The organism is Chitinophaga sp. (genome assembly GCF_017745275.1).
In the GTDB taxonomy this organism is placed as follows: Bacteria; Bacteroidota; Bacteroidia; order Chitinophagales; family Chitinophagaceae; genus Chitinophaga.
Genome location: NZ_JAGHZS010000007.1, coordinates 543,106 through 600,776, shown reverse-complemented (window position 1 = coordinate 600,776; position 57,671 = coordinate 543,106). Strand labels below are relative to the sequence as shown.

Annotated in this window: 51 protein-coding genes (2 of these 51 only partly in view); 29 read left to right on the top strand and 22 right to left on the bottom strand. The window is 46.9% G+C overall.

What is annotated here, in order from left to right:
- From leuC to J7623_RS21990, 10 genes are all read right to left on the bottom strand, one after another.
- On the bottom strand, nt 1–972 hold the 5' portion of the coding sequence (leuC, locus tag J7623_RS22035) for a 3-isopropylmalate dehydratase large subunit (RefSeq protein ID WP_291924447.1). Its footprint begins 432 nt before the window's first position; 972 of the gene's 1,404 nt are visible here — the first part of the coding sequence; the start codon lies at nt 970–972; the stop codon falls past the left edge of the window.
- Nucleotides 973–1,371: 399 nt separating this feature from the next.
- Complete coding sequence (locus J7623_RS22030) at nt 1,372–1,815, bottom strand: hypothetical protein (RefSeq protein ID WP_291924445.1); 444 nt, start codon at nt 1,813–1,815, stop codon at nt 1,372–1,374.
- A 106-nt stretch (nt 1,816–1,921) separates the two neighbouring features.
- Nucleotides 1,922–3,031, bottom strand: a complete 1,110-nt coding sequence (locus tag J7623_RS22025; RefSeq protein ID WP_291924443.1) for an ABC transporter permease — start codon at nt 3,029–3,031, stop codon at nt 1,922–1,924.
- A complete protein-coding gene (locus J7623_RS22020) occupies nt 3,028–4,134 on the bottom strand; it encodes an ABC transporter permease (protein WP_291924440.1) in 1,107 nt (368 codons plus the stop codon). Before J7623_RS22020 ends, J7623_RS22025 begins: the two co-directional genes overlap by 4 nt.
- A gap of 10 nt (nt 4,135–4,144) precedes the next feature.
- Nucleotides 4,145–4,888, bottom strand: a complete 744-nt coding sequence (locus tag J7623_RS22015) for an ABC transporter ATP-binding protein (RefSeq protein ID WP_291924438.1) — start codon at nt 4,886–4,888, stop codon at nt 4,145–4,147.
- 11 nt (nt 4,889–4,899) lie between these two features.
- Complete coding sequence (locus J7623_RS22010) at nt 4,900–5,814, bottom strand: ABC transporter ATP-binding protein (RefSeq protein WP_291924436.1); 915 nt, start codon at nt 5,812–5,814, stop codon at nt 4,900–4,902.
- Complete coding sequence (locus tag J7623_RS22005) at nt 5,811–6,761, bottom strand: HlyD family efflux transporter periplasmic adaptor subunit (protein WP_291924434.1); 951 nt, start codon at nt 6,759–6,761, stop codon at nt 5,811–5,813. The genes J7623_RS22010 and J7623_RS22005 overlap by 4 nt, the downstream gene beginning before the upstream one ends.
- Nucleotides 6,762–6,774: 13 nt before the next feature.
- Entirely contained in the window at nt 6,775–8,046 is a 1,272-nt protein-coding gene (locus J7623_RS22000; protein WP_291924432.1) for a TolC family protein, read from the bottom strand.
- Nucleotides 8,047–8,109: 63 nt separating this feature from the next.
- A complete protein-coding gene (locus J7623_RS21995; protein ID WP_291924430.1) occupies nt 8,110–8,730 on the bottom strand; it encodes a TetR family transcriptional regulator in 621 nt (206 codons plus the stop codon).
- 209 nt (nt 8,731–8,939) lie between these two features.
- Complete coding sequence (locus J7623_RS21990) at nt 8,940–10,643, bottom strand: hypothetical protein (RefSeq protein WP_291924428.1); 1,704 nt, start codon at nt 10,641–10,643, stop codon at nt 8,940–8,942.
- Nucleotides 10,644–10,864: 221 nt separating this feature from the next.
- Here J7623_RS21990 and J7623_RS21985 point away from each other — a divergent pair, with 221 nt between their 5' ends.
- From J7623_RS21985 to J7623_RS21960, 6 genes are all read left to right on the top strand, one after another.
- Nucleotides 10,865–11,239 carry a hypothetical protein gene (locus J7623_RS21985; protein ID WP_291924426.1) on the top strand — a complete coding sequence of 125 codons (375 nt, stop codon included), beginning with the start codon at nt 10,865–10,867 and terminating at the stop codon, nt 11,237–11,239.
- Between the two features lie 125 nt (nt 11,240–11,364).
- Nucleotides 11,365–12,183 (top strand): MbnP family protein, encoded by an 819-nt coding sequence (locus J7623_RS21980; protein WP_291924424.1) that lies wholly within the window; start codon nt 11,365–11,367, stop codon nt 12,181–12,183.
- Between the two features lie 5 nt (nt 12,184–12,188).
- Nucleotides 12,189–13,226 carry a cytochrome c peroxidase gene (locus J7623_RS21975; protein ID WP_291924423.1) on the top strand — a complete coding sequence of 346 codons (1,038 nt, stop codon included), beginning with the start codon at nt 12,189–12,191 and terminating at the stop codon, nt 13,224–13,226.
- 11 nt (nt 13,227–13,237) lie between these two features.
- Complete coding sequence (locus J7623_RS21970) at nt 13,238–14,164, top strand: transporter (RefSeq protein ID WP_291924422.1); 927 nt, start codon at nt 13,238–13,240, stop codon at nt 14,162–14,164.
- Between the two features lies 1 nt (nt 14,165).
- Nucleotides 14,166–15,005 (top strand): AraC family transcriptional regulator, encoded by an 840-nt coding sequence (locus J7623_RS21965; protein WP_291924421.1) that lies wholly within the window; start codon nt 14,166–14,168, stop codon nt 15,003–15,005.
- An 84-nt stretch (nt 15,006–15,089) separates the two neighbouring features.
- On the top strand, nt 15,090–17,615 hold the full coding sequence (locus J7623_RS21960) for a phosphocholine-specific phospholipase C (RefSeq protein WP_291924419.1): 2,526 nt from the start codon (nt 15,090–15,092) through the stop codon (nt 17,613–17,615).
- 109 nt (nt 17,616–17,724) lie between these two features.
- On the opposite strand, the gene pafA is transcribed toward J7623_RS21960, so the two are convergent.
- On the bottom strand, nt 17,725–19,383 hold the full coding sequence (pafA, locus tag J7623_RS21955; RefSeq protein WP_291924417.1) for an alkaline phosphatase PafA: 1,659 nt from the start codon (nt 19,381–19,383) through the stop codon (nt 17,725–17,727).
- A gap of 288 nt (nt 19,384–19,671) precedes the next feature.
- On the opposite strand from pafA, the gene J7623_RS21950 reads away from it, so the two are divergent.
- The 3 genes from J7623_RS21950 (at nt 19,672) to J7623_RS21940 (ending at nt 26,631) form a co-directional block, all read left to right on the top strand.
- A complete protein-coding gene (locus tag J7623_RS21950) occupies nt 19,672–22,008 on the top strand; it encodes a WG repeat-containing protein (protein ID WP_291924416.1) in 2,337 nt (778 codons plus the stop codon).
- A gap of 12 nt (nt 22,009–22,020) precedes the next feature.
- On the top strand, nt 22,021–24,318 hold the full coding sequence (locus tag J7623_RS21945) for a WG repeat-containing protein (protein WP_291924415.1): 2,298 nt from the start codon (nt 22,021–22,023) through the stop codon (nt 24,316–24,318).
- A gap of 147 nt (nt 24,319–24,465) precedes the next feature.
- The gene (locus J7623_RS21940) at nt 24,466–26,631 is read left to right on the top strand and encodes an ATP-binding protein (protein WP_291924414.1); all 2,166 of its coding nucleotides are present in this window, start codon (nt 24,466–24,468) and stop codon (nt 26,629–26,631) included.
- 99 nt (nt 26,632–26,730) lie between these two features.
- Here the strand turns inward: J7623_RS21940 and J7623_RS21935 are convergent, their stop codons facing one another.
- Nucleotides 26,731–28,338 carry an ABC-F family ATP-binding cassette domain-containing protein gene (locus J7623_RS21935; protein WP_291924412.1) on the bottom strand — a complete coding sequence of 536 codons (1,608 nt, stop codon included), beginning with the start codon at nt 28,336–28,338 and terminating at the stop codon, nt 26,731–26,733.
- Nucleotides 28,339–28,647: 309 nt separating this feature from the next.
- Here J7623_RS21935 and J7623_RS21930 point away from each other — a divergent pair, with 309 nt between their 5' ends.
- The 3 genes from J7623_RS21930 to J7623_RS21920 are packed head-to-tail and all read left to right on the top strand — an operon-like array spanning nt 28,648 to nt 30,032.
- Nucleotides 28,648–29,169 (top strand): sigma-70 family RNA polymerase sigma factor, encoded by a 522-nt coding sequence (locus tag J7623_RS21930; RefSeq protein ID WP_291924410.1) that lies wholly within the window; start codon nt 28,648–28,650, stop codon nt 29,167–29,169.
- Nucleotides 29,150–29,407: a hypothetical protein gene (locus J7623_RS21925; RefSeq protein ID WP_291924408.1), complete on the top strand. Its 258-nt coding sequence runs from the start codon at nt 29,150–29,152 to the stop codon at nt 29,405–29,407. The genes J7623_RS21930 and J7623_RS21925 overlap by 20 nt, the downstream gene beginning before the upstream one ends.
- A 1-nt stretch (nt 29,408) precedes the next feature.
- On the top strand, nt 29,409–30,032 hold the full coding sequence (locus J7623_RS21920) for an ATP-dependent Clp protease proteolytic subunit (protein ID WP_291924406.1): 624 nt from the start codon (nt 29,409–29,411) through the stop codon (nt 30,030–30,032).
- On the opposite strand, the gene J7623_RS21915 is transcribed toward J7623_RS21920, so the two are convergent.
- The gene (locus tag J7623_RS21915; protein ID WP_291924404.1) at nt 30,015–30,437 is read right to left on the bottom strand and encodes a hypothetical protein; all 423 of its coding nucleotides are present in this window, start codon (nt 30,435–30,437) and stop codon (nt 30,015–30,017) included. The genes J7623_RS21920 and J7623_RS21915 overlap by 18 nt on opposite strands.
- A 118-nt stretch (nt 30,438–30,555) precedes the next feature.
- Between J7623_RS21915 and J7623_RS21910 the strand changes: the two genes are divergently transcribed.
- Complete coding sequence (locus tag J7623_RS21910) at nt 30,556–30,927, top strand: VOC family protein (RefSeq protein WP_291924403.1); 372 nt, start codon at nt 30,556–30,558, stop codon at nt 30,925–30,927.
- A gap of 116 nt (nt 30,928–31,043) precedes the next feature.
- On the opposite strand, the gene J7623_RS21905 is transcribed toward J7623_RS21910, so the two are convergent.
- The 4 genes from J7623_RS21905 to J7623_RS21890 all read right to left on the bottom strand — a co-directional run bounded on the left by J7623_RS21905 (nt 31,044) and on the right by J7623_RS21890 (nt 34,429).
- Complete coding sequence (locus J7623_RS21905) at nt 31,044–31,460, bottom strand: VOC family protein (protein WP_291924401.1); 417 nt, start codon at nt 31,458–31,460, stop codon at nt 31,044–31,046.
- A 105-nt stretch (nt 31,461–31,565) separates the two neighbouring features.
- Nucleotides 31,566–32,672 (bottom strand): ABC transporter permease, encoded by a 1,107-nt coding sequence (locus tag J7623_RS21900; RefSeq protein ID WP_291924399.1) that lies wholly within the window; start codon nt 32,670–32,672, stop codon nt 31,566–31,568.
- Between the two features lie 12 nt (nt 32,673–32,684).
- Nucleotides 32,685–33,452, bottom strand: coding sequence for a 3-oxo-5-alpha-steroid 4-dehydrogenase (locus J7623_RS21895; RefSeq protein WP_291924397.1), 768 nt, complete (start codon nt 33,450–33,452; stop codon nt 32,685–32,687).
- Nucleotides 33,449–34,429, bottom strand: a complete 981-nt coding sequence (locus tag J7623_RS21890) for an NAD-dependent epimerase/dehydratase family protein (protein WP_291924395.1) — start codon at nt 34,427–34,429, stop codon at nt 33,449–33,451. The genes J7623_RS21895 and J7623_RS21890 overlap by 4 nt, the downstream gene beginning before the upstream one ends.
- 117 nt (nt 34,430–34,546) lie before the next feature.
- Between J7623_RS21890 and J7623_RS21885 the strand changes: the two genes are divergently transcribed.
- Nucleotides 34,547–35,374 carry a helix-turn-helix transcriptional regulator gene (locus J7623_RS21885; protein ID WP_291924392.1) on the top strand — a complete coding sequence of 276 codons (828 nt, stop codon included), beginning with the start codon at nt 34,547–34,549 and terminating at the stop codon, nt 35,372–35,374.
- Between the two features lie 696 nt (nt 35,375–36,070).
- Here the strand turns inward: J7623_RS21885 and J7623_RS21880 are convergent.
- Entirely contained in the window at nt 36,071–36,895 is an 825-nt protein-coding gene (locus tag J7623_RS21880) for a hypothetical protein (protein WP_291924390.1), read from the bottom strand.
- A 253-nt stretch (nt 36,896–37,148) separates the two neighbouring features.
- On the opposite strand from J7623_RS21880, the gene J7623_RS21875 reads away from it, so the two are divergent.
- The 4 genes from J7623_RS21875 to J7623_RS21860 all read left to right on the top strand — a co-directional run bounded on the left by J7623_RS21875 (nt 37,149) and on the right by J7623_RS21860 (nt 39,913).
- Entirely contained in the window at nt 37,149–37,757 is a 609-nt protein-coding gene (locus J7623_RS21875) for a YceI family protein (protein WP_291924388.1), read from the top strand.
- Between the two features lie 175 nt (nt 37,758–37,932).
- Nucleotides 37,933–38,823 carry an SMP-30/gluconolactonase/LRE family protein gene (locus tag J7623_RS21870; protein WP_291924386.1) on the top strand — a complete coding sequence of 297 codons (891 nt, stop codon included), beginning with the start codon at nt 37,933–37,935 and terminating at the stop codon, nt 38,821–38,823.
- A 54-nt stretch (nt 38,824–38,877) separates the two neighbouring features.
- Nucleotides 38,878–39,240, top strand: a complete 363-nt coding sequence (locus tag J7623_RS21865) for a hypothetical protein (RefSeq protein WP_291924384.1) — start codon at nt 38,878–38,880, stop codon at nt 39,238–39,240.
- Between the two features lie 49 nt (nt 39,241–39,289).
- Entirely contained in the window at nt 39,290–39,913 is a 624-nt protein-coding gene (locus J7623_RS21860; RefSeq protein ID WP_291924382.1) for a murein L,D-transpeptidase catalytic domain-containing protein, read from the top strand.
- Here J7623_RS21860 and J7623_RS21855 read toward each other — a convergent pair.
- Both J7623_RS21855 and J7623_RS21850 read right to left on the bottom strand, forming a co-directional pair.
- Nucleotides 39,893–40,897: a phosphotransferase gene (locus tag J7623_RS21855; protein ID WP_291924380.1), complete on the bottom strand. Its 1,005-nt coding sequence runs from the start codon at nt 40,895–40,897 to the stop codon at nt 39,893–39,895. The genes J7623_RS21860 and J7623_RS21855 overlap by 21 nt on opposite strands.
- 50 nt (nt 40,898–40,947) lie before the next feature.
- Nucleotides 40,948–41,484 carry a GNAT family N-acetyltransferase gene (locus J7623_RS21850; RefSeq protein WP_291924378.1) on the bottom strand — a complete coding sequence of 179 codons (537 nt, stop codon included), beginning with the start codon at nt 41,482–41,484 and terminating at the stop codon, nt 40,948–40,950.
- A gap of 48 nt (nt 41,485–41,532) precedes the next feature.
- Here J7623_RS21850 and J7623_RS21845 point away from each other — a divergent pair, with 48 nt between their 5' ends.
- Nucleotides 41,533–42,201 (top strand): YiiX family permuted papain-like enzyme, encoded by a 669-nt coding sequence (locus tag J7623_RS21845; RefSeq protein ID WP_291924377.1) that lies wholly within the window; start codon nt 41,533–41,535, stop codon nt 42,199–42,201.
- Nucleotides 42,202–42,290: 89 nt separating this feature from the next.
- On the opposite strand, the gene J7623_RS21840 is transcribed toward J7623_RS21845, so the two are convergent.
- Together J7623_RS21840 and J7623_RS21835 are read right to left on the bottom strand one after the other, a co-directional pair.
- A complete protein-coding gene (locus J7623_RS21840) occupies nt 42,291–42,713 on the bottom strand; it encodes an SRPBCC domain-containing protein (RefSeq protein WP_291924376.1) in 423 nt (140 codons plus the stop codon).
- Between the two features lie 56 nt (nt 42,714–42,769).
- Nucleotides 42,770–43,111 carry a metalloregulator ArsR/SmtB family transcription factor gene (locus J7623_RS21835; protein WP_291924374.1) on the bottom strand — a complete coding sequence of 114 codons (342 nt, stop codon included), beginning with the start codon at nt 43,109–43,111 and terminating at the stop codon, nt 42,770–42,772.
- Between the two features lie 105 nt (nt 43,112–43,216).
- On the opposite strand from J7623_RS21835, the gene J7623_RS21830 reads away from it, so the two are divergent.
- From J7623_RS21830 to J7623_RS21785, 10 genes are all read left to right on the top strand, one after another.
- The gene (locus tag J7623_RS21830) at nt 43,217–44,023 is read left to right on the top strand and encodes a GDSL-type esterase/lipase family protein (protein WP_291924372.1); all 807 of its coding nucleotides are present in this window, start codon (nt 43,217–43,219) and stop codon (nt 44,021–44,023) included.
- 45 nt (nt 44,024–44,068) lie between these two features.
- Nucleotides 44,069–44,983 (top strand): hypothetical protein, encoded by a 915-nt coding sequence (locus tag J7623_RS21825; RefSeq protein ID WP_291924370.1) that lies wholly within the window; start codon nt 44,069–44,071, stop codon nt 44,981–44,983.
- A 12-nt stretch (nt 44,984–44,995) separates the two neighbouring features.
- Nucleotides 44,996–45,298, top strand: coding sequence for a hypothetical protein (locus tag J7623_RS21820; protein ID WP_291924368.1), 303 nt, complete (start codon nt 44,996–44,998; stop codon nt 45,296–45,298).
- Nucleotides 45,299–45,737: 439 nt separating this feature from the next.
- Entirely contained in the window at nt 45,738–49,004 is a 3,267-nt protein-coding gene (locus J7623_RS21815; protein ID WP_291924366.1) for a TonB-dependent receptor, read from the top strand.
- A gap of 12 nt (nt 49,005–49,016) precedes the next feature.
- A complete protein-coding gene (locus J7623_RS21810) occupies nt 49,017–50,483 on the top strand; it encodes a RagB/SusD family nutrient uptake outer membrane protein (RefSeq protein ID WP_291924364.1) in 1,467 nt (488 codons plus the stop codon).
- A 184-nt stretch (nt 50,484–50,667) separates the two neighbouring features.
- A complete protein-coding gene (locus tag J7623_RS21805) occupies nt 50,668–51,252 on the top strand; it encodes a sigma-70 family RNA polymerase sigma factor (RefSeq protein ID WP_291924362.1) in 585 nt (194 codons plus the stop codon).
- Nucleotides 51,253–51,331: 79 nt separating this feature from the next.
- Nucleotides 51,332–52,294, top strand: coding sequence for a FecR domain-containing protein (locus J7623_RS21800; RefSeq protein ID WP_291924360.1), 963 nt, complete (start codon nt 51,332–51,334; stop codon nt 52,292–52,294).
- 27 nt (nt 52,295–52,321) lie between these two features.
- Complete coding sequence (locus J7623_RS21795) at nt 52,322–55,792, top strand: TonB-dependent receptor (protein WP_291924358.1); 3,471 nt, start codon at nt 52,322–52,324, stop codon at nt 55,790–55,792.
- Nucleotides 55,793–55,802: 10 nt separating this feature from the next.
- Complete coding sequence (locus J7623_RS21790) at nt 55,803–57,488, top strand: DUF4397 domain-containing protein (protein ID WP_291924356.1); 1,686 nt, start codon at nt 55,803–55,805, stop codon at nt 57,486–57,488.
- An 11-nt stretch (nt 57,489–57,499) separates the two neighbouring features.
- Nucleotides 57,500–57,671, top strand: partial view of a hypothetical protein gene (locus tag J7623_RS21785; RefSeq protein WP_291924354.1) — the start only. The gene runs 1,139 nt beyond the window's last position; only the first 172 of its 1,311 coding nucleotides appear in the window; its start codon is at nt 57,500–57,502; its stop codon lies off the right edge, out of view.

Below are 57,671 nucleotides of genomic sequence, written 5' to 3'. Positions count from 1 at the left end.
CTGCAATGATTTCTCGTAGCTGGATTTACTGTCACCTGCCAGGGCTGCAGGAATATGTTTGGTAATGCCCATACCCATACCCGGGTTGGTACCATAGGTAATCATTGGTTCAATATCGGCGGCATCAAAGGTGTATTCCTGGTCGAAAGTAGCGCCGGCATCGGTTTTCAGCGTTTTCCAGTAAGCGAGTGCTTTATCCCAGGCTTCGCCTTTAGGTGCTTTGTCTCTGCCCTTAATATAATTATAGGTGGTCTCGTCTGGTGCAATAATGCCACCACGTGCGCCCATTTCAATACTCATGTTGCACACGGTCATACGACCTTCCATGCTCATGTTTTCAAATACTTCACCGGCGTATTCCACAAAGTAGCCGGTAGCGCCGGCGGCAGTGAGGCGGGATATAATATAGAGTGTTACATCTTTAGGCGTAATACCTTTACCCAGCTTACCGGTTACGTTAATGCGCATTTTCTTCGGCTTCGGCTGCATAATACACTGGGAGGAGAGTACCATCTCTACTTCAGAGGTACCGATACCAAAGGCGATAGCGCCAAAAGCACCATGGGTAGAGGTATGAGAGTCGCCACATACAATGGTCATACCCGGGAGGGTGATACCATTTTCCGGACCTACTACGTGCACAATACCATTTTTGGGATTGCCCAATCCCCAGTGGGAGATACCATATTTATTGGAATTCGTTTCCAGCGCCTTTAACTGGTTGGCAGATAACGGATCTTTTACCGGCAAATGCTGGTTAATCGTTGGTGTGTTGTGATCTGCTGTGGCAAAGGTTTTGTCCGCAAACATCACCTTCAATCCCCGCTTTTCCATACCAAGGAAAGCCACAGGACTGGTTACTTCGTGAATAAAGTGGCGGTCGATAAAAAATACATCCGGACCATCTTCAATTTTCCTGACAACATGTGAATCCCAAACTTTGTCAAATAAGGTAGCAGGTTTATTGCTCATTTTTTAAAATTTTAAAAGTAGCTACTTGATTGTTCAAATTTATTCATAAAATCTATTTTATTTCAATAATTTTTCTAAGGATATAGGGTAAATAGTAGTCAAAAAGCGGTGTGGGCAAGACTTTGAAGCTATTTTATTATGTATTTGGCTGATAGTCAGCTGTATGTAATTTTTTTAGATAACAGTTGGTTCGTATTTTATTTTCAGTAGAGATAGACGGCTTCATAAGACGGTGGCTTTGCAAGGCAGTAGCCGGGCAGCCATACTATCTGAGATATATAGTTTATAAAAGTGTAATGTGTTAAATACAAAAAGAGGGACGCTGATCCCTCTTTTTGTGTATATAATTTCCCTTCGGGAGAAGTCAAACGCAGCATGTATGCCACTTACCCGATATGATTAATATTGAAAACTATGTCCTGGCTGGCCATCCGCTGAAATGTTGATGGTAGATTTTTTAAAGCCTCCAAATAGCGCATCCTGCTTTAAATAAGCCATCATTTTGTCTGACAGGCTTCTCAGCTTTGCGGTGTCGCTATTTTCAGGCAAGGTAATAATCGTAAGGCTCAGGTTATTTTTTTGAGTTTGCGACATCATCGTTGAAAACGCGGTAGAATGAGGATCTGTAATCAGCGTAGGGTCCAGTTTTTCTCCACCGGCATTTTTTCCATCCAAACTAAAATTGCAAATAATCAAGTCATGCGCAAATGCCCGGTTAAAGGCTGCGGAATCTTTTATGAAGGCACTAACGCCTCCGCCTATATGAACATTGTTGTCTTGATTTGAGCAACTTCCCAACGCAAAACAAAGGGCAATAGGAATAACAAAAAGGGCTTTTTTCATTGTACTGATTTAATAGATGAATGTAGGTTGATCCGATGTTACGAATTGTTTCGTAGATGAAGATAGTGAAAAAAATAAAGCGGCAAATTTTTATTGTTTAAGCTTATCAGGTTGTCTTCCTGTAATTAACAATCGCCCAGCCATTCAATACCATTGCAAATAATACGAGGTATAAAAACTCCCACTTTACATCCATCAGCCCACTACCTTTTAATACAATCATCCTGATCACTTTAATGAAATGGGTGACAGGCGTTAAATTGGCAATCACCCGGGCCCAGGCAGGCATACTCTCCACCGCCGTAAATAATCCGCTCATGAGCATAAATATCATTACAAAAAAGAAGGCAACGAACATCGCCTGTAGCTGGTTACTGGTATACGTGGAAACCAAAAGTCCAAATCCCAGCAACGCCACCAGGTACACTGCGGCGAGCAGGTACAGTGTTACGAAACTACCTACCGGCCAGATACCATATACTCCCCAGGCCACCAGCAATCCCAGCGTAAAAACAATGATTCCCACCACCCAGAAAGGAATTAATTTACCCAGTATAAATTCCCATTTACGTATAGGCGTTACATTGATCTGCTCTATGGTACCCATCTCTTTTTCTCTCACAATATTCAAGGCCGACATAAAGCCTCCAATCAACGTTAGCAATAGTACCAACACCGCCGGCACTACGTAAAACCGGTATTCCGCCAGTGGATTAAACCAGTTGGAATAAGTAAGATCAATTACACCGGAAGGTTTTGTCTGCCCTGCATTGATCCGGATCTCTTTGTTGAAGTCGAGGATCACGGCCTGCAGGTAACTACCGCCAATAGCGGCTTTGGTGCCGTTAATGGCATCCACGGATACCCCCAGCTTTTGTGTGCCTTCCCGCACCAGGTTACTTTCAAAGCCCGGTGGGATTTCCAGTACCAGGTCCGCTTTTTCTTTTTCTATATACGTCAACGCTTCCTTGAAAGACGCCGTTGCCGCCACTATCCTGAAATATCCCGAAGCACCTATTTTAGTCAGCAGTTGCTGCGAATAACTGCTGTGGTCATGATCTACCACCGCGAGGTTCACATGCTTTACATCAAAATTCATTGCCAGCGGAAGGATGATCAGTTGTATGGTAGGCATCGCAAACATCATCGCCAGGATAGTTTTGTCCCGGAAAATTTGGCGGAACTCCTTTCGCAGAATATAGCGCAATACCTTCATGATAACCGGGTTTTAAAGTTTCGCAAAGCCACGGCGAGCGCCGCGGTAGTCATGCCCAGCAATACCAGCGTTTCTTTCCATACATACTCAAACCCAAGCCCCTTCAGCATCACCGCCTTTACAACCAGGAAATACCAGCGGGATGGAATCAGGTTGGAGATATACCGGAATATCAGCGGCATATTCTCCAGGGGAAACATAAACCCGGTGAAGATCATCGTAGGAATCATCATGCCCATCATCGATAATAACAACGCCGTTTGCTGGGAATTGGTGGTATTGGAAATCAGCAACCCCAATGATAAGCAGGTGATGATAAATAACATGCTTTCCAGGAAAAGCAGGAGGATACTGCCTTTGATGCCTACGTTCAGTACAAACACCGCCAGCACCAGGATCAGGATGAAGTTGGCCAGCGACAGGATCAGGTAGGGAATCGCTTTGGCAATTAATACCATCAGGGGTTGGAAAGGAGAGACCAGTAATATTTCCATGGTACCTAGTTCTTTTTCCCGCACTACAGACACGGAGGTGAGCGCCGTACATACAATCATCAGCACCAGGGCCATTACGCCAGGAATAAAGTTCAGGGAACCATTGCCTTCTTCATTGTATAACATCCGGGTTTCCGGAACAATCATATAAGGCAAACGTGCGGCAGGACTCACTTCCTGCTGGTATGCCGTGGTAATGGCGGAGATATAATTGATCACCGTTTTAGCCGTATTCGGATCGGAACCGTCTGTGATAATTTGTAATTGCGCCTTCCCGCCATGTTGTAAGTCGCTGCCAAAGTTGGCAGGGAAAATCAGTGCGCACCTGGACCGGCCCTTCTTAAAAGCATCCGCAATACCATTATCGTCCAACGGCGCTTCAGACACGATGAAATAAGACGATGATTTTATTTTACCAATCAGTTGCCGGGTATTGACATCCCTGGCATGGTCTACAATCGTCAGGGTGATATCCTTTACTTCACTGGTGAGCGCGAAGCCAAACAGTACAATCTGTACTACCGGCAAGCCGAACATAATGAGCAAAGTGCGCTTATCGCGGAACACGTGAAAAAACTCTTTCCTGATAAAGGCGAGGAACTGTTTCATAATAAATATTTTAATCGCCGGATCGTTGTGCCCGGCGCGCCAGTTGGTAAAAAACCTGGTCCATATTATCTGCGCTGAATTGCGTTTTTAAATTGGCGGGTGTGTCCAGGGCTTCTACTTTTCCATCAACCATGATGGTGACCCGGTTACAATATTCCGCTTCGTCCATATAGTGAGTGGTCACAAAAATGGTGATGCCGGCTGCTGCGGCCGCATAGATCATGTCCCAGAACTGTCGCCGGGTAACAGGATCCACACCGCCGGTGGGCTCATCCAGGAAAACAATTTTAGGGCGGTGAAAGATGGCCACCGAGAACGCGAGTTTTTGTTTCCATCCTAACGGCAGTGCGCCTACGAATTTTTTCGCTTCGGCGGTTAGTCCCAGCTGTTCAAGCAGTTGGGTTGTTCTTTTTTTGATCTCCGCTGCCGGCACACCATATACGCCACCGAAGAATTCGATGTTTTCCAGTACGGTCAGGTTTTCATACAGCGAAAATTTCTGGCTCATGTAGCCGATATTTTTCTTGATGGACTCTTGTTGTTTGTATACGTTGAATCCCGCTACTGTAGCTTCTCCGGAGCTGGGGTGCGATAATCCGCACAAGATGCGCATGGCCGTCGTTTTGCCGGCGCCGTTAGCCCCCAGGAAGCCAAATATCTCTCCCTTATTTACCTCAAACGAAATTTTGTTGACGGCGTAAAACTCGCCGAATCGTTTAGTAAGGTCCTTGCAGATGATCACTTTTTCTTCCATGTGATATAATGTTACGCCTGGTTCATGAGCCGGATGAAGCTATCTTCCACACCCGGTTGTATCGGTTTTGCTGCTACATTGGTATGCCCTTCCCGCTGCATTTGTTGCTGCAATCCTGCTATGGTAGCGTTTTCATGCAGCGTAATATGGATGTATTCCCCGAAAGCATAGCTGCTTTCCACGGTGGGATTAGTTCTCAACGCAGTCAGCAACCGGTAAATGTTATCGGCTTTAATGGCATAAAGCTTTACCGGGAATTGTGCCATGATGGCTGCGGGTGTATCTACCGACATTATTTTGCCGCCTTGTATCAATGCAATCCGTTCACACAGCATGGCTTCATCCATATAGGGAGTGGAAACCACGATGGTAATGCCCTGTTGCTTCAGTTGCCGCAGCATTTCCCAGAACTCCTTCCGGGATACTACATCTACACCGGTGGTGGGTTCATCGAGAAACAATACTTCGGGTTTATGGATCAATGCGCAGCACAGGGCCAGCTTTTGCTTCATACCTCCGGATAACTTACCGGCGCGGCGGTCATTAAACGGTTTGATCTGTTCGTAAATATCTTTGATCAACGCATAGTTTTCGGTAATACTGCTGCCAAAGAGTGTGGCAAAAAAATCCAGGTTTTCTTTGACGGTCAGGTCCTGGTATAGGGAGAATTTCCCCGGCATATAGCCTATTTTGCTGCGGATTATTTTATAGTCTTTTGCACAATCATAACCTCTCACAGCCGCCTGTCCTTTATCCGGTAACAGTAGTGTAGTGAGTATGCGGAAAAGCGAAGTTTTGCCGGCACCATCCGGTCCGATCAGGCCAAACAATTCTCCTTCGGCCACCTGCAACGATACGTCATCTACCGCCAGCACTTTGCCGTTGTCGTATGTTTTAGTGATATGATCCAGTAGTACTGCACTCATTTTGTAGAAGTGTTAAGCAACATTTCGCCATACATGCCGATCTTCAGGTAGCCATCGTTTTTCACCAGTACTTTCAGGGCATATACGAGGTTGGCCCGTTCATTTTTTGTTTGAATGGTTTTTGGTGTAAACTCCGATTTGTCTGATATCCAGGTGATGTTGCCGGTATAGCTTTTATAATTTTTGGCGCCCTGATCTATCCGTACCTGTACGGTTTGTCCCGGTTTGATGGCGGATAATTTATCACCGGTGATATAGGCTTTGAGATACAGGCTATCGATGTTGGCGATTTTATACAGTGCTTTGCCGGTGGCTGCCATTTCGCCTTTCAGGGCGTAGCGGGTGAGTACTACGCCGGTGACAGGGTTAATGATCAGCCCTTTGTGAATTTGCTCGGTGTATTGGGCCAGCGACTTTTCCAGTGGGGCTTTTTCGCTGAGGATGGTCCGGTTTTGCGTAGCCGTATTGGCGTCGTTTAGTTTTATTTGTTGCCGGGTAACGCTGATTTGCCGCTCCAGTTGTTCGATGCCGGCATTGATATCATCCAGTTGTTTCTGCGTGGCGGCATCGCTTTTTACCAGGTTCTCAGTTCTTTTTCTTTCCCGGTATTGTTGCTGCAGCTGGGCTTCCTGTACTAGCAACTGTCGTTTTACCAGCTCGGTTTGGGGCAGGGGATCATGCGTTTTATCTTTCAGTGCATTGATGGAAGCCTGCACCTGTTCCCGTTGCAGGGTAGGGATGGCTACATCAATTTGTCCTACAGTTTGCCCTGCAGTGAGGCGGTCGCCCTCCTGTACGGAGAAGTTGAGCAGTATACCTGTTTGCTGTGCGGATACAATGACTTCATCTGCTTCAAAATTGCCGGAGGCGTCGTAATCGGGTTTACCATTGCCGCAGGCATTGATCAGCATCACCGCGAAGAGTCCGAATAGTATGTGGTATTTCATATGCAGTTATTAATCAGTTCCCGGAAGTATTTTTATAATTGTATTGTGCCTGTAGCAGTTGTATGCGATGCAGGATGCGCGATTGTTTAGCGAGGTTTTCCGCGTTGAGTTGTGCAATGTATTCATGCACGGTGATCACGCCATTATCCAGCTGCGCCTGCGCGGATTTACGTACAGCCGACCGTAAGGCAATGGCATTATCGTCCTGTTCCATCAGCGTGGTATATTTCTCTGCATCCTGGCTTTGTTGTCGCAAGGTCAGGCTGGTATTAAACAGGAAGGTAGCTTTGCTGATGTCCAGGTTTTGCCGGTTGATGTCCAGTTGCTGCCGGTTGTTTTTCAGGGAGTAGAGGCTACCGAGCGACCAGCTAAGGCGTACGCCGCCGATCCACCAGGGACCAAATTTATTGTCTACAATATTCAGGGTAGGGCGACCATAAGCGCCCTGCAGGAAAGCATTCAGCTTAGGCAGGTAATTAGACGCCAGTTGCTTTTCCTGCACGTCCACCGCTTTTTTCTGGATATCGTACCAGGTAATTTCCGGGCGATGAATATCGCTTTGTGGCGTTACTGCTGCGGGATAGGCGAGGGTAGTGCTGTCGCCGAGCGGTTCGTTAATGAACACCGACAGCATTTTCATATAGGCGGTACGGTTAGCCTTAAACTCGGTAGCGGCCATGTCGGCGTTAACGATTTCGGCCTTGAGTTCATCTACATTACTCCTATAAGCGACACCATTAGCCAGGGCGGCCTGTGCTTTGTCGGCGGCACTTTGCAGGTCTGCCTTGCGGAGTTGGTTTTGCTGCAGTTGCGCTTCCATGAGCAGGATGCCAAAGTAAAGCTGTGTTACCCGGTCTTTTACAGCATACAGGTTTACTTCCAGTTGCTGTTGTTGAATGGCTTCGTTAGCGCGACTACTTTCTTTTTGCAGCTTGCTCACGCCGCCATCATAGATTTGCTGGGTGATTTCCGCCTGTATTTTATACTGGTCTTTGCTCAGCGTGGGGGGATGCAGCCCGGGCAGCGGTGGCAATACGTCTCCGAAGTTAATTGTTTCCGACTGGTAGCTGGCCTGCCCGCTGATGGTAAGCTGTGGCAGGTATAATTTACCCGCATTTTCCACGGAATACCGGCTGCTGCGTGTAATAAGATCGTACTGTTTGATCAGTGGATAGTTTTGCCGCGCCATCGTATAACACTCTTCCAGTGTCAACGTTTGTGCCGGCACTTTTCCAGATAATACACCGAATAATAAACAGCCGCATAATGCTTTGAATAAGTTCATGGTGCAATATTCATTTTGAATAGTTGTTTTGAAAAGTTGTTCAATTTTGTGGCAAAAAAAATGCTATTTCAGCATTCCTTTTATCCATAATGGAATCAGTTGCCTTCTTTCTTCCATCAGCGCCTTAAACTCGGCCGGCTTCACCACTTTATTCCTTTCCAGCAACGGCCTGGCGAGGAAGGGCATAACCACAAATCCAATGAGGTTCATCATCAACTGGATAGGATGCAGGTGTAATTTCCCTTCCTGTTGCAACGCATGCAGCTGTTGAAAAAAGTGGGATTGAAAGATGGCATTTTTCCGGTTATCTTTTAGCAGCTCATCGGTGCCGGCAAATATTTCATTTACCATAAATAAAGGGAAATCCGGATTGTTCAGCAATAGGGTAATATAGTGGTCTGCCACCTGTTCCACCTTCTGTACTGCACTGAGTTGCTGATTATTCATTACAGCGATAACAGCTGTAAATAATTTCTCTACTACTTCTGCCATTACAAACTGGAACAATTTCTCTTTGCTACGGAAATAATAATTGACCAGGGAGAGGTTAATATCGGCTTCCGCCGCAATGTCGCGCACTTTGGTGGCCTGGTATCCTTTTTGGGTGAACACAATTCTGGCAGCGGCTTTAATCCGTTCCTCCGTTGAGTCATCCATTTTTACTTTCTTTTCACGAACCGGCATATGCAATAAACATTGATTTACGGGACAAAGATACAAAATTGAACAACTTTTCAAAACAATTGTTCAAAAATAGCAGAAAGCAGAAAGCAGAAAGCAGAAAGCAGAAAGCAGAAAGCAAAAAGCTATTGCAGCGATTGGTTACTGCGGATATAATATACGCTTAGTTCAATCGCTGCAATAGCTTTTTGCTTTCTGCTTTCTGCTCCTTCTTATTTCGGATTATTAATTTCCAGCACAGGCGCTTCCTGGTTAGCTTTCACGTGTACCGGGTTTTTAATACGCTTGTGTACAAGAGAAGAGGTAAAGGCACCCGTGCCTCCCAGCTCATTTTTCGCAGCATCATCCCAGTCCTTGCCCATGTACACGTCTGCCGTGTAATTGCCCGGCTTTAGCTGATCTACCGTGAAATTCGATTGTTCGCGCACATATACATTACGAACCAGCTTTTTGGTTTGTTTATCATATAAGCATACCAATATATCCAGCGACCTGTTATTGACCAGCATAAGGGAAGCAGTACCGGTATATTCTCCTTTTCCCAGGTATTTGTCTAACGGCGAGGCGCCGGTAAGTGGTTGGTTGGCGGAAATAGACTGGATATCTGACGGTTTGAAATTGCTTTTGTCGTGCCAGGGGTTCTCCTGGAAGGTGACAGCGGACGAAAGATCCCGGTGGTAGGGGGGATTGGCTAACCGGTAAAGAAGGAGTAATAGCCTGGCTACAAAAATGCAAATGAGAACAATCTGCCAGGTGCTGAGCGGTTTTCTTTCTTTCTCTTCTGTATCCTCCAGCCTTTCTTTTTCCGGATCATCGATATATTCCTGCAGATCTGCTTTGGTAGTGGCCAGTTTTTCCAGTGTGGTGTTGGTCAGGTAGCCCAGCTTTTCTGCCATCAGCAGGTAATCCATGCCTGCAGCAGGATTACCGGTGCGTATATACAGGGCAACAGCCAATGCATCCAGTTCAAGCGCCAGCGGGTTATGCAGGATATTGAAGGTGGAAGGTAACTCATTGTATACGGTGATATCGATATTTTTTTGCACCCAGTCCGTTACCTCTTTAACATCTATTGATCTGTTGTCGATGCGAAGTACGAGTACATGGAATTCTTTCTGTAGTTCCTGGAAGCGTACCAGCTCTCGCATATCACTTTCGCTCCAGGTAATAACCCCGTCATCCGCCGGCTTGCCTTTTTTCAACCTGGCAAGAAACGGAATACAGATCTGTAGCAGGCTTTCATTAGCAGTATTGGTAGAAAGTGCGTGCACTTCCCTTTCGATCTGTCCGCGCAAGAAATCAAGTGCTGGTGGAAACAGCTTAATCTTATCTACCGGTAAATATTTTATAAACAATCCTTTTAGACCAGACAGGTCATTGCCGTGCTCAGGGTCATTAACGGTAACGCGTATACTCCGTATGGTGGACAAGGTGGTGGTTATATTCTCCTGGAGTGCCGCATAGGCCACCGTTACATCCTTTTCCAATACCAGTGGCTCCGTTGCCATCAATGCTTTGAAGAGGGAATAATCTTCATCGAGGTATGCTTTCAACAGCAAGGGACTATATTGCGTGGCAAAATAAGGACTGATAATATCCAGGTAGATCGCGTTGCGATACATGCCGTCCCATTTAAACGACAGGAAAAAGCCGGGATCACCATTGTGCAGGAAGGCCGATAAAGGAGCGTTCTGCGCAATTTCAAGATAGTAAGTCAGCTTTTCAGATGCTGATAGCTCGAGCAACGCTGTTTGACAGTCATGGCCGGATATAGGTGCTCCCAGGTAATTGGTTTGCCCGGTATCAGCGATTTCATTCAGCACAGAATTTTTAGCAGCAGTAATTACTTCGGCGGTGATAGCAGTTATTTCGTAATGTTCTAATTGTAATAACTGTATTGGATTTACAAAACTCACAGGTTAGGATATATTGTTACAGATGATAATTTCAGTAAAATTAAAGAAAAACATCATGTTTGTAATAGTATAAATCCGTCATCTTCTTTAAATCTATCCTGGTCTGCCGGGAAAAGAAAAGCATGAAAAATTAAATAATAGTCCCGTTTTTTAGATGCGCCACGTACTGTTTATGCGTACTTTTGCGCATCAAAGTTTTTTACTCATCATCTACTGGTAGCATGCGGAAATTATTCATAGCGGTCTTTTTAATGCTGATCTGGCTTTGCCAGCTCTCAGGCCGTTATTTCGTGATGCTGGAGTTTTATCTCAACCAAACCTACATTGCCGCCAACTTATGTGAAAACCGCGATAAACCGGCCATGCATTGTAACGGTAAATGTCACCTGCGTAAAAAACTGACAGAAGAAGAAAAACGTGACCAGGACAACCCGGAACGAAAAGATCATCGCAGCGAAATATTTTATGCTGCCTGGTTCCAGCAGAGTATCATCAAACCTGTTGCCACCACTTCCACCAGGAACTATCTGCATCCCTATTGCATAGGAACCCCCATTGATCAGCCCACTGCCGTATTTCGCCCGCCCACGGCTTAGTTGATAATGCTTTATTGTTTTTATCATTCAATGTACACGGCTGTACTACAGCTATTTTATTGTCTTTACACCACCTGCACGCTGCAGGAGGGAGGCGGTTTATTGCCTGCCTAAAAACCACGCTCATGCTACCATTTAAATACACGATATACAGCTTCCTCTTATTGCTGATTACCTTTACTGCTTGTAAAAAAGAAGATAATACGCCTTCGGCAGATACCAACGCGAAAGCTACTTTATCAATACAGTTTGATAACATCGCAGGAGATAAGAACCTCCAACTGAATACCGGTGTGTATACTAACGCTGCCGGCGAACCGTTCAGCGTGTCGCTCCTCCAGTATTATGTCAGCAACATACAGGTGAAGAACAGCAAAGGCGTTACCTACACCGTACCGCAGGACGACAGCTACTTCCTGGTATCCGAAGCGAATGCGGCTTCCCAGTTTGTAAAAGTAAAGGTGCCGGAGGGCGATTATAACACGCTCACTTTTGTACTCGGCGTAGATAGCCTGCGCAGCACCATGGACATCAGCAAAAGAACCGGTGTATTGAATCCCTCCGGCGGGATGGACGACGCCATGTACTGGGGTTGGAACAGTGGCTACATCTTTTTCAAAATGGAGGGCACAGCTGCTGCTGCACCGGTTGATCCCAGCGGACAACGTAAATTCCGTTATCATATTGGTGGCTTCGGTGGTTATAGCGCGCCTACGCTCAATAATATCAAAACTATCACCATCGACCTGACTGCCGGCGGCATCGCCAAAGTAAGGCAAGGCAGTGAAGCGAACATTCACCTGATGGCCGATATCCTGAAAATGTTTAACGGTGCTACCAACATCAGTATTGCCGCTAATCCTACCGTGATGTTCAGCGAATTTAGCCGGAGTATTGCTGCGAATTATATCCAGATGTTCCACCACGATCATACCGAAAATTAAATAGTATGAGCAGGCAACAATGGATGATACTCAGCGCCATGGTGCTGTTTTTGCTGGCATGCAGCAAAGCACCGCAGTTGGCTGCCTTCATCGGATTCCGGCAACCTGCCGGGTTTCCGGCGCCGGCATATAAATTTGAAAACAACCAGGTAACATCGGCAGGTTTTGAACTTGGCAGAAAATTATTCTACGAGCCAAGGCTCTCCCGCAACAACACCATTTCCTGTGGCTTCTGTCACCTGCAAACCTCCGCGTTCACCCACCACGGGCATGATGTGAGTCATGGGATCGACGACCGCCTCGGCAGCCGTAATTCCCCGCCTATCATGAACCTGGCATGGAGCACTACTTTTATGTGGGATGGCGGCGTATTTGACCTGGATCTGCAGCCTGTTGCGCCCATTACCAACCCGGTGGAAATGGATGAAAGCCTGGACAACGTATTACAACGATTACGAAACACAGCTCCCTATCCGGCGCTGTTTCAGAAAGCCTTTGGCAGCGCCGACATCACCACGGCGCGTATGATGAAGGCTTTGTCGCAATTCATGGTGATGCTGGTCAGTGACCAGTCGAAATACGATAGCGTAAAGCGGCAACAGGGTGTACAGTTCACTACGGAAGAACAACAGGGCTACGCGCTGTATCAGCAGCATTGCAGCAACTGCCACCGGGAGCCCTTGTTTACGGATTATTCGTTTCGTAACAACGGCCTGGGAGCAGGACCCAACAATGACGAAGGCCGCTATGCGGTTACGCTGGATCCGGTCGACAAATACAGGTTTAAAGTGCCTAGTCTGCGTAACCTCGCATACACCGCACCTTACATGCATGATGGCCGCTTTTATACGCTGGCAGCAGTGTTACGGCATTACACATCAGAAGTGCAGGACATGCCCACGCTGGACCCGCTGCTGAAACAGCACGGCCAGCCAGGTATTACACTCACCAGTACAGAACAAACACAACTACTGGCGTTCCTGCAAACACTGAATGATCCTTCTTTTATCAGCGATAAAAGATTTTCTGAAGAAGCACCTTAAAATGATATGGAATGAAACGATGGATGATACTTTTGTTATGCCTCGTCGGCGGTATAAGGGAAACCCGTGCCTGCGACATCTGTGGCTGCGGCGTAGGCAGTTATTACATCGGCCTCCTGCCGGATTTTAAGAAACGGTTTGCAGGACTAAGGTACCAGTACAAAACCATGCGTTCCCACCTGGGGCCCGGTGGTACTACTTCTTACCTGACAACAGACGAAGTATACCAAACCGCCGAACTATGGGGTGGCTGGAATATTGGCCGCCGTTTCCGTGTGCTGGCATTTGTGCCGCTTAATATCAACAGCCGCGAAAACCAGGGCGTAACGTTACGCCAGTCCGGGTTGGGAGATATCGCTACAGTAGGCTATTACCAGTTGTTCGATCGTCAGCATACCACCCGCCACAATAAACTATTGGTACAATCACTCTGGATAGGAGGAGGCATAAAACTGCCTACCGGCAGGTACCAGCCGGCTGTACGTAAAGAGAATGAAGATGCTCCCAATAATTTTCAACTGGGCACGGCCAGCGTAGACTTCACCCTCAATGCCGCTTACGATGTACGGTTGATGGATGTGGGCATCAATACCAATGTCAGTTACAAAATAAACACCGGCAACAAATACGACTATCGGTATGGCAATAAATTTACAGCGAACCTGTTGGCATATTACAAAATCAGGCTGGCGCCAACAGTAAGCCTCGCGCCCAATGCAGGCCTGCTATATGAAACCGCTGATAAAGACAAGGAAGGCGCTGCAATGAAGGTAGACATCTCCGGAGGATATTCCTTACTCGCTACCACCGGTGTAGAAGCCACTTTCGGTAATATGGCAGCGGGACTTAACTTCCAGCCGGTAATAGCACAACAAATGGCGGACATGCGTGTGAAAGCAGGCAGCAGAGCCATGGTACATGTTACTTATTTATTTTGACATGAGATCTGACGACATTGCCCTCCTGACCATAGGGCTCAATCATACTTTCTGGACCGGCTCGCTGGCAGACATCCTGCAGCAATACCCCTTGCAGGAACAACCGCACCGGCTACGCTGCTACCTGCTGCTGGCTGCCAGCACCGGTACCGTAATAACAGATGATAAAACCGTGCACATTCACCAGCCCGGCATCTGCTGTATACCGCCTAATAGTGTTTGCAGTATACAGGTGCCGGCCGGGCAGGTTATTTGTTTTACGGAAGATTTTTTCTCATTACGCTATAACAGCAACATACTGTATCAATTTGGTTTCCTGACTAAACAATCCGGTAGTTATTTGCCGTTGGAAAAGACGATGTTTCAAAAATGGCAGTTGCTGTCTGACCTGATGCAGCAAGAGTTTCATCAGCAATACCAGAATGGCAACCGGGTACTGCGCTCTTATTTAAATATCCTGTTGTGCAGCCTGGACCAGGTATATAACGAGAACGGCTACCCTGAAAGAACCAGTAACCGCGACGAAAAGATCAGGCGCTTCGAAACCTTGCTGGAAGCACATTATAACCATCATAAAACACCTTCGTTCTATGCTACGCAACTACATATCACCACTAATTACCTGAATAAATTATGCCGGGAATTCCGGCATATTTCCAGTGGGGAATTGATCCGGAAAAGGGTTACCATAGAGGCGCAGCGACTGCTGTATCATACCGGTTTGTCGGTTAGCGAAATAGCGGATCATCTTGGATTTGAAAGCGCTTCCTATTTTGCAACGTTTTTCAAAAAGCATACGGGGCAGTCGCCGGAACATTTTCGTAAGCAGGATACCCGGTAATAATGAGCGGAGCCATTGCATTCCTTAGGAATGTTTGCTATTTTGTTTGCGCGAACGATGTAAAAAAATAATGCTGACATATCCATGGACTCACGCAGGGAATTCCTAAAAAAATCATTGTTACTATCAGGAGCGGCTGGCTTATCCACTATGATGCCCGCTTCTATTCAAAAGGCGCTGGCAATAGATCCGTCGCCGGGCAGTACCTTCCTGGATGCTGAACATATTGTGATCCTGATGCAGGAAAATCGCTCCTTCGATCACTGCTTCGGTACATTGCAGGGCGTACGTGGTTTTAATGATCCAAGGGCTGTATGGCTGCCGGATGATAAACCGGTATGGTTTCAAACCAATGATAAAGGTGAAACCTATGCACCGTTTCGCCTGAACATTAAAGACACCAAAGCCACGTGGATGGGCGCTTTGCCGCATTCCCGTCCCAGCCAGGTAGATGCTTATAACAAAGGGCGCTACGATAAATGGCTGATCGCCAAACGTCCGGGTAACCGGGAATATGCGGCCATGCCGCTTACTATGGGCTACTATACCCGTGAAGATTTGCCCTTCAACTACGCCATGGCAGATGCTTTCACGGTATGCGATCAAAACTTTTGTTCTGCCATGACCAGCACAACGCCCAACCGCTCTTTTTTCTGGACAGGGAAAATAGTGGAGAATGAAAATGGTATACCGAAAGCGCATATACGAAACGACGACTACAGCTACGCGAAACTACACTGGAAAACATTCCCGGAGCTGCTGGAAGAAAATGGTATCTCCTGGAAGTTTTACCAGAATGAAATTAGCTGTGGCGGCGGGTTTAAAGGAGAGGAGCGGGCATGGCTCGCTAATTTCGGCTGCAACCTGCTGGAATTTTTTGCGGCCTATAACGTAAAGTTCTCTGAACGTTATATCAACGGGTTGATGAAACAGGTGGAAACGCTGCCTGATGAAATCAACAAACTGCAGGAAGCCAGTCCTTCCTCAGAAGCCGCTGCAGAAAAGATCCGTATCGATATTGCGAAAAAACAGGCGGTACTCGACAACGCTACCAAAGAGCTGTTGCAATGGAATAAAGAAAGCTATCAACGATTAACGCTGCAACAGCAATCGCTGTATCAGCGGGCTTTTGTTGTCAATAGCAAAGACCCTGCGTACCGGAACATCACTACCGTAAAATACCAGGATGGCGTTACTGCCCGGGAAATAACTGTACCTGCAGGAGATTTGCTGTATCAGTTCAGGCAGGATGTAAAAGATGGCGCTTTGCCTGCTGTATCGTGGCTGGCGGGACCGCAGAATTTCTCAGATCATCCCAGTGCGCCCTGGTATGGTGCCTGGTGGGTATCGGAAATACTGGATATCCTCACACAACAGCCGGAAGTATGGAAGAAAACTATTTTCATTGTTACCTACGATGAAAACGATGGCTACTTTGACCACCAGGTTCCATTCTCAATCTGTGATAACAAAAAGCCGGATACCGGCAAATGTTCCGCCGGCATTGATACAGAAATAGAACAGGTACGGCTGGCTCATGAACTGGCGCAGGGCATCAGTGAAAAGCAGGCGCGCGAAGCACCGGTGGGACTGGGCTTCCGGGTACCTATGATGATTGCATCGCCCTGGAGCCGGGGTGGAAAAGTATGTTCGCAGGTATTTGAACATACGTCTACCTTACAATTCCTGGAAACTTTCTTTAACCAGAAGCTGCATAAAAAGATGCACTTTGAGAATATCAGCCAGTGGAGACGCACTATCAGCGGTGATCTGACTGCCGCCTTCAGTCCGTTCAACCCAGGCACACCGGCAAAGAAAATTTTCCTGGAGCAACATCGCGTGGTAGAAAGTATCAACAATGCCCGTTTCAAAGGTGTGCCCACCGGCTTCTCCAGGATGACCGATGAACATGTAACGGCATATAAGCATCATAAACGCCCGGCAACGCTGCAACAGGAACCGGGTACCCGTCCAGCCTGCGCTTTGCCGTACGAATTACTCGCTGACGCCCAATGGCAACCCGGCCAGCAGCAGTTGTCGCTGAAAATGCAGGCGGCTACCAATATCTTTGGCAATAAAGCTGTGGGCGCACCTTTCACCGTATATACCACCCGTGCCTTCGGTGATCAAAAGGAACCACCCGGCAAAACCTGGTCGTTCGCCGTAGCTGCCGGCGACGCCCTGCAATATGAATGGGCGGTAAAAGATTTTGCGGGATCGCAGTACCACCTACATTTACACGGCCCTAACGGATTTTACCGCGAGTTTAAAGGAACCACTGAACATCCGCAACTGGACCTGCAACTCAGCTATGAAAGAGCAGGACAAATGAAGAAAAAAGCCACCGGTAATGTGGTACTTCGTGTAGCCAACAACGGTAGTACAGCACGTGAGTTTGTTATCAAAGATATGGCCTATAGTGAGAACATGATTCAGCGGAAAGTGGCTGCCAGCGAAAGCCTGGAAATAGTGTTGACTTTGAAGAAAAGCCAGGGCTGGTACGATTTTACAGTAAGCGTACCGGGCTTCGATCAATTTAGCCAACGTTATGCAGGAAAAGTAGAAACGGGGACGGAAGGAATTACGGACCCGTATATGGGAAGAGCGTAAAGCAAAAAGCTGAAAGCAAAAAGCTATTGGAGCGAGTGAACTATGCGTAAATCCTTACGCGTTAATCACTCGCTCCAATAGCTTTTTGCTTTCAGCTTTTTGCTTTACGCTACTGCAACATCTGCTGTACCGGCTTGCCAACGCATCCGCTCGGCATCTGGATATGCAGCATAGCGGCGAGGGTAGCGGCGATATCGGTCATATGCACGGTTTCATTGCTGGCGCCATGTTTTACGTGCCAGCCCATAAATACCAATGGAATATGAATATCGAATGGGTTCCAGTTACCGTGGGTAGTACCTTTCAATGATCCTTCAAACCATCCTGGTTCAGGAATAACGATCACCGAGCCGGTACGTTTACGGTTGTAGCCATTGATCGCCATAGTGTTGATAGGCTCTGGCAGCGGGTTGTTGCCGATATTATCCAGGTCGGCCGCAAACTGAATGCCTGGCAGGGCTTCAAAGTATTGCACAGATGCTTTTTTTATGGCATCATAGTCCAGTTTGTTCGCGGCAATTTTTGCTTTATCATAGCTTACGTGGTAGTTCATGAAGGAGGTCACCAGTTTGGCAACACCGAATTGTTTGGTCAGCGTGCTATCCAGGCCAGCTACCAGTTTCCTGCTTTCTACCAGGCCGGCTGGCAGGTTGTGTTCCTGCATAAATTTAATGGCGTGTGCCGCACCATGGTCGGCGGTGAGGAATACCAGGTAATTGCCTTTGCCTACTTTTTTATCGAGATAAGTAAAGAAGGAAGAGAGGTCTTTATCTAAGCGCAGATAGGTATCTTCTACTTCAATAGCGTTCGGGCCATATTTATGACCTACGTAGTCGGTAGAAGCACAGTTGATGGTGAGAAAGTCGGTAGCAGTGCCGTTGCCCAGGTCATAGCCTTCTACTGCGGCCTGTGCGAAGTCCAGTGTGAGCGTATTGCCAGCAGGGGTAGCGCGCAGGTTACCCGGATCTTTTTTATACACCTCTTTCAGCTCATGTGGAAATACCGGCGCTTTTTCTCCGGCGGAAGTGCCTTCCCATGCTACGTTATCAGCAGTGCTTTGCGTATAGGTGTCAATAGGATACAGGGTTTCCCATGGCTTCGACATCAGTTGTTGCGGCTCTTTACGGTCATTGAATTTTTTTACCCAGTCAGGTAGTTCATTCATATACCAGGTGCTGGTAATGAAACTACCGTTGCTGTCGTCCAGCCAGAAAGCACCATTGGGCGTATGTCCGGCTGGTAAAATAGAGGCGCGGTCTTTCAGCGATACACCTACTACCTTTGAGCGGAAGTTGGTGGCCAGTCGCAGCTCATCAGTGATTGTGGAAGCCAGCAGGTTGCGTGGCGACATTTTACCCGCCGCAGTGGTGCTGCCTACCGGTTGTACGGTGGTATCTTCCGTGCAGTACCATTTTCTGCCGGTCACCTGGTCGGGCCAGTCGTTGCCAGTGATACCGTGAATAGCTGGAACGCTGCCGGTATAAATAGTGCTGTGGCCTACTGCCGTAAAAGACGGAAGATGGCTGATAAATGTATTCTCGCAGGAAAATCCTTCTCCTAATAAACGTTTGAACCCTCCGCTTTCATAGCGGTCATAATAACGATACAAATAATCCCAACGCATCTGGTCTACAACAATACCCACAATCAGTCTGGGCTTTTCATTAACTTGCGCAACTGCCGTCAGGCTTTGCAGTGCCGCAAAAGCACCCAGCATAACAGTTGCCACCGATCTTTTCATACCATTCATAATGTAGAGTTTTTTCATTTTTAGGTTCACACCCCAAAACGGGAATCGGCAAACGTAGTAAAAAAACAATTAAATGTCCACCACTTTTACAGGAGTGAATGTTAAGCAGTGTTAATGCGTGTGTATGGATGCGCTGAAATTATTACTGGTGGCTGATATGTAGCGCTTGTAGATGTTTTGTAGATCACGCTGTATATCAGATGTAGGGACGTAAATTTGGAGATGATGGGGAAAGAGCAGCATCTTTGTAAAGCGTGAAAGTATAAAACAGATTCACCATATCTCCTGTAAAAAAGTCGTATTCTGATGAAGCAATTCATATTGACGTTGTCATTTTTGTTCCCACCTTTTGTTAGCCTGGCCCAAACACCGTCGCCTGTTACAGGCCCGTCCACACCGGTGATAGCGGATTACCTCGACCGGTTCGACGGAGAATTTGCCCCCGTAAAAATTAAACAACAAAAGCAAATGCTGCATCATTCGGGGCTGGTGCTCATCGACAAACTGGAAAACATAGGCTACTACCGCACCTTTGTGGCCATTAAACACAATGCCTATGGTGCTGTGAACAATGCAGGTAAAGTCATTGCGCCGTTTAAATATGATGACATCCATCTCCTGGATGAGAAAGATGAACGGTGCCCTGCCAGGAACTATTGTTTCCTGGTGCTGCGTTTGAATGGAAAGTATGGTGCTGTCGATACCCTGGGAAATGTGCTCTGTGAGCCTATATACAACGAAGTGGATGAGCTCACCCCTCATGTGTTCAAAGTAAAACAGAATGGATTGTACGGCTGGCTGGACATCAAAACAGGCCAGGTATTGCAATCTCCCAAATATACCGCAGTAGATCAAAGCTACGTGCTGGAAAATGCGGTGCAGGTAAAGCAAGGCGCCAAAGTAGGGCTGGCAGCGGAAGATGGCCGCATCATTGTGCCATTGCAGTATACCGGTTTTAGCTACCTGGGCTACGAAGGCAGCACCTTCTTCGGTTACGAAGTGCAGGGCAAAACGGGTATCATGGATAAATCCGGCAAAGCGATTACGCCGCCGGTTTATGAAAAATGCAGCCGGGGCCCGTCCGCTGTGCTTTTCGCCGTTGCCAATGCCGGGAAAACGGGTTTTGTGGATAGCAGTGGAGCGCTGGTACAACCGCTGAAATATACCCAGGTAGAACCGCTGGTGAATATGATGAAAGTGGCCATAGGCAATAAGTGGGGTATTATTAATACTATAGGTAAAGAAATCATTGCCCCACAGTATGAGGAAATCAGGGCTATCAATGCAACCGGGGAGGAAGTATATGGCTACGATGTTCCATCTATTGGCGGCAATGGTAGAAAAGAAAAAGGTCCCGCTTATTTTATAGTCACCACCGGTGGCAACAGCGGCCTGCTTGATCGGGATGGTAAACCGCTGATCCCGGCGGAATATCAAAAGATGGACATACAAAAATACCAGGAGATACCTTACGTGGCAGCACTGAAAAATAAACGCATTGTCCTGCTTGACTTTCAGGGTAAGGTAGTCATGCCCGCAAAATACGATGACCTGTTACCAGGCTATAGCAGCAGCTTTATATACCAGGATGAGGCGATTGGCGCCGCCAAAGCCAATTATCTCCCGGTAACAAAAAATAATCACATCGGCTTATTTAACCTCAGCACCGGCCAGGAAATACTCCCGCCCATATACGACTGGATCCAGTGGCAAAACCCGGAACTCATCTACCTGAAAAGTAATGATACATCTTTCCTCGCCACTAAAGAGGGGAAAGTTATCAGGGGAGGACAACAATATGGAAACTATACAGCGGTAGATAACGATCGCCTGGTGGAAGTCCGCTATACAAATGATGGCAGCACCATTTATACCCTCACAGATATTGCCGGCAATAAACTATACACCAATCCCAACTGGGAATTCAGCAATGATCGTTATTCACGTACACTCATGCCCGATAGTATGAAAAGAGGTAACATCCGCTACAGCGACGGCCTCCTGAAAATATGGGGCGATCCCGGTGACAATATTTTTGTAGATCACAACGGCAAAGAAGTGGTATTTGATGGGTATGATTTTGTAGGCGATTTCTATAACGGCCTGGCACTGGCAGGAAAAAAAGGTCCGTCCGGTGATATAGCCTACGGCATTATTAACCGGCAGCAACAGGTAATACTGCCACTTGCAGCAGAAGATATTTCTACGTTACTGGACAGCGTGCTGCTGCTCAAAAAAGAGGGTCTGCAGGGTCTTGTTACCAAGTCCGGGCAAGTACTGCTAGCTGCCCAATATGAACGGGTTGATAAAGTGTACCAACTGCCCTGCTTTAAAATATATAACGGTAATATGTGTGGCATGACCGACAGCAGTGGCAGGATCCTTTTTCCCCCGGAATACGATGAGATCTATTACCTGGAAAAGGCCGGCCTGTTCCGGGTGATGAAAGGCGGCAAAAATGGTATCGCAGACAGAACGGGGCGCCTGGTGATCCCGGCTATTTATGATGATATGGACATCAACTATGGCAGTGATCTGGTTTTCCCGCTGCTGGTAAAGCAGGGGAAATGGTATTTCTACCTGGATAAAAACGGTAACGCATTGCGTTATCGCTCAGAAAAGAAAAAAGGTTTTAACGACTAAAAGCCGCGGCATATGAATAAACGTTTGTTACTGGCAGGAGGATGGTTATTGGTAGCACCCCATTTAATGGCGCAGAAAGGTTCTGCTTTCAGCAACGGGCTGGCCCGTTTGGAAGAGAACGAGCAATCCTGGTATATCAACGCCAAAGGAGAAAAGATGTTTGATCAGGCTCTTGCTACCTATCATCCGTTGGAGCTCAACTTCGATCATGATAATAACAATCACCAGTTGCTGGATATGAAAGCTACCCACATGCTGGTAAGCCGCAACGGAAAAATGGGTGTAATAGATGGCCAGGGAAAATGGCTGCTACAGCCGGTTTACGATACCATCGACTATAAATGGAAAACTTACCTGGAACTACACCAGGGCAATAAAATGACGTATGCCGATTCCCATGGTAAGCTGTTGTTGCCGATGCAATTTGACACAGCAGGCATCCTGGATGAGGAACATTTCGATGTAAAATTAAATGATAAGTATGGCGTGTTTAGTGCCTCCCAAAATAAACTGGTGATACCGGCTCAATACGATGCATTCGATTACTGTGGCGGATGCGGCAGTAAAAGCAATTATGTATTTGCGCAACGGAATGGCAAATGGGGCGTGCTGGATTTTAATAATAACATATTGGTGCCCTTTGAATATGAGCATGAGCATGCCTTCATGCGCAGTGATAACTGGATCCTGAGTTTTAAAAAAGAGGGGCAGGACGTGGTGATTAATATGGGGAACAAAGCGGTGTATAGCTCCCCGGAATACACCAATATGGAGCTGATCAGCGGGCACTTGTTGAAAGCAAAGAAAAATAATTATTACGGATTGATAGATGAAAATGGTACCCAGGTAGCAGATTTTGTGTATGAAGGAATAGAAAGTCAGGAAGACCGGTATGCAGGTCGTTACCTGGTGATCACAAAGCAGGGAAAAACCGGGATCATACGGGAAGATGGAAAAGTCATTATCCCGCCTGCATATGAGGGTGATGTCACCGTTTATGATGAGTATTTTGTAGTGCCTGTTAATGGAGATTATAATTTGCTGGACACCACCGGCAAAAAGTTATTGCCGGTGAATTATACAGCCATTACCGGCTTCAATGCCCCGGTCAACACAGCCGGATCATTGCCTTTGTTTAAGTTAAAGCAAAAGGCCCTGTACGGTTTCTATAATCCTGGAAACAAAAAAACAGTGGCCCCGGCTTTTTTTGATATTGATCGTACGGAAGCATCATCGCCGCTGGCTGGCCTGCTGGAGACGGAATACCAGGAAAAGAAAGGACTGTACAGCATTACAGGAGAGCAGGTGCTACCGGCCGCCTATGAAGACTATGGCGCGTTGTCAGACCAACTGCTTTGGGTGAAACAGCATGGAAATACCGGTTTATACGACCGGAAAAATAAACGCCTGTTGCTGCCCGCTATGTTATTCGACGTATCATTGCTGGAAGGCGATAGTACGCTGGTGGTAGCCACCAAAAATATCAGCGGCAATTACAACAAAGGTCTTTACGATGTAAAGGGCCCGCTGGTACAACCGCTGATATACAGCAGCATTCAGAATGCCGGCCGGCACAACTACCTGCTTACGCTGGAGAGGGGCGGAAAAACAAACTACAGTTTATTCAACAGCAGCACCCGCCAGTTGAAGCCGTTGCTGTACGACCGGGTAGTATTAACGCCGGATCCCGAAGCCTGGATTGTAGAGAAGAAAGGGCAAATGGGTATCATCAATTCCAGGGGACAGGTAGTGGTACCAATAGTGTATGAAAAAGTAATGTACCTGCGTGATAACGTGATAAAGCTGTTGAAGAAAGGTGCCAATGGCATCTTTCAACTGGGATACGCAGATAATACCGGTAAAATAATAGTGCCGTTGATCTATGATGGTGATGAATATGCCGCAGATCGGCCAACAGATTCCGGTTATTTGTTGCTCACCAAAAGAGATGAGGCCACAGACAACTATCTGCAGGGACTGGCCGCTAATAGCGGACAAGTGGTGGTACCGCCTGTATACGACCGGGTGTTATATGAAATCAATGGCCTTGGATTCCTGGCACAACGGGATCATCTGTTCATGGTACTGGATAAGCAGGGCAAGCCGGTCAGCAAAGAATTATTTGATGACGTGATGTTGGGAGAAGCCGCTGGCTATGGTGCCAGCAACGTTACCTATAGTTTTCCATTGCTTTGCAGGAATGGCAATACCTACCGGTATCTCCGGGAAGATGGCAGCTTTCTGTCCTTGCAAATAACGGAGGTTATCCCGTTTTCACCGTACGACCTTTACGGTATTCCGGAGTTATAGGGTTAAAGCAGGGTATCGGATACAGTACGGATTTTATCGTATATTTTATAGACGTTTTCATAAGAGTTGCACATTAAAGTACCGTAAATCCCGTAATAGCTGTAATAATGAGTATGGAGTTCGTTACCCTGTAATCGCTTTAACCATATGCGTAAGACCGTTTTATTGTTTGTAGTGCCGTTGTCACTGATTTTTATTGTATTGGTAACCCTGTTTTTTTCAGGCTACAGGATGCACCGCCAAAGCGCAGCAAGGCTATTGCAGGCAACAGATACCCTCATGATAGAGGACCCCGCCGTACACTTAATGGACTCGGCACTGTTTACACTCAATGACGCGGAAAGTAACTTTCGCCTGTATACGGTATTATATGACCGCAAATACTTACAACGTTTTTCCGATGAACTAGGTAACGTATTATCTATCATCGACACCGTCAGTTATACGCTCAATACCAGCAATAACAACACATCGTTTAAACAACTGATCAGGGAAAAGGAAACCGTTTCCGGCAACATAGCTGCGCTGAAAAGAGCCACCGACTCTATGTTAACGGGATCACTCAAAAATGACATGATCGACAAGTTACTCAGCAGCATCCCTGCGTATAATGTGACACAGATCAAAAAAGAAAAAGTGACGATAGATACCATCAGCAATGTGCAGGCCCCGAAAGAAGAGAAGAAAGGCTTTTTTAAACGGCTGGGGAATGCCCTCGCCAATAAAAAAGATACGGTAAAGGCACAAGTGAGTATCCGCGTGAGAACCAAGGACGGCCGCGTCATAGATAAAGAAGCCTATGATGCCATGCAGTTAAAAAAAGTGGTGACCGACGTTAATGGTTATTATAAAGAAATTTTGAAGAAGCAGTTGGAGAACCGCCTTAAACTCAACGACCAGGAATCCTCCCTTGCAGGCAACAGCATGGCCATGATGGGACGGTTGAAATCCTTATTGATTGCCCTGAGAGAAAATGCCTCCCTGCAAAACCGAACCATTAAACAAGGTGCACAAAAGGAAGTGCAAACCAGCACCTGGGATATGAAAAGCATGATGCTGGCGAGCCTGGTAGCCCTGTTGTTGTTTACCGCTATCATTGCAGTAGGCGCATGGGTGATGCGGAAAAAAAACGAACAACTCCAGTTAGCCAAACAGGCGGCAGAGGAACAAACCAAAGTGCGCACAGATTTTCTGAACAACATGAGTCATGAAATGCGTACCCCCCTGAATTCAATTGCCGGCTTCACCGAACAATTGAGCTATACCACGCTGAACCCCGAACAAAAAAATATACTGGGCTACATAGAATCCGCTACCAATATGCTGATCCAGGTAGTAAATGATGTGCTGGATTTTTCCAAACTGGAAAACGATTATATTTCGTTATCGCCACAGCCCTTTGTATTATACCAGGTATACCAGGAAGTGATAGACATGATGCGGGTGCAGGCAGTACGGAAAAACCTGGAATTCCGGGTGAGCTTTGAAGGAGATAAAAATGGACAGGTGAATGGAGATATTTTCCGCCTGAAACAAATCCTGCTCAACCTGTTGAGCAATGCTGTTAAATACACAGATAAAGGCAGTATCACGGTAACGGCTACACTGTTGCCAAAAGATGACGCTACCTCTTTATTCAGCTTCACCGTAACAGACACCGGCGAAGGCATCAGCCCCGAAGCGCAGCAGCGTCTTTTTGAGCGCTTCTTCCAGGCCGGTAGCTCCCGCAACAGTGTGAAGGGTACCGGGCTGGGACTGGCCATCACCAAGCGTCTCATTGCTCAACATGGCGGTGATATCCGGGTAGACAGTGAACTGCATAAAGGCTCCAGCTTTATTTGCGAAATTCCTTATGAAAAAGTATCAGTGCCGCTGATGGTCACCAACACACCTAAAGACATACAGGAAACCACCGGGGCGTTTATGGAAGGCTGTTATGTGCTGGTGGCAGATGACCAGGAAATGAACCTGCTGTTGTTGAAGCTCATCCTGACCCGCTGGAAATGCCGCTTTGATATGGCCACAGATGGGGAAGGCGCCATGGACTTATTCCGCCAATATAACTACGACCTTGTATTGCTGGACATGCACATGCCAGGCATGAGCGGAATAGAAGTAATGAAGCAGATCCGCCAGGACAAAGACCCTCAGAAAGCCCAGGTAGTGGCATTAGCCCTAACCGCCAACCTTACCGAAGAGGAGGAAAACGCCTTCCGGCAAGCCGGCTTCAATGGTTGGCTCATGAAGCCTTTCCGCGAAAAAGATATTTACCGGGAGATCATGAAATATATGGCTGGAGAGCAGAAAGCATAAAGCAGAAAGCAAAAAGCTATTGTAGCGAATGATTAACGCGAGTAAATAAATTACTTATCCGCTTTGATCATTCGCTACAATAGCTTTTTGCTTTCTGCTTTATGCTTTCTGCTTCCTCAGCTCCAGCTCACCAGTAATTCCAGCCTCCTGTATAAAATTTTTATCGTGAGATATCAATAGCAAGGTGCCTTTATACTCCGCAAAAATCTGTGTCAATATTTTGATATTGGCCAGGTCCAGGTTATTGGTAGGTTCATCAAGCATAATCATATCCGGTGCCCTGTTTTGCAAGGTCATGGAGCAAAGCGCCAGTCGCAGCATTTCACCGCCACTTAATACTGCACAGGATTTATCCCAGGTATCGGGCCCGAAAAGGAAATTCACCAGCATGGATTTTACCGTAGAAGTTTCCAGGTTATTTTCATTAAATGCCAATGCCTGTTCAAGGATGGTCCGGCTACGGTCAATAAGGCTATAGTCCTGGTCCAGCAATATACTGCGGGTGTTAGCCACGTATAGCTCACCGGCAGAAGGTGTGATATGTCCCAGCAGCAATTGCAACAGGGTGGACTTGCCGGCTCCATTGGGGCCTGTAATAGCGAGGCGGTCCCCACTCCGAAGGGTAAACGATAATGCAGGATCCCACAACATTTTATCCGGCATCCAGCTGTAGTTAAGGGCTGTGGCTTCTGCCAGCACTTTGCCGCGATGTAACGGAGAGGCTTCAAAATAGCCTTTCATAATACGCTGCAATTGCGCCATAGCATTTACTTCCTGCAGCGCTGCTGCGAGGTCGCTCACTTTTTCGGTGTGTACCTGGTCTAATTTGGCGGTAGATACTTCCGCGGCATTCTTTCGCCCATTCAATAAAATTTTTGGCATGCCGCCTGTTTTACTTTTTTTGCGTGCCTGTGCATCGGCATGCTGTGCGCGTTCAATGGCAATTTGCCGCTGTTTCTTCGCTTCTCTCAGAGTTTTTTCCTGGTGCGCAATGCGCTGTTGTAAAGAAGCGGTGGCGATTTCTTTTTGTGCGGCATATAGGTCGTAGTTGCCGCCGTATACCTGGATGCCATCGGCCTGTAATTCCCAGATAGGTGTGCATAATCGCAGCAGTTCCCGGTCGTGGCTTACGATCAGTAACGTGCAATTGGTGCTGCGTACCCAGGCATACAATTGTTCCCTGGCATCGTGGTCGAGGTGGTTGGTCGGTTCGTCCAGCAGTACCACGGCGGGATTGAAGATGTCGATGCCCGATAAAAACAGCCTTGTTTTTTCTCCGCCACTGAGCGCGGCGAGTGGCTGGCCAGGTGTTACATAAGGAATGCCCCATTTGGCAACAGCGGTTTCAAACCGGGCCAGAATATCCCAGTCGTCTCCAATGATATCAAACCAGTGTTCGCCGGCATCGCCGCCGGTAATGGCTTCCAGGGCACGAAGCTTATCTGCAATGCCGCAAGCTTCCGCAACGGTAAGCTCGTTAAAATGCCCGAAGTGCTGCGGGACATAATAAAAGGATGCATGCGCGTGAATAGTGCCGGAAAATGCCTTTTCCTGACCTGCTATGATGCGTAGCAAAGTAGACTTACCTGCTCCGTTATGCCCGACAATAGCGGCCTTGTCGCCTTTATCAAGCGTGAATTGAACGTCTTCAAATAAATAATGGCCGGACGGAAGTTGATAACTGATATGTTGTGCGCTGATTAGCATATAAATTCATTTTGTCGTAATGGAAGGTGGACAAGGTCCATTGATGGCGTGTGAGGAGGGTAGTGATTCTCATCGTATAAAATTTAAGTGAATGAATGCAGCATATGCCACCGCATATCTGTGTTAGATGTCAAATATTTAAATGTCGTTAGGAACGGAATGAGCTATGCCGGACGGCATATTTACAGGATCAGCCTGTCAGATGTATGTGGGTTGTTCTTACATGATGGGGGCAAAGGTAAAAAAAATATCTTAATTTTTAGGTGATATCTGACGGTTTATGGACACTAGTATATAAACACCTGCATTATGCGTTATCAGGAACACCAATGGCTGGAAGAAATATATAAAACTACCTTGCCCACCGTGGCAAGAATGGTTTACCAGATGGGTGGCCACCTGGAGATGGCCAAAGATATATTCCAGGATGCCGTGATCATCTATCTCGAAAAACAAAATAAAGGTACATTACCCGCCCACGTTTCACCGGCAGCTTATATTACCGGTATTGCCAGGATCTGCTGCCTCAGGAAAATGAAACAATCCGGGAGGTATACCTCTCTCGAAAATATATCCGCAGAAATAGCGATCCCGGAAGATTATTATGGACCGCCACCAGTGGCAACGCCTTTGCTCAGCTACCTGAAAGCCGCCGGGAAACGATGTTTACAGTTGCTGCAGGCTTTTTATTACGATCAGCATTCTATTAAAGAAATTGCGGACGACTTCCATTTCAAATCCCTGCATTCCGCCAGTGTACAGAAATACAAATGCCTGGAAAAAGTAAGAACACAATTACAACAATCCAATTATGCGGAAACAGTTAGCTGACATAAAGGAAATAGATCAATACCTGCTGCAGGAAATGAGTCCTGCTGCCCGCCTGGTATTTCAGGCCCGGTTGCTGATCAGTCCCGCCCTGCGCAAACAGGTTGCCAGCCAGCAACAGGTCATACAACTTGCAACCTGGTTGGGTCGCGAAGAAAAGCGCAGTCAACTCGATGAGGTATTTCATGAGCTTATGCAAGACGAAATTTTCAACCATTCCATCACTTCCATTTTTAAATAATATGGCATTCTTAGTTCCTACGGTGATCGACGGCGACAGCCGCGGCGCCTTTGATATATACAGCCTGCTGCTGAAAGAACGGATTATCTTCCTGGGTACCGCTATCGACGACCAGGTGGCTAATTTGATTGTAGCACAGTTGCTGTACCTCGATAGTGAAAATCACCGCCCCATTAATATGTATATCAACAGCCCCGGTGGGGTGATCTATGCCGGCCTGGCTATTTATGATACCATGAAAATGTTGAAGTCGCCCGTATCTACCATGGCGCTTGGTTTCACCGGCAGCATGGGCACCATTATCCTCACGGCAGGCGCCAGTGGTCAGCGTTATGCGCTACCCAATGCCACCATTCACATGCATCCTTCCAGCGGCGGCGCCAAAGGCTACACCGAAGATGTACGCATTGCATTCCGGGAGCAACAAAGACTACAGGATAAAACTTTCCAGGTGATTGCCACCCACGCCGGACGTACCATAGAAGAAGTGTCCGCCGTTTTTAATAATGATCGTTTCATGAATGCTGAAGAAGCAAAAGCATTCGGGTTGGTAGACGAAGTATTGAATGCCGCGGCGGCATTGCCCGCATTGCCTTTCCACCAGGGTCTACTGGCCGGAGCCTGAAAAAACAGCATCCTTATCCCATACAGACATTGTAATGAAACGCCAGGAAAGGTGTTCTTCCCGGTACCAGGTGGTGATATTCTGCGCCCCATTGTACCAGGTCACTTCTTTGATCTGTATGCGCTGATGTGAATAATTTTTAGGGGAGAAGAAATTCAACAGCCCTTTCCTGAACGCAGATAAAGTACCGGACATATAAAACTCGGTGGCCTCATCGGGTGGTCCGGCAATAGCAATAGCTTCTTCCAGCGACTTATTTTTTAATAGTGCCGGCGCCACGGTGTCTGGTGGTTGCATCTGCCCGTGGGAGAGCGGAAGGCTATCTGATGGTAATTGTTTCGCAGGTGCGCCATGGCAGGCCGCTGTGGCTATAGAAATAGCCATCATGATCATCATAATACGCATAGGTGTTGACAGATTTCGCTACCACAATTTACTATTATCTTGCCAGTGCCATATAGGTACAACGCCTTTTTTTTAGTAAATTCAGGGTACTACTTTCCCACTAAAGCACTGTATTGTTATGAGATTAAGAGTAGCGAGGCATACCACTTCACTGGAGCGGATGATTGGTTTTTACCAGGATGTATTAGGGTTCCGGCAGTTAGGAGCTTTCCAGGACCACCAGCAGTATAACGGCGTTTTCCTCGGAGTACCTGGCGAAAACTGGCACCTGGAATTTACGGTTTCTCCTGAACCACCGCAACATACCCCAGACGAAGATGATCTGTTGGTACTCTATCCGGAAAACAAAGAAGTATTTGCAAAAATGCTGAACAAAGCCAGGAAGGCAGGCGTTCCGGAGGTAAAAGCAAAAAATCCTTATTGGAATGAACATGGCATCACGCTGGTGGACCCTGATGGGTTTAGGGTGGTGCTGGTGATGGTCATGTAATTGATGCAGAAAGCCGAAAGCAAAAAGCTATTGTAGCGAATGATATTTTCGGATATCCTCCTTATTCATTCGCTACAATAGCTTTTTGCTTTCTGCTTTTTGCTTTCGGCTTCTGCTTATGGTTGGTAATCAAAATTGATCATCCACTGAATACCAAATTTATCGACGAACATACCGAAATAGGCGCCCCATGGAGCCTTTCCCATCGGCATATATACCTGCCCGCCCGCAGAAAGACTGGCAAATAAGTGATCCGCTTCCTGTTCGCTATCGGCCTGGATAGCTACATGCAATTGATTACCCTTTACAACAGGCATGGTGTGTGGTGTATCACTGCCCATTAAAATAGTGTTTTTACCAATGGGTAATGATACGTGCATAATTTTATCCTTCTCTCCATCTTCACATGCTTCCGGTCCGCTGTCGCCAAAGCGCGTGAAGTTTACAAATTCACCACCAAATGCGCTTTTGTATAAGTTGAACGCTTCTTCACAGGTGCCATCGAAATTTAAGTAAGGATTAACTGCTGCCATGATAAATATTTTTTTGTGAAAACTATTAATGATTCAAAGTTATTGTCCTCCCCGCAAATGCAGGGTGGTTGCCCGAGACAATCATAGGGGCAATTGCGACAATTACTATTCCCATTTAAAAAGTTTCACAGACAGTACCGCTACAATCGTTGCCCACACTATTAACCCGATCAGCTGTACCGGTATTTGCCAGATATGCAGGCCCTCAAATGCAATTTTGCGGAGCCCGTCAACAAAGAAAGTGAGGGGCAGCATTTCACAAAAAGAACGTAACCACACCGGGTAATTATCTATCGGAAAAAATAATCCGCATAAAAGGATTTGTGGTACCGTGAGTGTGTTTGCTACCGGCGCAATAGAACTTTCATTCCGGATCAGGCCACTGATAATAAATCCAATGCCCATGAAAATGATCAGCCCGAATACAGAGAGCAGCAACATTTCCAGGAAAGTAATGATGCCGTTCACCAGCGTGAAATGAAACGCATAATATCCTAACGCCGTGATGATGATAAAGCAGATCACCTGGAAGAGTAAGCGGCTGATCATTTCACCCAGCAACAGGAAAGAACGTTTAATCGGTGTTACGTATATACGTTTCAGTACGAGTGTATGCCGGAGGTTAAACAACAGGAAGGCAGAGCCGAAAACGCCCGCCATCAGTAGTGAAAAGCCTAGTTGTCCCGGTAAGATAAAATCAATTTGCCGGTATACACGCCCCGGAACATTCACCGTATGCACCGTGGCAGCAACCCGTTGATCCGGTATTATTTTCTTGTTTACCTGCGTGGCTGCTTCCTGTAATGCTGCTTCCACCAGCGGCAGCTTATCTGCCACAGCGCTGCTTCCCAGCAGATTTGTGGCAAAATGAGGAACGCCGTTTCCTATGGTGGGCGACTGTAAATGCAGGATACCTGCAATGCGGCCTTTCTTCAGATCGGCCAGCATAGCGGCAGAATCTGTGCCCTGGGAAAGATCAAATATTTTAATGCCTTTGATGGCGGAATACATCGGGTTGCTGGTGTCGCTGTGGGGCGACAATACGATCTTTACTTTCACCGCGGTATTATCTACCATGGCGCCAAATACGGTGACAAATATGATGGGGAATAATAAGGCAAACACCACGGAAGTCGGACTGCGCAATGTGGCAATTAAGCTCGCTTTTGATAGTACCAGTGCTGCTTTTAACTGACTATATTTTTTTGACATAATAATATTAGGTTACCAGATAAAAGGTAATAATGCTTTACGGTTAGCCGGGTATTCCGGGAATTGTTGTTGATACCAGCGATGATTAGCCAGTGCACGGGGAATGAGATTGGCGCAGGTCCAGATAAAGAACGCCAGCGCCGGCAGGCTCCATGTAAGTAAAGCATAACCGCCCCATTCCATGATTTCGCCGGCCAGGTTAGGCGAGGAAATATACTTAAAGAGACGACCCTGCGGTATTTTATAACCCGTCTCCGTTCTTTTTCGCAATTGTATCAGTTGGTAATCTGCATTCCAGTTGATAAACATGCCTGTTAAAAAAAGTAACACTCCTATAATAAATGCGGGTGTCGTATACCAGTTATCGGGATAGCGCCCGAAAGCCGCAAACCAGATGCCCAACAGCGAACCATTGACAGTATTAAAAAGCATGGCCGACAGCATAATCACCACCGGCATCTTTTTTCCTTTGGTACGTATCATGAACGGATATACGAAACTACGATGTATGTAATGCAGCAGGAATAAGCCGATCATGACACCGGCCGGGCTGCGCCAGGGGAAAGTGGTAACAGGTATCCAGGTGAAAAAAGATACCAGCACGGTGGTTTCCATCAACAACCAGCCAATTTTATTGCTGATCATGGGGCCCCATTGCCGGCTGCTGTAGCGGCCATAAGGGGCTTCCCTGCGTAAAAGGTACAGTCCCGCGCCAATACCAGTGGCTGCCCAGCAGCAAATAAAAATAACGTATTCCCGTAAGGGTAAGTAATCGATCATTTGATAGCGCCTGTTTGTTTAAACCAGTCAATGGTATCCTGTAAGGTATCCGTAAAAGCGCGTGGCTGAAAGCCTAATTCTGCCTGTGCTTTTGAGTGGTCAATTTTTTTATTACTGTAAATAAGATTGTATACCGACTGCCGCGTATAATAAGGCGCTCCTCCCCGAAGAGCCGCCAGCATTCTCACAAAGGGCAGCATACTGAATACGAGCCACAAAGGTACTACCGGTAATGATATCGGCTTACCTTTTATATTGCCGGTAGCTTTGGCAAGTGTGACCAATGACGCCCACTGACCACTCAGCAGGTATGCCTGACCCGGAGTGCCTTTGGTGAGGGCGCTGACAATAGCACCTGCAACATCCCGCACATCTACAAAGTCAACACCGCCAGGAAATAAAGCCGGTATGTTACCATTATAAATATTAACGATCGCTTTGCCAATCAGTGAAGGTTGCTGGTCGTAAGGGCCCATCACCGCCGTAGGTGCCAGCGCCAGCACTTCCATGCCGTTACCGTTGTGCTCCAGTGCAATGGCCTGCGATACTGCTTTGGAATGATCGTAGTTATGCCGCGTGTCGGTAGTAGGAGGACGGCTTTCATCCATTCGTTCCTCGTAGGGAGCCTGTTGGTAGGCTGTTACAGAACTGAGATGGATAAACCGTTTCACGCCTGCCTGCTGCGCCGCTGCTGCCAGCATACGGGTACCGTTGGTGTTGGTGAAAAATAATTTTTCGTCCGGGCGGTCGTCTACTGAAATCACTGCGGCCAGGTGTATCACTGCATCCACATCTTTTACCAATTCCTGTAAGCTGTCGTTGTTCAATAGATCGCCATATACATATTCCACGGTATCGGGCGGATGAACGGGAGGCGCCTTGCGGGTGAGCAGCCTTAGTGAATGTCCATTGGATAGCAATAAAGGAGTGAGTACATTACCTAAATAGCCGGATGCGCCTGTTATTGCAATTCTCATTTATTTTAAAAAGGGTTTTGGCCGCAAAAGATAAGGCAAATCAGTAGCATTGGCTGTCTTTTTATATATATTTGTTTTTTAAGGGGCGTACTGAGCACCTATAGCCGAACATATTCAATGAAATCGAAAGTTTATAAGCCGCATCCGGCCTTGCAGGACCTTGTGCACTGTATCAGCATTTACGCAGTGGATTTCTCCCAGACCCAGGGACTCACTAATATCTACCGGTTTGTGCCGGCCTATCAACGTTATATCATTTTCTACCTGGAAGATCCGATTAAAGTACTCAAGCCCGGCAACGAGGGGTTTGTTACCAAGGCCACCTGCGTAACTATTGGGCCGCAGGACCAGGCGGTTACCCTTGATATGGGAAGTAAGCACCTGGCGCTGTGTGTAGCCTTCCAGCCGGGAGGATTACACCGGCTGCTGAAGCTGCCCCTGTCCGAAATCTATGAGCAGGACCTGGATACCAATCTCCTGCTGGGAAATGAGATCAATGAAATCACAGAACGATTGAAAGAGGCAGACGATTGGGATCACATGATAAGTATCATTGAATTTTATCTGCTAAAAAAAATTGATGACCTGAAACCTTTATTACCCGTGGACCAGGCTATAGCCGCCCTGGTGAGTACCTCCGGTAATGTTACCATAGAAGAGCTGGCCTCCCTGGCCTGTTTAAGCCTGCGGCAGTTTGAAAGAAAATGTACCGAACGCCTCGGCATGCCACCAAAACAATACGCCCGCCTGATCCGCTTCTGCAAAGCCTACAAGTTGAAGGAAATGTTTCCTGATAAAACATGGACCGAAATAGCCTACCACAGCGGCTATTACGATCAGATGCACTTTATCAGGGACTTTAAGAAATTTGCTGGTATCACGCCCTCCTTTATTGACGAAGAAGAATTACAGAACACGATACGTTTGCATACCATCATGAAGTAAATAGAAATATGTCGTTTTTGTACTATGACAAAGTCGTTTGACAGGATAACTTTGCCTTCGTAATCAGTACACGACCTTTCTCCATGAAGGAAGCTTCTTATAAACAGCGGCTATGTTTGTAAGGAAACTATGCAACGGATTAATCATTTAAAAGAAATGAAGTGAACCTGTGCCTACCTTCTGCCACGCCTTTGAATGGCGTGGAAACTGTTAACGAATCAAAGTACACCTGTATAGAACGCCATTCTAAAATCGGGTAGCTCATCCACTGTTGTTTGCCCCAAATAATTTACTTACCAGCCAGCCGTACTGCAATACATTGCAGCCGGATGTTCAATGCGTATTATTTAGCCTTTGCCACCCATGACTATTACACTGTCCACTTTTTTAACCGGCACCTGTACGGTGCTGTTGTCTGCCGCCTTACCATTCTCGTCAACCAAACATCTATCTGTCGATTAACGTCAATCTATTCTATTAATATATCCCTATACATCTGAAGGCTGGTTATTTTCATAGGCAGTAATCAGGCGGTGTTTTTGTTGAAAAAACGCGCCAACACTTTGCAGGGCCGTCTCTTTCCGGAGACGGCCTTTTTAGTGGTGATTTTCGAATAGCCACCATCCTTTAACCGCTTATTTAAGAGTAGAACCGGGTCGTCACCATCGGCCAACACTGAGGACATGGAATTAAACTTTAATGATACTCAAACACACCTGTCACCGTGTTACTGGATGGGGTAGTCCCCAGGATGCTGGTTTTTAAAGTTATTTTATTGATCCGTTTGTTGCTGATCTCACAGGTGTTTTCACTTATTTTATCGATTTGCGGGGCAGCATTCCCGGTCTTTACCGTCCGCACAATTTTTGCCGGGTATTTTTTCATTGTGCTCATGACAGGCAAATTAAAGATGGCATAGTTTTCAAATAAACCGACCTGTATAAAGAACAACGGATTGAAGTTGACCGAATCTGTGTATTGATCAACGGTGTGTGTGAAGATGGAATTACCGGTGGTGGTGACCGCCTGGAACAGCTCGCCCGCAGCATTGTATTCATATGTTGTTTCGGTGTTCAGTTTTGTGCCGGCTTCGTTGATCGTATAGTATTGTTGCTTGTCCGGCAAGCCATTACTTTTATAACTAAACACCATTTTGTAGGTGGAAGATGGGACAAGATCACTGCCGATGGTGTAGTAGCTGATCCTCCCGTTTTCATAATAGTAGGTGTCTTTGTAAAGGGAATAGTTTTGATATACCTTTTTAATTTTTCCATCCTCCCATTCAAAAATGGTATTACTCATCGTAGTTCGGAAGCGGGCATCGATTTGTTTAAGCGAACTATCCGTATTATATATCATGGATTCTTCAGCGCCATTATCCCAATGTATGGCGCGTACTAATTCATACGGTGGCGTAGGCTTGCCGGGACCGTGTGTATCCGTCTCCCGCTTTTTACAGGATTGAAAAATGGTCAGCATCAGGCAGGCAGCCAATGCCAATAAAAAAATACATTTTTTCATGCTACAGTGGGTTTGGGGATTTGAAATAAAATGCAATGATCCTTTTATTTCATCGTATGTGGAAATGCCTGGCGACAGATGACAGATAGTATCGACCAACAACCGTTATCGGATGACGAAGGAATATTTTGTTACCGGGTAGATAGAAAAGTGCGTCCGGCAGCAAAAGCTGTTGTCCGTCGATGGTGTTTGAATAGCTGTAAAAATATACTCAATCTTGTATTTTTATTACACCCAAAATACGAGAAGTAAAATGAAAATGAAGTTTTATCACTGGAGTTTTGCATTGTTGTTGTTAGCCGCCTGTTCTAAAAGTAAAACAACAGCCCCAACAAATTTCAAAGTAGACGAAGGTCAGTCTGCCGTAGAATGGAAAGGTAGTGCCCCGGATCATTTCCACACCGGCGCATTCAGAGTATCTGGTACTTTTAATACCAATGACAGCGGCAAAGTAACGGCTGGCTCTTTTTCAATTCCTATTGCGAGCATTACCAACTTTGATGTAGCCGATCCGGCTACACAAAAGCAATTGTTGGATCACTTGAAAAGCCCCGACTTCTTTAACCTGGCCATCCATCCGGATGCGGTTTTTCGCATCACCAAAGTGGAAGACCTAAAAGAGACAATGTCATCCGCCAATGCAAAAGTAACGGGTGATTTTACGATGATCGGGCAAACGCACGGCATTAGTTTTCCTGCTACTATTTTAAAACAGGGAAATCAGATATCGGTGCAGGGGGCGTTCAAGCTAAACCGGCTGCAATGGGGTATGAACAGCTTTAATGATCCTGCCGCCCCGCTGTACATTCTTCCGGAGGTGAACATTACTTTAAAAATTTATGGTAAGCCTTTGGAAAAATAACCCTCAACATTTTTACCGGAGTCCCAAAAGAAAAAAGTTGCCTTAATGGCAACTTTTCTTCGTTGATAGAAATCCCGTGAAACTGCCACTGCACTTGCTGTTGCATGATACCTTCATTTTTTTAGAAAAAATTCTCCCACATAATGCGTATACTTATGGAAATAGAAAGAGCGCTATGCGATATTATTCCACGTTATTCGCCTGCCTGTTAGGTATGCAGGTTTTTGCCCAGGATTCAATACCGGCTACTGTTGCAGACCATGCACAACCTACATTGGTATCCAGGCAATTTGCCTTTACAGAAGGCCCGGCCGCCGATAAAGAGGGAAACGTTTATTTTACAGATCAGCCCAATGATAAGATCTGGAAGTATAATACAGCAGGTCAGCTGTCTGTTTTCCTGGAGAAATCAGGCCGCTCCAATGGCTTGTATATGGATGCCAAAGGCAATATCATTGCCTGCGCAGATGAGCACGACCAATTGTTATCCATCTCTCCCAAAGGGAAAATAAAAATACTGGTAAATAATTTCGGGGGACACCGGCTGAATGGGCCTAATGATGTTTGGGTTGCACCCAATGGCGGCATTTATTTTACAGACCCTTATTATCAGCGTGACTACTGGGAGCGTAAACAACCGGATATCAAAGAAGAAAGGGTGTATTACCTGGCGCCTGGTACAAAAGTGCCTGTCATTGCCGCCGCTGATTTCGTAAAACCCAATGGTATCATCGGCACACGCGATGGTAAACAGGTATATGTAGCCGATATCAACGGTGGTAAAGTTTATCGGTATCACGTGAATAAGGATGGGACCTTGTCCGGCCGGCAGCTGATGGCCAGTGCCACCACAGATGGACTGGCACTGGATAGCGAGGGTAACCTGTATCTCTGCGGTAATGGTATTACAGTGATCAATAAAAACGGGCAGCAGATCGGGCATATCCCTGTTCCGGAAAGCTGGACGGCCAACGCCTGTTTCGGAGGAAAAGACAATAACATCCTGTTCATCACTGCCGGCACCGGCATTTATACACTGAAAATGAAGGTAAAAGGAGGGGAATAGCCGCGTAAGTTTGCGGGAAGTTGTAATATTGCGTCTGAAACTAAAAAGAAAAGTATGTCAGTTGCAATGGATATCATGCGTTCCCTGGATCCCGCGGGTTTGGAAAGGTTTAAAATCAGCCTGGATACCCCTGCACAGCCGGAAAAAATAGGAGAGGTGTGGACGCTGAAGGTGGTGCCTTTTGAGCAAACTGCTGCCAGCAGGAAAGCCTTCGATCAACTGTTTGATAATCATAAAACAGCCAAATCATGGGTGGTGGAAAGTAAAGCGGAAGCCATTGCAGTAGTACAGGAATTGTATACCCAATACGCGGACAAGCTGCCGCAACCCTTTGATGAAAACCTGTTGAACATTGGACATTACCCGCCCACCGGACGTTACTCGATTCTCATTCATGTGAAAGATATCTGGGAATAGTTTTTTTACATTTCCCTGTGGAATATTTGCCTGCCTGCATCTGTCAGATATGAGGTTTGAAAAAGTTGCGTGGGTCCTGCTTTTTTTGGGCGGCTGTTTATTGGCCTGCAAAGAAAAAAAGAAGACAGCCACCGTATCGCATATAGCTGAAAAACCGGTGATGGTACCGGATCCTGTAGTACTGCGTCGCAAAGCTGACCAGTTGAAACAATATGCGGCCGCGCATGGCTACAATACTCATTACGCATTCCTGGCCGATTTTAAGGTGTTCTCCGGTGGCCGGAGATTTGTTTGCTATGATTTACAGCAGCACAAAATAATCAGCACCGGGCTGGTGTCGCATGGACAAGGACCGGATGTACGCGCGGAAAAAGTAGTGTTTTCCAATGTGGAAGGCAGTCATTGCTCCTCATTGGGTAAATATCGTATAGGCGGTAAGTATAGTGGCCGCTTTGGCACGGCCTATAAACTGTACGGACTGGATAGTAGCAACAGCAATGCATTTAACCGCTTCGTGGTGTTGCATAGTTATCCCTCGGTGCCATCTGTGGCGCAATTGGAGGGCATTGTACGCAGCGATGGTTGCCCGATGTTGAATCCCGCTTACTTCGCTACCCTGGAGCCTTACATTGATCAGGCTTCGCATCCCATATTACTCTGGATTTACCGTTGATAGTGGCAGGTACAGGTCATAGTATCGTTTCACCAGGAGTTTAATAAATCTTTTGAGATAGGGTTCATTTAAGAATACGTTGGACCAGTTATCATAACGGTCGCATTGTATACGCAGATAAAAGAAGTATAACGCCACGCCCAGAACGGGTAATAAGCGCTGCTCTTCAGCTGAAATGGGCGTAACGGAGTTATAACCTTCGAGAAATGCTTTTGTTTGTAATGTGCATTCGTCCATTTCCCGGAATACGTTATGCTGTTGTAAAATGTAGTAGGCAATATCCATACATTGCCAGCCATTGCCACAGAAGTCGAAATCAAAAATAGTGATATCTCCATCGGCATTGATATTCATATTATCAAACCAGATATCCAGGTGTACTACTCCTTTACGGATAGCGCTGGTATCTGCGTCCCGGAGTGTTTGTAACAGATATTGTTCGGCTGCTGCCATGAAGGCCATTTCGGGCGTATCGGTGCCAAGGAAACGTTGTATAGCCGGCAGCGATCCCTCCAGGAGATTGGTGGCGGTATAAGTAACCCTGTTAAGTGGAAGCTGATAGGTGAGCTGATGCATGCGGGCCATCACCGTTCCAATTTTGAAATGAATATCGGGGGAATATATTGGCAGCTTTTCGCCGGCAGCAAAAGTGAATAAGACGCCGAACCGGTCGCCTTCAGGGGCATGAAGGGTTTGCAGGTAGCGGCCATGTTTATCCTGAACCGCTGAGGAAACAGGCATGTCATGGTCTTTTAATAATTGGATCAGCCGTATTTCTTCAGATATTTCTTCTTCCGTTCTCCAATGTAAACTGTATACACGGAAAACAAACTTACCAAGATTGGTATTTACCTCGTAAGTATCGTTGATGCCTGATTTGATGAGGTGGCATTCCACACCCGGTGCTGCATTGTATTGCGATTGCAGGAACAGCGCCAGGTGCGGGGCCGACAATTGGGAACTGGAAACCGGAAAGTGATTCATTGGCTACGCTTAAAATGAGAAAGGGGGAGCGCCAAGGTAATCAAAAAAGTTTATTGTGCTTTAGGTATAGGTAAGTCCAGCCGCATCAGGATATCTATTTGCTTTTCATTTCCCAGCATAAAGGGGTGGGTATCAAACTGCACGAATCCATTTTTTTGGTAGAAGCCAATGGCTTTGGTGTTATGTTCCCAAACGCCGAGCCACAGGAAAGGAGCTTTTACTTCTTTGGCTGCTTCTACAGCCCGGCTGAATAGCATTTGCCCGATTTGTCGTCCCTGGTGCGACTTCAAAACGTATATGCGTTCCAGTTCTACAGCCCGGCTGTTAAACAGTTCAGACTGTGCTGTTTTGTAATTGAGCTTCATGTAGCCAACGGGTTGGGTTTTGAGCATGGCAAAGAAGAATTCAGAATCGGGGTTGCTCATTTCAGCGGATAATTTGACCAGGCTGAGATTTTCCTGCAGGTAGTGTTTCATGTTTTCCGGGGTATTGTCGGCCCCAAAACTTTCCTGGAATGTTTGCCTGGCAAGTTGTTGCAACAGTTCTACTTCCGCTGTGATAGCAGGTACAATGAGTAAGTTGTCCATTTTTCTATAGCTTGTTGATAATAGGTATTATTTATTTAATTTTCGGGTATGCTAACTTTGAGAAAAACAATTATTACGGTAGTGCTACTGCTGATAGTAACCAGCGGTTTACTGGCTACGCGGGCATTGGTGAATCATCAAACTTTCACGAAGAAAATGTGGGCGGCCATTCCGGATGTACAGGAGGGCGACATTATTTTTCAGATATCGGAGTCTGACTTTAGTACGGCTATTCAACTGGCAACACATTCCAAATATAGTCATTGCGGAATAATTTTTAAACAGGATGATGACCAATGGTATGTATATGAGGCATTGCAGCCGGTAAGATATACGCCGTTACGCGAATGGATAGCGCGCGGAAAGAACGGGCACTATGTGGTGAAACGGCTGAAGAACGCCACCACCGTGATTACGCCGGCAGTATTGGCAAAAATGAAAGCTGCTGGCCGCCCGTTTAACGGGAAAGATTACGATGCATATTTTGGTTGGTCGGATGAGCGGTTATATTGCTCCGAGCTGGTGTGGAAAATATATAAAGCGGCCACTGGGTTGGAAATAGGCGCATTGCAGCCACTGAAAACATTTGATCTGAACAACACTGCGGTAAAACAGCAGATGAAAGCTATTTACGGAAATCATATTCCCTTAAATGAGAAAATCATTTCACCGGTGAGCATGTTTGAATCGCCGTTACTGGTAACCGTGTCTGAGTGATCACGCAAAGAAGCAAAGGAGCAAAGAAATAAAGGAGTAAAGGTCATGCTTTGCTTTTTCTTTCTTTGCTGCTTTGCCGCTTTGCGTGACTACTTCGCCAGAAATTCCGGTAATGAAATCCCCACGATATGATTCCAGCCATCTGAAAAATTTTTTTCTGCAAAGGCAGCCGTGGCAGGAAAAGTATGTATCCCTGTATGGGTGAGTACCAGCCTTGTTTTATTGCCTTCCGGAAACAACTCCCAGGTCACTTCTGAATTGCCGGTATAGCCCTGGTATCGCCAGGAATAGCTGAGCTTCTTCAATGGCTCTACTGCAGTCACTTTGCAGAGATGCACATATTTTTGTTCATCGCTGCCGGCAGTAAAGCTGAATTCAAAGCCGGTTCTGGCCTCAAAAGCAGGCAATGGAAAATACCATTGTTTTAATTTTTCATTGTCAGTAAGTGCTTCCCATACTGCTTTAACAGGTGCATTCAATATACGTTCAACAACGAGCGGCGTGTTACTCATAGATCATTGTTTTATGAATGAATAAATATCTCTGTTGTTGCGACAAAACGTCGCCGTTATTCCGATTGCTTTTTCCTGCGCGGTGTTCTGGCAGGCTTGCCGGCGAGGAACCCTTCCAATTCATCCAGCTTACCCGACCAAAAGGCATGATATTGTGCAGTCCAGTCGGCCACCGTTTTCAACTGCTTTAAATCGGCGCTGCAATAACGTTGTCTGCCTTCCTGCCGGATGCTAATGAGTCCACATTCCGTCAGGATGCGGATATGCCGCGATATCGCCGGCCGGCTGATACCGAAGTTATCGGCGATACTGTTCAGGTTTAATGAAGCATTAGCCAGTAAACCGATGATCTGACGGCGTGTAGGGTCAGCTATTGCCTGAAATACATCTCTTCTCAAAATAACTGTTTTTAAGTTATGTAACCTTTCGGTTACAAATATAAGTAACCATTTGGTTACAGGAAATTTTTTTTGTGAGATGACCTTCTCCTAAAAAATTATCGGTTGAACATCTTATTTTACACGATGCAATATTATCTCTACATGATGAATAAACTCACTTCTACCTTATGCTGCCTGGTGCTGGGACTCACCACCATGGCGCAATCCAAAAAACTGGATATCGTTTTTATTGGCAACAGTATCACCCAGGGCGCCGGCCTGGCACATCCGCAACAGGATGCTCCACCCGTGAAAGGATGTGAATGGCTGAAACAGGCCCTGCCCAATTTCCAGGTGAACTATAGCAACCAGGGGGTGAGCGGCTCTACTACGGTCGACTTCCTGCCTGCTACAAATCGTTTATTCAACAACGTTATAAAGGCCGCCGATGTATTTAAAAGCGATAAAGACGCTACCCTGGTATTTTCTATGATACTGGGCACCAACGACAGCGCCAGTGAGGGACCCAACGGTTCTCCCGTATCTCCGGACGATTATAAAAAGAACGTGAAAGCAATACTGGATCGCCTGTTAACGGATTATCCCGGCTGTATCGTCATCTTACATCATCCAATCTGGTATAGTCCCACTACGCAAAATAGTTCCCGCTACCTCGCGGAAGGACTGGCGCGGCTGCAATCCTATTTCCCGGTATTGGATGCAGTAGCCGCCAGCTACAAGGCATCTCATCCTAAACAGGTATTCATAGGCGACACCAGTGGATTTAAATATTTTGAAAAGCACCCGGAACTGTTTATCCAGGAACATGGCAAGGCAGGTACTTTTCAACTGCATCCTAATGAACAAGGCGCTGCACAGCTGGGCGTTCTTTGGGCAAAGGCCATTAAAAAAGTGGTAGCCAGGAAATAAATTAACAGGGCATTTGCTTCGGCAACTTTACTAACAAAACCGGGCATGGAAACGTCCATTACTGTATTACATACTTTATTGCTGCCGGATTTTCCATCGGCCTCTGCTATCATTTACGCAGATGAACAGTTGTACCTGGTGGGCGATGATGCTACCTGTATCCTGGTGCTGGATCGGCATTACGGAGAAGTGGCGCGTATTCCCATTGCAGAAGCTCCCAGTAAAAGGATTGCCAAAGCACTAAAACAGGATTTCGAGGCAGCGACCGTGATCACCCGGCAGGACCAGTCTTACCTGCTGGTGACAGGATCCTTGTCTACGCCGCAACGCTGCCAGCTATTGCTGATGCCCTTGCCCGCGGGAGCGCCACTGGAGCGATTTCCGTACCCGGCTGATGTCCTGCTGCAGTTGACGGCAAGCGGTGTAAAAGAATGGAACATAGAAGGGGCCACTGTAATAGGAAATACCCTGTTATTGGGTAACCGGGGGCACGACGGTCATCCTGTGAACCAGCTGGTTTTGGTGCGGGATGGTTTCTGGGAACAACCCGGTACAACAGGCATTTCCGTATTGCCGTTAACGTTAGCAACGCCCACCCCGGTATTTGCAGGTGTATCGGATCTTTGTTATGTGCCGGAGAAGGACTGGCTGCTGTGCACCTTGTCGTCAGAGGCCACCGCCAGTACCTATGACGATGGCGCCGTCGGCGACAGTTATATTGGATGGGTCACAAACATCTCCAAAAAATTATCTGGTACTTCACTGGTGATAGAAGGTTGGTTGAACCTGGCAACAGCATCACCGGTTTTTAACCAGGAAAAAATAGAAGGCATCTGCGTAGAGCGTGTTGCAACGGATCACCTGTTACTTCACCTGGTATCCGATAACGACGGGGGAGAGAGCGGCTTATTCAAAATCAGGATGTCTTTTACGGACAAAAATGATCCCCCTAAAATTTAATACCTTCGCGATATGGATATAGCATTTGATGAATCAGGACTTGCCGTTAAATACGACGAAGATATTGACGACACCCTCGAATGGGAGAACGTAGTACGTATTTCAGGCTATAAAGTATACGCATACCCGGGAGAAGCCACCTTCCTGGTATTTGAATCCGCCGATGGCGAAACATTGGAAGTATCCGATGAAATGTCCGGCTGGCTGGAACTCATCGGTGGTCTGCATGAGATCTTTAAGCTATCACCAGGTTGGGAAGAAAAGCTAGCCGATATAGAACCTGGCGAAGAAGATGTAGTGTTTTTTGAGAAATAGCGGAAAGCAAAAAGCAGAAAGCAGAAAGTTATTGCAGCGATTGATCGAAGCGTATTAATATTCGCAATAATCAATCGCAACAATAGCTTTCTGCTTTTGATACATTAATAAACACCTCGAAAAGTTCTGCCTTTAATAACAGCCTTCCATGTTGAGATGCTCCATTTTTTACCGGCTGTGTAATTAATATCCCTTGTTTATCTGCCACAAAGTAAATTTATCTACTGCGAAAAATAACGTGCCTATATTAGTCTATTGATTTGGTAGACTAAAAACTAGTTGGTACTTTTAATCCTGAATTGAAATCTAATCGCAGTCATCTGTCATCGGTTTTATAAACAGTTTTATCAACTGGCCCTTGTACATCAGTGAGCATTTACCCAAGTGCTTCTCTTTCACAGGCGTGGCAACAGCTTGTGCAGGGCCTCAAAAAACACCTATGGATTCTTTTTACTTTCGGTCTTTAAAAGCACAATGGCGGAGTGCAATACTACTCCTTACTTTACTGACACCCTTATTCCTGTTGGCCCAGGAAAAACGTGCAGTCGTTACCGGTACTGTTCAGAGCGAACGGCAACAAGGCATACCGGGCGTATCTGTAGTGGTGAAAAATGAAACGACCGGCGCTACGGCCTCCGCTCAAACCAACGCCAGCGGCATATTCCGCATTACCAATCTCGCTGCCGGCGGCCCTTACAGCGTACAATTTACGTCTATTGGTTTTGAACCGGCATTAGTAGGGGGCATTAGCCTGTCTGATGCCACACCCCGCCAGGTAAACGTCACCCTGAAAGAATCTACCTCCTCCCTGAACCAGGTGGTGGTAGTGGGGTATGGCGTGCAACGCCGCAAAGAAATCACCGGCGCTGTGGCCTCCGTTCGCGCAGCCGATTTGAAAGATCAGCCTGTCACCAGCTTTGAACAGGCCATTGCCGGTAAAGTGCCCGGTGTACAGGTGTTGCAAAATACGGGCGCCCCGGGAGGTAGCATCAGCGTACGTATCCGCGGCCTCAACTCTATCTCTGCCGGCATCGACCCACTATATGTTGTGGACGGTATCCCGTTGTCGAACGACCTGAAGAATCTGCAGGGATCTACCGACGTCGTGAATATCACCGGGCAGGCATCTTTCCAGAAATCACCTGATCCGCTCAGTACCCTGAACAGCGACGACATCGCTTCCATCGATATCCTCAAAGATGCCTCGTCCGCTGCTATCTACGGCTCCAGGGCCTCTAACGGCGTGGTACTGATTACCACTAAAAAAGGTAAAACAACCGGCCCGCCTTCCTTTGGTTACAGCATGTATGCCGGCTTCCAGCAAGCCAGCAAAAAAATAAAACTGATGGACGCCTACGAGTGGTCGAAGTTCAGCTTTGATGCAAAGAACAATGCCTACCTCGATTTTAAACCATCCGGTAAAATTACAGACGATAACGCCACAAGAGGGAGTTCCAATTATCAGATTGCACCCGAAATACTGCCCTACCTGGCAGGGAACCAGGGACTCACCAACACCGACTGGCAGGATGCGCTCTTCAGAACCGCACCCATTCAGAACCATACGCTCTATGCTTCCGGTGGCAATGAGAAATTTCAATACTATGTATCCGGCAACTACCTCGATCAGAAAGGGATCATCCTCGGCTCGGGCTATAAAAGATATGGACTGAGAGCCAACCTCACTGCCAACCTCACGGAAAAACTGCGGATAGGCGTTTCCGTGAATCCCAGCTATGATCACTACGACCTGATCAATAGTGAAGGCCCGTGGACATTCGACGGCATCCTCAGCAACGCACTCAAGGCCTCCCCGGTATTCCCCGTATATAATCCTGACGGATCACTGGCTACCAACCGCCAGAACACCTGGGCCTACGGCTACTCCGGCGGTGAAAACCCCGTAGCACTGGCCACACAGATCGACGATAAAATGGATCATATACGCAACCTCGGCAATGTATGGGGAGAATATGAAATCATCAAAGGACTGAAGTTTAAAACCTTCTTTGGCACCGATATCAATCATTTCAGCCGCAATTACTTCCGGCCCTCTACACTGGGCAGCTACAAACCCATTCAGCAGGGAGCACCTACCATTCCAAAAGGATCAGCGCAATCCGCGTTGTCTACCAACTGGCTCTGGGAAAATACCCTGAACTACCAGTTCAGCCTGCACGAAAAACATCGCTTCGATGTACTGGCAGGTTACACTTCCCAGAAGAATACTACCAAAGCCAATGAAACGGTAGGTACCGGGTTTCCTAACGATGCCGTACATACGATTAACGCCGCTACCATTACCAGTGGTACTTCTACGGAATCACAATGGTCGCTGTTATCCTACCTCGGCAGGGCTAATTATAACTACGATGATAAATACTTCATTTCCGCCAGCATCCGTGCGGACGGCTCCTCCCGCTTTGGGGCCAATAATAAATGGGGCTATTTCCCGGCAGTATCAGGTGGATGGCTCGTTAGCAATGAATCCTTCTTCAAGGTAAAAGCGATCTCTGAACTGAAAGCCCGGGTAAGCTACGGTACTTCCGGTAACTTCCAGATCGCCAACTACGCTTCTTACGACCTGTTGGCCTCTAACGGCTATGTACTGGGTAACGGCGCCGGCACGGCCGTGAACGGCGTGGGATTATCGCAACCTGCCAACCCGGACCTGACCTGGGAAAAAACGATACAACTGAATGCCGGTATCGATATCGGCTTCTTTACAAATCGCATCTACCTGAGTGCAGATTATTACCGTGCTACTACATCCGACCTGCTGCTGAATGTACCGGTAGCACTTAGTTCCGGCTTTGGTACCGCGCTGAAAAATATTGGTAAAGTGCGCAACAGCGGGGTGGAATTTGGCTTGAATACCCGTAACCTGACCGGTGCTTTTGCGTGGAATACCAGCTTCAACATCTCTGCCAATAAAAATGAAGTGTTACAGCTGGGCACCAACAATGCGCCCATCATTTCTGATGGCGGTAATGGTACGATCTCCCAGTTGTACATTACCCGGGTTGGATCACCTATCGGTAGCTTCTATGGCTATGTAAATGGCGGCTCCTTTAAAGATCAGGCAGCCATTGATGCTTATCCACACTACGCCACCACCAAACCTGGTGATCGCAGGTTCATTGATGTGAACGGCGATCAAAAAATTGATGCGAACGACAGAACCGATATCGGTAGCTATTTCCCTAAATTTATATGGGGACTCTCCAACGAGTTTAAATACAAAGGTTTCGATCTCACTATTGCATTGCAGGCTTCTCACGGTAATAAGATCATGAACCTGCAACGCCGCTTCCTGTATAACGGGGAAGGAAATGCCAACCAGATGATTGAAGAGATGGGCTACTGGAAGTCGCCCACCGATCCGGGCGATGGCAACACCATCCGTCCTAACCGCGTGACCACCGGCAACAGCGCGCAGCCAAGCTCTTTCTTCGTGGAAGACGGTTCGTATGTGCGTTTACGTAACCTGACCATCGGGTATACTTTTGACCAGAAAATCCTACGTAATAAAGTACAGGGATTGCGGGTATATGTATCCGGACAGAACATTTATACCTGGACCAAATACACCGGCTACAACCCGGAAGTAAACGCCAGACCGGATAGCCCGTTGTCGCAGGGAGAGGACTATGGTACTTATCCATTACCCAGAACATTCACCGCTGGTGTTAATCTTTCATTCTAAAAACAGGAATTTATGAAGCTGAATATAAAAATAGCAGGGTTGTCGCTGATAACGGTTATATCTTCCTGCAGCAAAGATTTTATCAATCTCACACCGGTGTCTAACCAAACCACCGCCACCTTCTTTAAAACGGCGAACGATTTCCAGCAGGGTGTGAACGCCATTTATGATGGCTTGCAGAACACCCGCCTGTACGGGAAATCAGCTTACTACCTGATGGAAGTAAGAAGTGATAATACCGATATCCTGGACAGGGGCGCCCTGGGCGGTGTAGCTTCCCAGATCGACCTCTTCACCGAAACCACTACCAATCCTTTCCTGACAGATGTATACGCAGGTGCTTATGTGGCCATCTCCCGCGCTAATGCTGTACTGGACCAGATAGATGCGGCCGCTATCCCGGATTCGTCTAAAAAACAATTCAGGGGAGAAGCGCAGTTTTTGAGAGCATTTGTTTATTTCGACCTGGTGCGTTTGTATGGCAAAGTGCCGCTGGTTATCAAAACGGAAACCACTTCAGAAGCACAGAACGATAAACGTAATGATGTAACAGAAGTATATGGGCAGATAGAGAAAGACCTGCAATCCGCTGCCGCCTTATTGCCGGCAGCTTACAGCAATGCAGCAGATTATGGCCGCGCTACCGCTGGTACGGCCAGTGGCTTATTAGGCAAGGTGTATGTGACAGAGAAAAAATGGTCTGCGGCTACCGCCGTGCTTAAAAACGTTACCGGCTATACGTTGCAGGCCGATTATGCCAGCCTGTATAATCCTGCCAACGCTATCAACAGTGAAGTACTGTTCACGATCCGATATAAGAAAGGATTAAGTCCTTCAGAAGGGAACACCTACTTCACCGACATGGTACCGTTTTCATTTTACTATAACGGTGTCGCCTATGGGGGATCTAACAATAACAGGCCTACGAACAACCTGGTATCTGCCTACGAAAAAGATGATAAGCGATTCGCGGCCTCACTGGATACGGTGTCTTACAAAAATGCCACTACCACGCAGGTGGGGAACTACATCAAAAAATACCTGGATGTACCCGGCGCCACCGGTGATGGAGGCAGCAGCTTTCCTATATTACGTTACGCAGATATTTTACTCCTGCAGGCGGAAGCGCTCAATGAGCAGGGATATAGCGCGGCTAACGGTCCCGGCTCCGCGTTTGATTACCTGAACCAGGTAAGGGTAAGAGCCGGACTTAAAGGCAAAACAGCTACTGATCTGCCGGACCAGGCCAGCTTCCGTGATGCGATCTTTGCAGAGAGAAGAGTAGAGCTGGCTTTCGAAAATAATCGCTGGTTCGATCTGATCCGCTATTCCAAAGGGATCGCGATTATGCAGGCGCATTTACTGAAAGAATATAACCTGGCTACACCGGTATTAACGCCCGCCCGGTTATTGTTCCCTATCCCGCAAAGTGAAATAGATTTGCACCGGGATCCGGTGAACTTCCCACAGAATCCATGAGGATAGCTGTTAGCCATTAGGTTTTAGCTTTTAGCAAAATGCAGCGGATATGAACACATCATGTTCTCCGCTGCATTTTGCTAAAAGCTAAAACCTAATGGCTAAATGCTTTCTTAATAAATTATTAACCTGCCATTATACCCCGATATGAACAACTATTTTACTTTTGTTCCATTGTATGCGAATGGAATCTTCTGCAACACAAAATATCGAGCTTCTATTTAAGGATATTTACCTGGCCCATTGGGATACGCTTTTCCGGATTGCCAATAAGAAAATCGGTTATGCCCCGGATGCGATGGATATTGTGCAGGAAACTTTCGTATATGTATGGCAGCAGTTTCCCTCTCTTCACCTGGAAGGAGCCGATGCAAAATCTTTCCTGGTCACCTGTTTGTATTACCGGATATTGGGTTTCCTGCGGGCCAGAGGTCTGAAGGAAAAACATCTTCAGCATTTCCAGTCCTACCTTGAAAATGAACTCAGTATCGATCCTCACCATAACACTGCCGAAGTAGAAGCAGAGCTCACCGCTGTTAACATTGCCATTATGGGAGAGCTGGATCGTATGCCGGAGCGTATGAAACAGATTTTTATCCTGAACAGGTATGAAAATAAGCCTATTGAAGAAATAGCCCGTTTGTACGCCATCTCCCCTAAAACAGTAAAAAATCAGCTCAGTGAAGCCATGCGCCGGTTAAAGAACTTTGCGGATTCCTATCCCGCTACCAGCTTATTGCCCTTACTGTTGTTATTCCTGGAAGATTAAATCACCTGCTTTTTGTTGGTAACAATTTGTTAACCTGTTATACCCGGGACTTTCCCGCATTTGTGCTCTAACTATATGTATGGAGCCTAATAAACAAATGTTGGAGGATATACTGGACCGCCTCTATAAAGGAACGGCCAGTGAGCAGGAAAAGGAAATAGTTCGTGGATGGATGGTTTCACTGGATATTTCTGACACTGCTACTTCAGAGAATAAACTACAGGAAGCAAAGCAGGAAATGCTGCAACGGATATTAAGGATGCCCCGGGAATCGGCGCGTCCGGTAAAACGCATGCCGAATGCCTGGAAGGCAGCGGCTGCAGTACTGGTGCTGGCTTTTTCCTCCTGGTTTTTGTTGACCCGAACCCTGCATCCCCGGAAACAAAAAGAGCTGGCCTATACAACTATTGCCACTACCGGAAAGGAAGCCAAACATATTAAACTGCCAGATGGTTCTGAAGTATGGTTAAATGCCCGGTCAAAGCTGGAATATGTACCAGAGCGGTTTAACAGGGAAGACCGTTGCGTACGCCTGGTGGGAGAAGGTTATTTTGAGATCATGAAGGATGATGCACGGCCTTTTATTGTGTCGTCGGAGAACATTGAAACGCGGGTATTGGGAACCGCTTTTAATATAGAAACCTATCCCGGTGAAACAGAAATAAGAGTGGCGCTGGTGAATGGAAAAGTGGCCGTAAAAGACCTGCAGACCAATGGCTATGCGCTGCTTCATCCCAATGAAATGTTGCGCTATTCAAAAGGCAATAAGAAATGGGGCGTGGTACCTTTCTCCTCCAATATGACACGCAATTGGATAAATGGGCACCTGATATTTGAAGAACTGCCACTGATGGATGTACTGGATCGTGTGGCCTTTAGATATGGTTTGTCGCTTCGGTATAGTAAAGAGTTATTAAAAGATAAAAGAGTGACCGGGGATTTCAGTCCCGATAAATGGCAGACGGTATTGGAAAATATTTTGTTTATCCACCGGTTGACCTACACCACGAAAAACGGAATTGTATATATAAACAAGCGGTAATCACAATCCTTATTTAATAAGCTGAAAATGGATCATAAGATTAACAGGGAACCGGCACTGCGCCGGTTTCTGAAGGGAATGCTATTGACGTTACTTTTCCTGCCTTTGGCGCAGGAGGGCAGGGCGCAATTAAGCAGCCTGAAACAGCCGGTAGAGGTCCGGCTGGAAAAAACAAATGCGCTCGCCGTTATTTCGGCATTGGGTCGCCAGTCAGGATGTTCATTCTATTATACCGCCTCCGAACTGGGTAAGATGGGTATCTCCGTTTTTTCAATAACCGGCACATTGGGACAGGCATTGCAAAAGCTCAAAACGGTAGCGCCGCTGGAATTTAAAGTGTCAGGTAATAATATTTCTGTGCAAGCTACTGCTGCAGAGGCGCCCGTAAATGCCGACACCACAAGCAGACACATTTTCAAAGGCCATATCACCGACGCCAAAAGCGGGAAGCCTGTAGCTAACGTGGAAGTATATGCGCAAACACAGCAATTATCTACCGTAACAGATGCGAACGGAAATTTCGTACTCCGGATGACGGCTACGCACGACCTGCTTATATTTTCCCGGGCCGGTTACACCAGCCAGGTGATCAGTGGAGATACACATACGCCGCTGGATATTAAGATGGCCCCTGATAGTAAAACACTTTCCGGTGTAACCGTTTCCTCCCGGCGCCGGATGAACAGCGAAGCGGCATTGCTGAATGAAAGACAACGTGCTGCCGTGGTGTCTGATGGTATCTCTGCTGAGAACATCGAAAAAACAGCCAGTATCACCACCACACAGGCATTGCAACGGGTGTCAGGGGTTACTGTGACGGACGACAAATACGTGGCCGTGAGAGGGCTGGGAGACCGTAGTGTGATAGGTGAGTTGAATGGTATCCGGCTGGCCTCATCAGATCCCGACAGAAGTACGATCCCACTGGACCTGGTACCCGCCAACTTGCTGGACAATATCGTAGTGGTGAAAACCATGACGCCCGATAAACCTGCAGATGCCTCCGGCGGTATTGTGGAGCTGAAAACATTGTCGATTCCCACCAAACAAACGTTGGCTATTACCATGGAAACAGGCACCAACTCCAACATTGGCCTGGGCGGTAAAGTGAACAGCTTTTATAACAGCGACATGGGTTTCTGGGGACAGCAGATAAAGCAACACGATCTGCAGCCGGATTTTCTGAACCTTAGCAAACAATATCCCGGTGGTCTTAACCAGCTACAACAACTGGCGGCTGGCGCCAAAAATGATCCCGCGCTTTTAACGGAGGTAAACCGCATCAATAACATCATGCATGGTTTTGATCCGGTGCTGACCACTCATTATAAAAAAGCACCGCTGAATGGCATCTACAACGTTACCTATGGCAACTCATTTACTATGCACAAACAGCAGCAACTGGGAGTGATCCTGAGTGGCAGCTATTATAGCCGTTCCGCTGATGTATCGGATGGAATATTGAATCAATACAGCATATACCAGGGCGTTATGACGGGGAATCCTTCTATTGATGAATCGCGCAACATCCCCGCTTATATTACGCCGAATACCCCTAACCTGGGAAAGTATGTGGGGTACCGGGAAAATACCGGTACGCAAACGTTGAACTATGGCGTGCTGGGAGGCCTTGCTTACCGCTTTAACCCGAATCATGAAATCAGTTTTCAATATATGGGTAGCTGGGGTGGAGAAACACAAGCTTCCGGTTTAGCAGGACAGTATGCTTATGCCACGGGCCTTTCAGGTCCTGTTTACAGTACGGTGTATTCGCTCCGGCAAACTTACCGTACGTTCAATACATTCAACCTGCAGGGTGAGCATAAGTTCGGGCAGGGAAAGTATGTACCGCGACTCAGCTACAATGCAGCTTCGTCGAGGGCTACGCAGGATGACCCGGACTATCGTTTTGTGAACCTGGCAGATTATCGCCCGGCAGGTGGCGGTTATTATACTATACCAACGCCTGATGGAGCCGGCAACAAACTGATGGGCATAACGGATTATTACGCGCTGGTATCCGGCTATGTAAATGGTTTTGGCCCTTATGGCAAGATACAGGCCGATCCTAACGGCCGGCGTTTTCGCAATCTTACGGAAACAAACTATAACTATAAAGCAGATGTGACATTGCCTTTCGGTGTGCACGGATTGGAGCAGTCGTTTAAGGCAGGGGTGAATTATCTCTACAGGGAAAGAGACTTTGGAGAAAATGTGCTTTCGTTGCCGGGATCCAATTTCTCTACGCTAAAACAGTACCCGTTGTACCAGGTATATGGTAACCTCGACCGGTTAGTAGGTTATGACCAGGTAGGTATTCATCTGCCAACGGCAACAACAGCAGAAGGTGGGCCATTGGCCGGTGGATTCCTGTATAATACCAGGAAGTCACCTAACAATTATACCGGCTTTTACGAAACAAATGCCTTTTACGGTATGCTGGATCTGCATCCTTTAAAAAACCTGCGTTTGACAGGCGGTGTGCGTTTTGAAAAAACAGATATCCGTAGCAAGGTGGATACGGCGGGCATCTATATTGATCCGTCGTTATCAGAAAGTGGTGTTAACCTCGTATATACGAACCCGTTATCAAAGTATATCTCGCAATATAAACCTTATTATTCCGCCAATCTTACTTATTCACTGCGTGAGATGATGAACTTCCGGCTGGCCTATGGTACTTCGCTGGCCCGCCCGGAAATCCGGGAACTGACCAACGTATTTGAGTTTGATCCTTTTCAGCAGGCATTGGTAGTTGGAAATCCTAACCTGGTGAATCAACAGACGAAAAGTTATGATTTTCGTTGGGAATGGTTTCCGAACAAAGGAGAAGTACTGGCTGCATCTCTGTTTGCCAAAGAAATCAATAACCAGTTGGAAAAAGTATTTATACAAAATTCAGACGGCGTAAATGCCAAATATCCGGAATTCCCCACAGTAGCCTATCATAACAACCCTAACACCGGCCATGTATGGGGAATAGAGCTGGAGGTAGTAAAGAACCTGGGACTATTGTGGCGGCCACTGAAATATTTCTTCCTGGGTTCCAACCTGATGATTGCTTCCAGCAATGTGCGCAAAAACGATGAGCGGTTAGATGCTGCACGCATTATAGACCGGCAGTCGCCCGAAAAAAGTCCGCTGTTTGAGCAGGCACCTTATTCCATCAATGGTTTCCTGAACTACGCCAATACCAATATGGGTACAGATATCACTGCCACTTTCAATATGGTAGGCGAGCGCCTGATACAGGTGAACATGGATGGTTCACCAGACCTGTACAGCAGGCCTATGCCAGTGCTGGATTTCGTATTCAGTCAGAAGGTATGGAAAAGAATTATTGTGAAAGGATACGCCAAGAACATACTGAATAGCGCCTACGAAGAAGTGTATAGCAATCCCGGTGCCGGCGGGAAATACTACGGTGCCAGGTATGTAAGAAGGAGCTACCGGCGCGGCACAGAATATATGTTGGGTCTTACTTATAACCTGTTTTAAAATACTGGAGATGAACAAAACAGCTACAAAATATTTTTATCATACCGTATGGGGGCTTATGCTGTTGCTGGCAACAGCCTGCAGCAAAGATAAAACAGATGCGCACGTGGGCCATGAGCCGGATTACAGCAACATGGCAAAATCCACCGTGCGCCTGGTGACTTTCAACGGCAATGTGGACGTGATGGTAAATGATGTAAAGGTCACCAACTGGTATGTTCCGCAACTCAACGACCCGGTGTTGAATCCGCCTTATCCAACGCAATATTTCAGCTCCGGCAAGTTAAGTGGCACCTGGTATGTTCCTCAGCAGTTCCTGGACGCCAAAGGACAGGCCGTCATCAAAACAGGCAGTCCGGCTGGAGGCGGCGAGCCGGTTATCTTATCAGATTCATTTAATGTGCAGGATGATTATTACCAGCCCTCTGACTACTACCTGGCTACCAGCGTGGCACAGAGCAGTACCGGTACTTATACTGCTACCCGCGTGCCCCGTACTACCATACTACCGGCGGATCCCAGCCATATACGCATTCGCCTGGTGAACCTGTGTAATCCAATTGCAAACGGAGGCATCGGCACACTGACCCTGGCATATGCAGATGGCAGCCCGATAAATAAAAGTACTTCTGGTATTGCCAGCCATGCATGGTCCGATTATATAGAACTGCCTTACGGTACTTACCAGTTTAAAGTACTGATAGATGGCACGGACCTGCAGATACCGGGGAAGCCGGCATTGCTCACCAATGTTACATCTCCTGATAACTACTCGCTGGGGGGCACACAGGTATATTACAGCCCCGTGCAAACCTTCCAGCCCGGCGGCGTATATACGATAGCGGCAGGTCTCACCGGTGGCGCTTACCAGTATGGAGAATACCCACTGATGCCCAACTGTTTTTCCGTGATAACAGACATAGATCCACCCGTTAATATCACCTACGGCCGTGTACAGGTAGTGAATGCTGCTACCGGCAACGAGAATGGGGTGAAGGTGCAGATAGATAATCTCGCTGCCAGCTCAGTATCTTATGGCAAAGCAGGGGAATATATTACGTTGGTGGCGGGCAGGCATCATATCAAAATAACCGGTAGCTCAGTGGTAGAAAAAGATATAGATGTGAGAGGGGGAGATAACCTGACTATCTGGGCCTGGCCTGCTGCGGATAATACCCTGTCGTTGACTGTAACAGCTAACAATATGGGCGGTACGAGGATTCGTGGCGGTAACGCGGATGGTTCGGATGCCACCAATAATATTTATGATCCGCTTAAATTCAACATGCTGCTCCAAACCCGGTTTCTGAACCTATGCCCGGACTTACCGGATGTAACATTTACCAATACCAATGGCGCCCTGTTTCCGGAAGATATTTTTGCTGCTGCTGCGGCAGCACAGCATCTCCGGCCGGGACAGGCTGCTGACCCAACCACGGTTCCCTATCCTTATGCAGACCTGAAGTTCCTTACTGGCGGCAATGTACAGGCTTATAGTTCGCAGCCTGGCGTGCTGCCGGGGAACAGGCTGACCGGCGTGTCAGCCCTGACCCCGATTGATTTTGTCAGGATGCCTGCGCATTTTTTTCAGGATGGAAATTATGGATCCGAGCCCGGCGTGTATACGGTAGCGTTAGTTGGGCGTAATGCTCCAGGCAAAACGCTGAAGATGATAGTGATTAAACATAACCAGTAACAGATTATACGATGATACATTTTGATACCACCATACAGCGCCGGTTGCTGGCATTGGGCTGCCTGCTGCTGATCATGGCCGGCTGCCGGAAAACAACTTACAACGTTATCCCGGAGGCGGCCTACCTGCGGGTATTTAACAGCCTGAATTATGATGTGGACGTGACCACCAAAGATCAACCAC

Coding starts and splice junctions, on each gene's coding strand:
- J7623_RS21925 (WP_291924408.1), top strand. CDS start 29,150: ATGCGGAAACAGTTAGCTGACATAAAGGAAATAGATCAATACCTGCTG.
- J7623_RS21965 (WP_291924421.1), top strand. CDS start 14,166: ATGAGATCTGACGACATTGCCCTCCTGACCATAGGGCTCAATCATACT.
- J7623_RS21845 (WP_291924377.1), top strand. CDS start 41,533: ATGCTAACTTTGAGAAAAACAATTATTACGGTAGTGCTACTGCTGATA.
- J7623_RS21915 (WP_291924404.1), bottom strand. CDS start 30,437: ATGCGTATTATGATGATCATGATGGCTATTTCTATAGCCACAGCGGCC.
- J7623_RS21980 (WP_291924424.1), top strand. CDS start 11,365: ATGCTACCATTTAAATACACGATATACAGCTTCCTCTTATTGCTGATT.
- J7623_RS22000 (WP_291924432.1), bottom strand. CDS start 8,046: ATGAACTTATTCAAAGCATTATGCGGCTGTTTATTATTCGGTGTATTA.
- J7623_RS21930 (WP_291924410.1), top strand. CDS start 28,648: ATGCGTTATCAGGAACACCAATGGCTGGAAGAAATATATAAAACTACC.
- J7623_RS21825 (WP_291924370.1), top strand. CDS start 44,069: ATGGAAACGTCCATTACTGTATTACATACTTTATTGCTGCCGGATTTT.
- J7623_RS21910 (WP_291924403.1), top strand. CDS start 30,556: ATGAGATTAAGAGTAGCGAGGCATACCACTTCACTGGAGCGGATGATT.
- J7623_RS21895 (WP_291924397.1), bottom strand. CDS start 33,452: ATGATCGATTACTTACCCTTACGGGAATACGTTATTTTTATTTGCTGC.
- J7623_RS21855 (WP_291924380.1), bottom strand. CDS start 40,897: ATGAATCACTTTCCGGTTTCCAGTTCCCAATTGTCGGCCCCGCACCTG.
- J7623_RS21970 (WP_291924422.1), top strand. CDS start 13,238: ATGAAACGATGGATGATACTTTTGTTATGCCTCGTCGGCGGTATAAGG.
- J7623_RS22005 (WP_291924434.1), bottom strand. CDS start 6,761: ATGAAATACCACATACTATTCGGACTCTTCGCGGTGATGCTGATCAAT.
- J7623_RS21820 (WP_291924368.1), top strand. CDS start 44,996: ATGGATATAGCATTTGATGAATCAGGACTTGCCGTTAAATACGACGAA.
- J7623_RS21950 (WP_291924416.1), top strand. CDS start 19,672: ATGAAGCAATTCATATTGACGTTGTCATTTTTGTTCCCACCTTTTGTT.
- J7623_RS21905 (WP_291924401.1), bottom strand. CDS start 31,460: ATGGCAGCAGTTAATCCTTACTTAAATTTCGATGGCACCTGTGAAGAA.
- J7623_RS21815 (WP_291924366.1), top strand. CDS start 45,738: ATGGATTCTTTTTACTTTCGGTCTTTAAAAGCACAATGGCGGAGTGCA.
- J7623_RS22015 (WP_291924438.1), bottom strand. CDS start 4,888: ATGGAAGAAAAAGTGATCATCTGCAAGGACCTTACTAAACGATTCGGC.
- J7623_RS21795 (WP_291924358.1), top strand. CDS start 52,322: ATGGATCATAAGATTAACAGGGAACCGGCACTGCGCCGGTTTCTGAAG.
- J7623_RS22010 (WP_291924436.1), bottom strand. CDS start 5,814: ATGAGTGCAGTACTACTGGATCATATCACTAAAACATACGACAACGGC.
- J7623_RS21985 (WP_291924426.1), top strand. CDS start 10,865: ATGCGGAAATTATTCATAGCGGTCTTTTTAATGCTGATCTGGCTTTGC.
- J7623_RS21800 (WP_291924360.1), top strand. CDS start 51,332: ATGGAGCCTAATAAACAAATGTTGGAGGATATACTGGACCGCCTCTAT.
- J7623_RS21885 (WP_291924392.1), top strand. CDS start 34,547: ATGAAATCGAAAGTTTATAAGCCGCATCCGGCCTTGCAGGACCTTGTG.
- J7623_RS21880 (WP_291924390.1), bottom strand. CDS start 36,895: ATGAAAAAATGTATTTTTTTATTGGCATTGGCTGCCTGCCTGATGCTG.
- J7623_RS22030 (WP_291924445.1), bottom strand. CDS start 1,815: ATGAAAAAAGCCCTTTTTGTTATTCCTATTGCCCTTTGTTTTGCGTTG.
- J7623_RS21860 (WP_291924382.1), top strand. CDS start 39,290: ATGAGGTTTGAAAAAGTTGCGTGGGTCCTGCTTTTTTTGGGCGGCTGT.
- J7623_RS21975 (WP_291924423.1), top strand. CDS start 12,189: ATGAGCAGGCAACAATGGATGATACTCAGCGCCATGGTGCTGTTTTTG.
- J7623_RS21945 (WP_291924415.1), top strand. CDS start 22,021: ATGAATAAACGTTTGTTACTGGCAGGAGGATGGTTATTGGTAGCACCC.
- J7623_RS21805 (WP_291924362.1), top strand. CDS start 50,668: ATGGAATCTTCTGCAACACAAAATATCGAGCTTCTATTTAAGGATATT.
- J7623_RS22025 (WP_291924443.1), bottom strand. CDS start 3,031: ATGAAGGTATTGCGCTATATTCTGCGAAAGGAGTTCCGCCAAATTTTC.
- J7623_RS21840 (WP_291924376.1), bottom strand. CDS start 42,713: ATGAGTAACACGCCGCTCGTTGTTGAACGTATATTGAATGCACCTGTT.
- J7623_RS22020 (WP_291924440.1), bottom strand. CDS start 4,134: ATGAAACAGTTCCTCGCCTTTATCAGGAAAGAGTTTTTTCACGTGTTC.
- J7623_RS21940 (WP_291924414.1), top strand. CDS start 24,466: ATGCGTAAGACCGTTTTATTGTTTGTAGTGCCGTTGTCACTGATTTTT.
- J7623_RS21900 (WP_291924399.1), bottom strand. CDS start 32,672: ATGTCAAAAAAATATAGTCAGTTAAAAGCAGCACTGGTACTATCAAAA.
- pafA (WP_291924417.1), bottom strand. CDS start 19,383: ATGAAAAAACTCTACATTATGAATGGTATGAAAAGATCGGTGGCAACT.
- J7623_RS21870 (WP_291924386.1), top strand. CDS start 37,933: ATGCGATATTATTCCACGTTATTCGCCTGCCTGTTAGGTATGCAGGTT.
- J7623_RS21865 (WP_291924384.1), top strand. CDS start 38,878: ATGTCAGTTGCAATGGATATCATGCGTTCCCTGGATCCCGCGGGTTTG.
- J7623_RS21960 (WP_291924419.1), top strand. CDS start 15,090: ATGGACTCACGCAGGGAATTCCTAAAAAAATCATTGTTACTATCAGGA.
- J7623_RS21875 (WP_291924388.1), top strand. CDS start 37,149: ATGAAAATGAAGTTTTATCACTGGAGTTTTGCATTGTTGTTGTTAGCC.
- J7623_RS21995 (WP_291924430.1), bottom strand. CDS start 8,730: ATGCCGGTTCGTGAAAAGAAAGTAAAAATGGATGACTCAACGGAGGAA.
- J7623_RS21790 (WP_291924356.1), top strand. CDS start 55,803: ATGAACAAAACAGCTACAAAATATTTTTATCATACCGTATGGGGGCTT.
- J7623_RS21810 (WP_291924364.1), top strand. CDS start 49,017: ATGAAGCTGAATATAAAAATAGCAGGGTTGTCGCTGATAACGGTTATA.
- J7623_RS21920 (WP_291924406.1), top strand. CDS start 29,409: ATGGCATTCTTAGTTCCTACGGTGATCGACGGCGACAGCCGCGGCGCC.
- J7623_RS21935 (WP_291924412.1), bottom strand. CDS start 28,338: ATGCTAATCAGCGCACAACATATCAGTTATCAACTTCCGTCCGGCCAT.
- J7623_RS21850 (WP_291924378.1), bottom strand. CDS start 41,484: ATGGACAACTTACTCATTGTACCTGCTATCACAGCGGAAGTAGAACTG.
- J7623_RS21890 (WP_291924395.1), bottom strand. CDS start 34,429: ATGAGAATTGCAATAACAGGCGCATCCGGCTATTTAGGTAATGTACTC.